Source organism: Jidongwangia harbinensis (genome assembly GCF_020216025.1).
GTDB lineage: Bacteria > Actinomycetota > Actinomycetes > Mycobacteriales > Micromonosporaceae > Actinoplanes > Actinoplanes harbinensis.
In genome coordinates this window covers 1-55,625 of sequence record NZ_JAIWNC010000053.1, presented here as the reverse complement: position 1 = coordinate 55,625, position 55,625 = coordinate 1, and the positions used below count along the sequence as shown (strand labels likewise).

At 74.3% G+C, this 55,625-nt stretch carries 53 protein-coding genes, 1 pseudogene and 1 riboswitch; of the genes and pseudogenes, 27 read left to right on the top strand and 27 right to left on the bottom strand.

Annotated features, from left to right (window positions below):
- The first annotated feature begins 90 nt into the window (after positions 1-90).
- Positions 91-1,374: a citrate synthase gene (locus LDL48_RS39150; protein WP_225260240.1), complete on the top strand. Its 1,284-nt coding sequence runs from the start codon at positions 91-93 to the stop codon at positions 1,372-1,374.
- On the opposite strand, the gene LDL48_RS39145 is transcribed toward LDL48_RS39150, so the two are convergent.
- Entirely contained in the window at positions 1,361-2,632 is a 1,272-nt protein-coding gene (locus LDL48_RS39145) for a glycosyltransferase (protein WP_225260239.1), read from the bottom strand. The genes LDL48_RS39150 and LDL48_RS39145 overlap by 14 nt on opposite strands.
- 54 nt (positions 2,633-2,686) lie before the next feature.
- Between LDL48_RS39145 and LDL48_RS39140 the strand changes: the two genes are divergently transcribed.
- Genes LDL48_RS39140 through LDL48_RS39130 form a run of 3 tightly spaced genes read left to right on the top strand, consistent with a single transcriptional unit; the run spans position 2,687 to position 5,127 of the window.
- On the top strand, positions 2,687-2,995 hold the full coding sequence (locus LDL48_RS39140; RefSeq protein ID WP_225260238.1) for an ArsR/SmtB family transcription factor: 309 nt from the start codon (positions 2,687-2,689) through the stop codon (positions 2,993-2,995).
- Positions 2,996-2,998: 3 nt separating this feature from the next.
- Positions 2,999-3,514: an SRPBCC family protein gene (locus tag LDL48_RS39135; RefSeq protein ID WP_225260237.1), complete on the top strand. Its 516-nt coding sequence runs from the start codon at positions 2,999-3,001 to the stop codon at positions 3,512-3,514.
- A 44-nt stretch (positions 3,515-3,558) separates the two neighbouring features.
- On the top strand, positions 3,559-5,127 hold the full coding sequence (locus LDL48_RS39130) for a gluconokinase (protein ID WP_225260236.1): 1,569 nt from the start codon (positions 3,559-3,561) through the stop codon (positions 5,125-5,127).
- Positions 5,128-5,142: 15 nt separating this feature from the next.
- Here LDL48_RS39130 and LDL48_RS39125 read toward each other — a convergent pair whose 3' ends face one another.
- Positions 5,143-6,063, bottom strand: coding sequence for a helix-turn-helix domain-containing protein (locus LDL48_RS39125; RefSeq protein ID WP_225260235.1), 921 nt, complete (start codon positions 6,061-6,063; stop codon positions 5,143-5,145).
- A gap of 187 nt (positions 6,064-6,250) precedes the next feature.
- On the opposite strand from LDL48_RS39125, the gene LDL48_RS39120 reads away from it, so the two are divergent.
- From LDL48_RS39120 to LDL48_RS44335, 5 genes are all read left to right on the top strand, one after another.
- Positions 6,251-7,267: an NAD(P)-dependent alcohol dehydrogenase gene (locus tag LDL48_RS39120; protein ID WP_225260234.1), complete on the top strand. Its 1,017-nt coding sequence runs from the start codon at positions 6,251-6,253 to the stop codon at positions 7,265-7,267.
- A gap of 71 nt (positions 7,268-7,338) precedes the next feature.
- Positions 7,339-7,461, top strand: a riboswitch (cobalamin riboswitch).
- A 57-nt stretch (positions 7,462-7,518) separates the two neighbouring features.
- On the top strand, positions 7,519-9,585 hold the full coding sequence (locus LDL48_RS39115) for a VWA domain-containing protein (protein ID WP_225260233.1): 2,067 nt from the start codon (positions 7,519-7,521) through the stop codon (positions 9,583-9,585).
- Entirely contained in the window at positions 9,585-10,172 is a 588-nt protein-coding gene (cobO, locus tag LDL48_RS39110) for a cob(I)yrinic acid a,c-diamide adenosyltransferase (protein ID WP_225260232.1), read from the top strand. Before LDL48_RS39115 ends, cobO begins: the two co-directional genes overlap by 1 nt.
- On the top strand, positions 10,166-11,521 hold the full coding sequence (locus LDL48_RS39105; protein WP_225260231.1) for a cobyrinic acid a,c-diamide synthase CobB: 1,356 nt from the start codon (positions 10,166-10,168) through the stop codon (positions 11,519-11,521). Before cobO ends, LDL48_RS39105 begins: the two co-directional genes overlap by 7 nt.
- Positions 11,518-12,000: a cobalamin biosynthesis protein gene (locus tag LDL48_RS44335; protein ID WP_225260230.1), complete on the top strand. Its 483-nt coding sequence runs from the start codon at positions 11,518-11,520 to the stop codon at positions 11,998-12,000. Before LDL48_RS39105 ends, LDL48_RS44335 begins: the two co-directional genes overlap by 4 nt.
- Before the next feature lie 180 nt (positions 12,001-12,180).
- On the opposite strand, the gene LDL48_RS39095 is transcribed toward LDL48_RS44335, so the two are convergent.
- Positions 12,181-12,618: a MarR family winged helix-turn-helix transcriptional regulator gene (locus LDL48_RS39095; protein WP_225260229.1), complete on the bottom strand. Its 438-nt coding sequence runs from the start codon at positions 12,616-12,618 to the stop codon at positions 12,181-12,183.
- A gap of 61 nt (positions 12,619-12,679) precedes the next feature.
- Here LDL48_RS39095 and LDL48_RS39090 point away from each other — a divergent pair, with 61 nt between their 5' ends.
- Positions 12,680-13,051, top strand: coding sequence for a VOC family protein (locus tag LDL48_RS39090; RefSeq protein ID WP_225260228.1), 372 nt, complete (start codon positions 12,680-12,682; stop codon positions 13,049-13,051).
- 7 nt (positions 13,052-13,058) lie between these two features.
- Here the strand turns inward: LDL48_RS39090 and LDL48_RS39085 are convergent, their stop codons facing one another.
- Positions 13,059-14,534: a glutamate-cysteine ligase family protein gene (locus LDL48_RS39085; protein ID WP_225260227.1), complete on the bottom strand. Its 1,476-nt coding sequence runs from the start codon at positions 14,532-14,534 to the stop codon at positions 13,059-13,061.
- A gap of 78 nt (positions 14,535-14,612) precedes the next feature.
- Between LDL48_RS39085 and LDL48_RS39080 the strand changes: the two genes are divergently transcribed.
- Positions 14,613-14,945: a DUF3817 domain-containing protein gene (locus LDL48_RS39080; RefSeq protein WP_225260226.1), complete on the top strand. Its 333-nt coding sequence runs from the start codon at positions 14,613-14,615 to the stop codon at positions 14,943-14,945.
- Here LDL48_RS39080 and LDL48_RS39075 read toward each other — a convergent pair.
- Entirely contained in the window at positions 14,911-15,771 is an 861-nt protein-coding gene (locus LDL48_RS39075) for an alpha/beta fold hydrolase (RefSeq protein WP_225260225.1), read from the bottom strand. The genes LDL48_RS39080 and LDL48_RS39075 overlap by 35 nt on opposite strands.
- A gap of 98 nt (positions 15,772-15,869) precedes the next feature.
- On the opposite strand from LDL48_RS39075, the gene LDL48_RS44855 reads away from it, so the two are divergent.
- On the top strand, positions 15,870-17,129 hold the full coding sequence (locus tag LDL48_RS44855) for an SGNH/GDSL hydrolase family protein (RefSeq protein ID WP_225260224.1): 1,260 nt from the start codon (positions 15,870-15,872) through the stop codon (positions 17,127-17,129).
- Positions 17,130-17,139: 10 nt separating this feature from the next.
- On the opposite strand, the gene LDL48_RS39065 is transcribed toward LDL48_RS44855, so the two are convergent.
- Complete coding sequence (locus LDL48_RS39065) at positions 17,140-17,679, bottom strand: hypothetical protein (RefSeq protein WP_225260223.1); 540 nt, start codon at positions 17,677-17,679, stop codon at positions 17,140-17,142.
- Positions 17,680-17,880: 201 nt separating this feature from the next.
- On the opposite strand from LDL48_RS39065, the gene LDL48_RS39060 reads away from it, so the two are divergent.
- Positions 17,881-18,903, top strand: coding sequence for an iron-containing redox enzyme family protein (locus LDL48_RS39060; RefSeq protein WP_225260222.1), 1,023 nt, complete (start codon positions 17,881-17,883; stop codon positions 18,901-18,903).
- Between the two features lie 36 nt (positions 18,904-18,939).
- Here the strand turns inward: LDL48_RS39060 and LDL48_RS39055 are convergent, their stop codons facing one another.
- Positions 18,940-19,179: a CDGSH iron-sulfur domain-containing protein gene (locus LDL48_RS39055; protein ID WP_225260221.1), complete on the bottom strand. Its 240-nt coding sequence runs from the start codon at positions 19,177-19,179 to the stop codon at positions 18,940-18,942.
- A 203-nt stretch (positions 19,180-19,382) separates the two neighbouring features.
- Positions 19,383-19,751, bottom strand: a complete 369-nt coding sequence (locus LDL48_RS39050; RefSeq protein WP_225260220.1) for a hypothetical protein — start codon at positions 19,749-19,751, stop codon at positions 19,383-19,385.
- Positions 19,752-19,756: 5 nt separating this feature from the next.
- Here LDL48_RS39050 and LDL48_RS45280 point away from each other — a divergent pair, with 5 nt between their 5' ends.
- Positions 19,757-19,897 (top strand): pentapeptide repeat-containing protein, encoded by a 141-nt coding sequence (locus LDL48_RS45280; protein WP_225260219.1) that lies wholly within the window; start codon positions 19,757-19,759, stop codon positions 19,895-19,897.
- Between the two features lie 2,732 nt (positions 19,898-22,629).
- Complete coding sequence (locus LDL48_RS39040; RefSeq protein WP_225260218.1) at positions 22,630-23,730, top strand: SigB/SigF/SigG family RNA polymerase sigma factor; 1,101 nt, start codon at positions 22,630-22,632, stop codon at positions 23,728-23,730.
- Between the two features lie 45 nt (positions 23,731-23,775).
- Here LDL48_RS39040 and LDL48_RS39035 read toward each other — a convergent pair whose 3' ends face one another.
- From LDL48_RS39035 to LDL48_RS39015, 5 genes are all read right to left on the bottom strand, one after another.
- Positions 23,776-24,507, bottom strand: a complete 732-nt coding sequence (locus LDL48_RS39035; protein ID WP_225260217.1) for an ATPase — start codon at positions 24,505-24,507, stop codon at positions 23,776-23,778.
- Positions 24,504-24,851 carry a chemotaxis protein CheB gene (locus LDL48_RS39030; protein ID WP_225260216.1) on the bottom strand — a complete coding sequence of 116 codons (348 nt, stop codon included), beginning with the start codon at positions 24,849-24,851 and terminating at the stop codon, positions 24,504-24,506. Before LDL48_RS39030 ends, LDL48_RS39035 begins: the two co-directional genes overlap by 4 nt.
- A gap of 17 nt (positions 24,852-24,868) precedes the next feature.
- Positions 24,869-25,600: an ATP-binding protein gene (locus LDL48_RS39025; RefSeq protein WP_225260215.1), complete on the bottom strand. Its 732-nt coding sequence runs from the start codon at positions 25,598-25,600 to the stop codon at positions 24,869-24,871.
- A 70-nt stretch (positions 25,601-25,670) separates the two neighbouring features.
- The gene (locus LDL48_RS39020; RefSeq protein ID WP_225260256.1) at positions 25,671-26,792 is read right to left on the bottom strand and encodes a glycosyltransferase; all 1,122 of its coding nucleotides are present in this window, start codon (positions 26,790-26,792) and stop codon (positions 25,671-25,673) included.
- Positions 26,793-26,800: 8 nt separating this feature from the next.
- Positions 26,801-27,823, bottom strand: coding sequence for a glucosyl-3-phosphoglycerate synthase (locus LDL48_RS39015; protein WP_225260214.1), 1,023 nt, complete (start codon positions 27,821-27,823; stop codon positions 26,801-26,803).
- Positions 27,824-28,011: 188 nt separating this feature from the next.
- On the opposite strand from LDL48_RS39015, the gene LDL48_RS39010 reads away from it, so the two are divergent.
- Genes LDL48_RS39010 through secA2 form a run of 4 tightly spaced genes read left to right on the top strand, consistent with a single transcriptional unit; the run spans position 28,012 to position 34,201 of the window.
- Positions 28,012-28,995: a Gfo/Idh/MocA family protein gene (locus tag LDL48_RS39010; RefSeq protein WP_225260213.1), complete on the top strand. Its 984-nt coding sequence runs from the start codon at positions 28,012-28,014 to the stop codon at positions 28,993-28,995.
- On the top strand, positions 28,988-30,076 hold the full coding sequence (locus LDL48_RS39005; protein ID WP_225260212.1) for a zinc-dependent alcohol dehydrogenase: 1,089 nt from the start codon (positions 28,988-28,990) through the stop codon (positions 30,074-30,076). Before LDL48_RS39010 ends, LDL48_RS39005 begins: the two co-directional genes overlap by 8 nt.
- Before the next feature lie 46 nt (positions 30,077-30,122).
- Positions 30,123-31,868 carry an ABC transporter ATP-binding protein gene (locus LDL48_RS39000; RefSeq protein WP_225260211.1) on the top strand — a complete coding sequence of 582 codons (1,746 nt, stop codon included), beginning with the start codon at positions 30,123-30,125 and terminating at the stop codon, positions 31,866-31,868.
- A 38-nt stretch (positions 31,869-31,906) separates the two neighbouring features.
- The gene (gene secA2 / locus LDL48_RS38995; protein WP_225260210.1) at positions 31,907-34,201 is read left to right on the top strand and encodes an accessory Sec system translocase SecA2; all 2,295 of its coding nucleotides are present in this window, start codon (positions 31,907-31,909) and stop codon (positions 34,199-34,201) included.
- 397 nt (positions 34,202-34,598) lie between these two features.
- Here secA2 and LDL48_RS38990 read toward each other — a convergent pair whose 3' ends face one another.
- Both LDL48_RS38990 and LDL48_RS38985 read right to left on the bottom strand, forming a co-directional pair.
- Positions 34,599-35,549: a DUF3500 domain-containing protein gene (locus LDL48_RS38990; protein ID WP_225260209.1), complete on the bottom strand. Its 951-nt coding sequence runs from the start codon at positions 35,547-35,549 to the stop codon at positions 34,599-34,601.
- Positions 35,539-35,895 carry an ankyrin repeat domain-containing protein gene (locus LDL48_RS38985; RefSeq protein ID WP_255630176.1) on the bottom strand — a complete coding sequence of 119 codons (357 nt, stop codon included), beginning with the start codon at positions 35,893-35,895 and terminating at the stop codon, positions 35,539-35,541. The genes LDL48_RS38990 and LDL48_RS38985 overlap by 11 nt, the downstream gene beginning before the upstream one ends.
- A gap of 160 nt (positions 35,896-36,055) precedes the next feature.
- Here LDL48_RS38985 and LDL48_RS38980 point away from each other — a divergent pair, with 160 nt between their 5' ends.
- The 5 genes from LDL48_RS38980 (at position 36,056) to LDL48_RS38960 (ending at position 39,451) form a co-directional block, all read left to right on the top strand.
- Positions 36,056-36,358, top strand: a complete 303-nt coding sequence (locus LDL48_RS38980; protein WP_308016546.1) for a signal peptidase I — start codon at positions 36,056-36,058, stop codon at positions 36,356-36,358.
- A gap of 251 nt (positions 36,359-36,609) precedes the next feature.
- Complete coding sequence (locus LDL48_RS38975) at positions 36,610-37,209, top strand: winged helix-turn-helix domain-containing protein (RefSeq protein WP_225260206.1); 600 nt, start codon at positions 36,610-36,612, stop codon at positions 37,207-37,209.
- An 18-nt stretch (positions 37,210-37,227) separates the two neighbouring features.
- Complete coding sequence (locus LDL48_RS38970; RefSeq protein WP_225260205.1) at positions 37,228-37,860, top strand: nucleoside/nucleotide kinase family protein; 633 nt, start codon at positions 37,228-37,230, stop codon at positions 37,858-37,860.
- Positions 37,861-38,086: 226 nt separating this feature from the next.
- Positions 38,087-38,509: a TraR/DksA family transcriptional regulator gene (locus LDL48_RS38965; RefSeq protein ID WP_225260204.1), complete on the top strand. Its 423-nt coding sequence runs from the start codon at positions 38,087-38,089 to the stop codon at positions 38,507-38,509.
- Between the two features lie 72 nt (positions 38,510-38,581).
- The gene (locus LDL48_RS38960; protein WP_225260203.1) at positions 38,582-39,451 is read left to right on the top strand and encodes a DUF72 domain-containing protein; all 870 of its coding nucleotides are present in this window, start codon (positions 38,582-38,584) and stop codon (positions 39,449-39,451) included.
- On the opposite strand, the gene LDL48_RS38955 is transcribed toward LDL48_RS38960, so the two are convergent.
- From LDL48_RS38955 to LDL48_RS38935, 5 genes are all read right to left on the bottom strand, one after another.
- Positions 39,452-40,192: a hypothetical protein gene (locus tag LDL48_RS38955; protein WP_225260202.1), complete on the bottom strand. Its 741-nt coding sequence runs from the start codon at positions 40,190-40,192 to the stop codon at positions 39,452-39,454.
- An 88-nt stretch (positions 40,193-40,280) separates the two neighbouring features.
- Positions 40,281-41,063: an aminotransferase class IV gene (locus tag LDL48_RS38950; protein ID WP_225260201.1), complete on the bottom strand. Its 783-nt coding sequence runs from the start codon at positions 41,061-41,063 to the stop codon at positions 40,281-40,283.
- Positions 41,064-41,072: 9 nt separating this feature from the next.
- Entirely contained in the window at positions 41,073-41,846 is a 774-nt protein-coding gene (locus LDL48_RS38945) for a DUF72 domain-containing protein (RefSeq protein ID WP_225260200.1), read from the bottom strand.
- 10 nt (positions 41,847-41,856) lie between these two features.
- On the bottom strand, positions 41,857-42,732 hold the full coding sequence (locus LDL48_RS38940) for an endonuclease/exonuclease/phosphatase family protein (protein WP_225260199.1): 876 nt from the start codon (positions 42,730-42,732) through the stop codon (positions 41,857-41,859).
- Positions 42,729-43,679: a hypothetical protein gene (locus tag LDL48_RS38935; protein WP_225260198.1), complete on the bottom strand. Its 951-nt coding sequence runs from the start codon at positions 43,677-43,679 to the stop codon at positions 42,729-42,731. Before LDL48_RS38935 ends, LDL48_RS38940 begins: the two co-directional genes overlap by 4 nt.
- 152 nt (positions 43,680-43,831) lie before the next feature.
- Here LDL48_RS38935 and LDL48_RS38930 point away from each other — a divergent pair, with 152 nt between their 5' ends.
- Together LDL48_RS38930 and LDL48_RS38925 are read left to right on the top strand one after the other, a co-directional pair.
- Positions 43,832-44,158 carry a BatC protein gene (locus LDL48_RS38930; protein ID WP_225260197.1) on the top strand — a complete coding sequence of 109 codons (327 nt, stop codon included), beginning with the start codon at positions 43,832-43,834 and terminating at the stop codon, positions 44,156-44,158.
- Positions 44,159-44,169: 11 nt separating this feature from the next.
- Complete coding sequence (locus LDL48_RS38925) at positions 44,170-45,438, top strand: cupin domain-containing protein (RefSeq protein ID WP_225260196.1); 1,269 nt, start codon at positions 44,170-44,172, stop codon at positions 45,436-45,438.
- Here LDL48_RS38925 and LDL48_RS38920 read toward each other — a convergent pair.
- The 5 genes from LDL48_RS38920 to LDL48_RS38900 form a co-directional block, all read right to left on the bottom strand.
- Positions 45,411-46,103 carry a hypothetical protein gene (locus LDL48_RS38920; protein ID WP_225260195.1) on the bottom strand — a complete coding sequence of 231 codons (693 nt, stop codon included), beginning with the start codon at positions 46,101-46,103 and terminating at the stop codon, positions 45,411-45,413. The two genes, LDL48_RS38925 and LDL48_RS38920, sit on opposite strands and share 28 nt — an antisense overlap.
- Positions 46,104-46,282: 179 nt before the next feature.
- A complete protein-coding gene (locus LDL48_RS38915) occupies positions 46,283-48,916 on the bottom strand; it encodes an FtsK/SpoIIIE domain-containing protein (RefSeq protein WP_225260194.1) in 2,634 nt (877 codons plus the stop codon).
- The gene (locus LDL48_RS38910; protein ID WP_225260193.1) at positions 48,909-49,784 is read right to left on the bottom strand and encodes a hypothetical protein; all 876 of its coding nucleotides are present in this window, start codon (positions 49,782-49,784) and stop codon (positions 48,909-48,911) included. The genes LDL48_RS38915 and LDL48_RS38910 overlap by 8 nt, the downstream gene beginning before the upstream one ends.
- Positions 49,785-49,788: 4 nt before the next feature.
- Positions 49,789-50,049: a hypothetical protein gene (locus LDL48_RS38905; RefSeq protein ID WP_225260192.1), complete on the bottom strand. Its 261-nt coding sequence runs from the start codon at positions 50,047-50,049 to the stop codon at positions 49,789-49,791.
- Between the two features lie 205 nt (positions 50,050-50,254).
- Positions 50,255-50,632, bottom strand: a complete 378-nt coding sequence (locus tag LDL48_RS38900) for a hypothetical protein (RefSeq protein ID WP_225260191.1) — start codon at positions 50,630-50,632, stop codon at positions 50,255-50,257.
- A 935-nt stretch (positions 50,633-51,567) separates the two neighbouring features.
- On the opposite strand from LDL48_RS38900, the gene LDL48_RS38895 reads away from it, so the two are divergent.
- Positions 51,568-54,096, top strand: coding sequence for an ATP-dependent Clp protease ATP-binding subunit (locus LDL48_RS38895; protein WP_225260190.1), 2,529 nt, complete (start codon positions 51,568-51,570; stop codon positions 54,094-54,096).
- Positions 54,097-54,260: 164 nt separating this feature from the next.
- On the opposite strand, the gene LDL48_RS38890 is transcribed toward LDL48_RS38895, so the two are convergent.
- Both LDL48_RS38890 and LDL48_RS38885 read right to left on the bottom strand, forming a co-directional pair.
- Positions 54,261-55,379 (bottom strand): IS630 family transposase, encoded by a 1,119-nt coding sequence (locus tag LDL48_RS38890; RefSeq protein ID WP_225260189.1) that lies wholly within the window; start codon positions 55,377-55,379, stop codon positions 54,261-54,263.
- 119 nt (positions 55,380-55,498) lie between these two features.
- Positions 55,499-55,625: pseudogene (locus LDL48_RS38885) on the bottom strand (IS5 family transposase); the annotation flags it as partial.

Genomic DNA, 55,625 nt, shown 5'->3' with positions numbered 1-55,625 from the left:
CCCCAGGGCGGCTGATGACCCATTCAGGTTGAGGGTTTACGGTGAACACCAGGTTCATGGGGACATCTGCCGGTGAAGTGAGGGAAATACATGACGGATGTCAAGCTCGACCACCCCGGTGGCCAGTTGTCGATGCCGGTGCGCGAGGCGGTCGAGGGCCCGGGCGGCATCGAGGTCAGCTCCCTGCTCAAGGAGACCGGCTTCGTCACCCTGGACACCGGTTTCGTCAATACCGCGTCGTGCACGTCGTCGATCACGTACATCGACGGTGACGCCGGCATCCTGCGCTACCGCGGCTACCCCATCGAGCAGCTGGCCGGCAAGGCCTCGTTCCTCGAGGTGTCGTACCTGTTGATCCACGACGCGCTGCCGACGCCGGCCCAGCTGGCCGACTACGCCGACAAGATCCGGGTGCACACGCTGCTGCAGGAGGAGATGCGCACGTTCTTCTCCGGGTTCCCGCGCGACGCGCACCCGATGGCGGTGCTGTCCTCGGCGGTCACCGCGCTGTCCACCTTCTACCAGGACGCGCTGGACCCGGCCGACCCGCAGCAGGTGGAGATCTCCTCGATCCGGCTGATGGCCAAGCTGCCCACCATCGCGGCGTACGCGTACAAGCGCAGCATCGGCCACCCGCTGCCGTACCCGGACAACTCCCTGGACTACGTGGAGAACTTCCTCCGCCTGACGTTCGGCCTGCCCACGGTGCAGTACGACGTCGACCCGGAGATCGCCAAGATCCTGGACATGCTGTTCGTGCTGCACGCCGACCACGAGCAGAACTGCTCCACCTCCACCGTGCGGCTGGTCGGCTCGGCGCAGGCGAACCTGTTCGCCTCGGTCTCGTCCGGCGTGAACGCCCTCTCCGGCCCGTTGCACGGCGGCGCCAACGCGGCGGTGCTCGAGATGCTCGAGAAGATCTGCGCGGACGGCGGTGACGTCAGCTCCTTCGTGAACCGGGTGAAGAACAAGGAGAAGGGCGTCAAGCTGATGGGCTTCGGCCACCGGGTCTACAAGAACTACGACCCGCGCGCCGCCATCGTGAAGAAGGCCGCCCAGGACATGCTGTCCAAGATGGACCGGCCCGATCCGCTGCTGGAGGTGGCGTTCCAGCTCGAGGAGATTGCGCTGTCCGACGACTACTTCGTCTCCCGCAAGCTGTACCCGAACGTCGACTTCTACACCGGGCTGATCTACAAGGCCATGGGCTTCCCGACGAAGATGTTCACGGTGCTGTTCGCGCTGGGCCGGCTGCCCGGCTGGATCGCGCAGTGGCGCGAGATGATGCTCGACCCGGCCACCAAGATCGGCCGCCCGCGCCAGCTCTACACCGGCGAGGCCGAGCGCCAGTTCGTCCCGATCACCGAGCGGTAGGCAACGCCGCCAGCCACTGCAGGACGCGCGCCGCGCCGTCCTCGGACCGTAACCGCGCCGCCAGGGCCTGTGCCAGGGCGGCGCGGTGTGGGTTGGTGGTGACGTCGCGCAGCGCCGCGGCCAGGCGGTCGGCGGTCAGGTGGCGCATCGGGACCGGCGCTGCGGCCGCGCCCAGCCGGTGCAGGCGGCCGGCCCAGAACGGCTGGTCGGCGAGGACCGGCACCGGCACCGCGGGTACCCCCGCGCGCAGCCCGGCTGCGGTGGTGCCCGCCCCGGCGTGGTGCACCACGGCCGCGACCCGGGGGAACAGCCACTCGTGCGGCACCTCGCCGACGGTCAGTACCGACGGCGACGACACCCGCAGGCCGGCCCAGCCGGACTGCACCACGGCGCGTACCCGGGCCCGGCGCACCGCGTCCAGCACCGGCCCGCTCAGCCGCTCGCCCTGCCCGGGACCCATGCTGCCGAATCCGATGAACACCGGCGGCGGCCCGTCGGCGAGGAAGGCGGCCAGGTCCGGCGGTGCGGTCCAGCCCGCCGGGCGCGCCGGCCACCAGTAGCCGACCACCTCCAGCTGCGGCCGCCAGTCGGCGGGACGGGGCACCACGGCCGGGCTGAAGCCGTGGAAGTTCGGGTACCGGCCCCCGTCCTGCCACGAGCGCAGGGTGCGGATCGGCTGGTGCGGGAGGCCGAGCCGGGCGCGCAGCCGCTGCACCGGGCCGGCGTACAGGATCTGGCTGGCGGTGTTGGCCGCGGCGGTCACCGCGCGGTTGCCGGGGCGGCCGACGGACCGGCCGCCGAGCAGCACCGAGCCGAACTCGCCGGTGGGCGCGACCGGTTGCAGGAACACCCCGGCCCAGGGCACGCCGGCCGCCTCCGCCACCTGGTAGCCCAGCGGCGCGACCACGGTGGACAGCAGCAGCACGTCCGGCCGGACGGTCTCGGCGGCCGCGGCGATCCCGTCGCCCAGCTCGGCGATCAGCGGGCGGGCGATGCGCAGCAGCCGGCCCAGCGCCCGCGGCCCGGTGCCGGAGGTGCGGCCGTCCTGCCCGCGCGCCTGCGGCAGGATCCGGCGGAGATCGCCGGGGATCGGCACGAACGGCAGCCCGAGCGCGGCGAAGGTGGCCGCGAACGGCGCGTGGGTGGCCACGGTGACCTCGTGACCGGCGTCGCGCAGCCGGACGCCGAGACCCGTGTACGGCGCCACGTCACCCATCGACCCGGACGTCACGAGAAGGACCCGCACGATCCGCATCATGTCACGACCGTACATGCCTTGACGGTTATATAACTCGCATGGCATGGTCGGCGCATGTCCGTGGACGCCCTGGCCGTGCTCGCCGAGCCGACCCGGCGCCGCATCGTCGAGGCGCTGCGCCGCTCCGACCACAGCGTCGGCGACCTCGTGGCGGCGCTCGACATGAGCCAGCCGGCCGTGTCCAAACACCTGAAGGTGCTGCGCGAGGCCGGCGTGGTCAGCGCGCGCACCGTCGCCCAGCACCGCATCTACACGCTGGAGCCCGGCCCGTTCCGCGAGCTGGACGCGTGGCTGGCTCCGTACCGCACGCTCTGGACCCGTTCCCTGGACGCGCTGGAGCGCCACCTCGACAGCAAGGAGTGACCCATGCCGCTCGACCCCGGACCGCTCGGCGACGCCTCCGTCGTCGCCGACGGCGACACCTGGACCCTGATCTTCATCCGCGACCTGCGGCACCCGCCCGCGGCGGTGTGGCGGGCGCTGACCGACCCGGCCGAGATCGACCGGTGGGCGCCGTTCCGCCCCGACCGCGATCTCGGCACCACCGGCGACGCGGTGCTCACCATGGTCGACGGCGCCGAACACACCGACCTGCCCGGCATCGTGCTGCGGGCCGAGGCGCCCGCGCTGCTGGAGTACACCTGGGGTGCCGACCGGCTGCGCTGGGACCTCGAAGCCACCGCCGGCGGCACCCGGCTGACGCTGCGGCACACCTCCGCCGAGCGTGACATCGAGGCGATGGTCGCGGCCGGCTGGCACCTCTGTTTCGTGGTGCTGGAGCGGCTGCTCGACGGCGAGCCGGTCGAGGCGGTGCGCGGCGACGCCGCCCGGGAACACGGCTGGGCCGACCTGCGCGACGGGTACGCGGTCAAATTCGCCTAGGTTCTAGGGTGACCGGGTACCGCCCGTCGGTGAAGGAGGCGCGCATGGACGTCGTGATCGGGGTCGACACCGGAACCACCGCGACCAAGGGCGTGGCGGCCGGCATCGACGGTGCGGTACGCGCGTCCGCCAGCGTGCACTACCCGCTGTCGGTGCCCGGTTCCGGGCGGGCCGAACTCGATCCGGTCCGGTTGCGCGACGCCGCGGTCGAGGCGCTGATCGACGTCGCGAAACAGTGCCACGCGAACGGCGACCGGGTCGTCGCGGTCAGCCTCAGCGCGTTCCTGCACGGCCTGGTGCCGATGGACCGCGACGGCCGGCCGCTGGGCCCGCTGGTCACCTGGGCCGACGGCCGCGCCGCCGCGCAGAGCGAACGGTTCGCCGCGGACGGGCTGTCCAGGAAACTCCAGGCCCGCACGGGTACGCCGGTGCACCCGATGGCCCCGCTGGCCAAGCTGGCCTGGTGGCGCGAACACGACCCGGCCACGCTGCGCGACACGCCGCGCTGGGGCGGGGTGAAGGAGATCGTGCTGGCCGGCCTCGCCGACGCGCCGTTCCTGGTGGACCTGTCCGTCGCGTCCGGCACCGGGCTGTACGACATCCACGCCCGCCGCTGGGACCCCGAGGCGCTCGACCTCGCCGGCGTGCGCGCCGCCCAGCTCGGCGAGGTGGTGCCGACCACCGAACGGCTGCGCCTGGACTCCGGCGTGGCGTCCGCCGCCGGGCTGCCCGCCGACCTGCCGCTGATCATCGGCGCGGCCGACGGCCCGCTGGCCAACCTGGGCGTCGGCGCCACCCCGGACGGCGTGGCCGCGGTCTCGCTGGGCACCAGCGGCGCGCTGCGCACCATGGTGGACGCCCCGGTCGCGGACGCCGCCGGGCGGCTGTTCTGCTACGCGCTGACCGAGGACCGCTGGGCGATCGGCGGCGCGGTGAACAACGCCGGCTCGGTGGTCCGCTGGGCCGGGCAGAGCTTCACCGGCGGTGCCGGGCAGCCGGGCGCCGAGGGCGAGGACGCCGACGAACGCGACGCCGCGCTGCTCGCCGAGGCCGCGTCCGCGCCCCCGGGCAGCGGTGGCCTGCTGTGCCTGCCGTACCTGCTGGGGGAGCGGGCGCCGTGGTGGCGCTCCGGACTGCGCGGCGCCTACCTCGGGCTGCGCCGCGAACACGGCCGCCCGCACCTGGTCCGGGCCGCGGTGGAGGGCGTCTGCCAGCAGCTCGCGCTGGTGCGCGACTCGTTCGACGCGGAGGGACACCCGGTGACCGCGGTACGGGCCACCGGTGGCGCGGTCGCCTCCAGCCTCTGGGTCGGGGTGCTGGCCGCCACGCTGAACCTGCCGGTGTCCGTCGCCGAGTCCCCGGAGGGCACCGGCCTCGGCGCCTGCCTGCTCGGCCTGCACGCCCTCGGCGAACTGCCCGACCTGGACGACGCCGCGCGGCTGGTGGACGTCGCCGCGCCGACCGTGCCGGATCCGGCGGACGCCGCGCTGTACGCCCGGTTGCGCCCGCTGGTCGAGGACTCGGTGCAGGCGATCGCCGGGGTGCTGACGGAGCTGGACCGGCTGGCGCCGGAACCGTTGCCGGACACCGAGAAGGCGGTCACCAATCGCTGAACCGGCGCCGGCCGGTCACCGCCCGGCCCGGTTGCGGTACTCGCTCGGCGTCAGGCCGTGCTCGAGCCGGAACTGCCGATTGAAGTTCGACAGGTTGTGGTAGCCGCTGGCCTGGGCGATGGCGATGATCGGGTCGTCGGTGAACTCGAGCAGCTGGCGGGCCTTCGCCAGCCGCAGCTTGCGCAGGGTGTCGCTGAAGGACTGGCCGGTGGCGCGGGCGAAGTAGCGGGAGAACCCGGACTGGGACATGCCGACCCGGGCCGCGATCGCGGTCAGGCTGACCGTGCCGTTCAGGTTGGTGAAGACCTCGCGCATGGCCAGGTCCACGATCCGGGTCGCCTCGCTGTCCGCCGGCGGGGTGATCCCGGGGCCGGCCAGCAGCCGGTACTCGGCCGGCGGGGCGTCGGCGAGGGTCTGTAGCAGGGCGGTGATGTGCCGCAGCCGCGCCATCCCGCTGCTCCGGCCGATGGCCAGCAACTCGGCGGCGCCGTGCGCGGCGGCCGGGCCGGCGAACTCGATGCCGCGGGCGGCCCGGAGCAGCAGCGGTTCGAGCGTGGCCAGCTCGGGCAGCAGGACCTGGGTGTCCTTGACCCACTGTGGGTGGAACTGGAACACGACGTCGCGGTCGGCGATGTGCTCGCCGGGGTCGATGTCGCTGATCCAGTTGTGCGGCAGGTGCGGTCCGACGAGCACCAGTTGGCCGGCCGAGTACCGGCCGATCCGGTCGCCGACGATGTACCACCCCGATCCGTACTGCAGCAGGTGCACCTCCAGCTCGGGGTGGTGGTTCCAGCGGGCGACCGGGTCGGGATAGCCGTGCATCAGCCACCGGCCGGTCTCGTCCGGCGCGTTCGGGATGATCTCCCGCGCCGCGCTCTGCCGCACCAGGCGCCGGGCCCGCTCGACGTGCAGCTGTGCCGCGATGCGCGACGACATGGCGCCCTCCCCGGTTGATCGTGCTTGCATATAAGTACCAGAAGGTGTGATCCAAGGCACTAGTTCGGCGCCTGCAGCTCCCTTAACTTCGCTGTGACCAGCACTGCTACCAGCGAGGTGAGTGGGAATGGATGCAGCGACCGATGCTCTCAGCCGTCGGCGGCTTCTCCGGGGCGGAGCGGACACCATGCGGGTCGCCGTCCTGCGCGAACCCCGCGACCTGGTCATCGAGGAACGGCCCACCCCCGAACCGGCACCCGGTCAGGTCCTGGTCCGGGTCTCCGCGGTCGGTGTCTGCGGCTCGGACACCCACTACTTCGACCACGGGCGGATCGGGCCGTTCGTGGTCGAGGCCCCGCTCGTCCTGGGCCACGAGGCGGCCGGCGTCGTCGCGGCCGTCGGCGACGGCGTGACCGGTCCGCGGGTCGGCCAGCGCGTGTCGATCGAGCCGGGCGTACCGGACTTCACCTGCCCGCAATGCCTGGCCGGACGGTACAACCTGTGCGCCGGGATGCGGTTCTTCGCCACCCCGCCGATCGACGGTGCCTTCGCCGAGTACGTCACCGTGCACCCGGCCTTCGCCCACCCGGTGCCCGACACGATCAGCGACGACGCGGCCGCGCTGCTGGAACCGCTGTCCGTCGCGGTCTGGGCGTGCGAGAAGGCCCGGGTGGGCCCGGGCGACCGGGTGCTCGTCACCGGCGCCGGCCCGATCGGGCTGCTCGCCCTGCAGACCGCGCTCGCGTTCGGCGCCGCCGGGGTCACCGTCCGCGACGTGAACCCGGACCGCCTCGCGGTCGCCCGGTCGCTGGGCGCCGCCCGTACCGTCGACGCCCGCGAACCGGGCACCGACCCGGACGAGCCGGCGCCGACCGTCCTGCTGGAATGCTCCGGCGCCGCCGCGGCCGCGACGGCCGGACTGGCCGCCCTGGACCGCGCCGGGCGGGCCGTCCTGATCGGCATGGGCAGCGACGACCTCCCGCTGCCCGTCTCCGTCATCCAGGCCCGCGAGCTCACCATCACCGGCACCTTCCGTTACGCCAACACCTGGCCCACCGCGATCGACCTCGCCGCTTCCGGACGGGTGGACCTGGACGCGCTGGTCACCGGGCACTACGACCTGGCGGACGCCGGTCTCGCGCTGACCGCCGCCCGGGACGTGCCCGGATCGGTCAAGGTGATCGTCCGGCCGCAGCGCGCCTGACCCGTGTGCCGTCCGGGTCACGTTGACGCGGGGTGCCGCGGTAGGACAGAGTGACCGGCGAGCGGTAGCGGAGGAACCCGGTGCGAATCCGGGGCGGTCCCGCCACTGTGACCGGGGAGTGACCCGCAGGTGACGCCACGGCCGGCAACGGCCGGAAGGCGGCGGGGCAGCGGCGATCCGGCAGCCAGGAGACTCCGGCCGCTCGTGCCGCCGAACTGCGGGCGTGGACACCCGCCGGAAGGAATCGCCCCGTGCCGCCCTCGTACCCTTTCTCGGCCGTGGTCGGCCTCGACGACCTGCGCCTCGCGCTGCTGCTCACCGCGGTGTCTCCCGCCATCGGCGGGGTTCTGGTGCGCGGCGAGAAGGGCACCGCGAAGAGTACGGTCGTCCGCGCGCTCGCCGCCCTGCTGCCCGAGCTGGACGTGGTGCGCGGCTGCCGCTTCGCCTGCGACCCGGACGCGCCGGACACCGACTGCCCGGACGGACCGCACGCCCCCGACGCGCCGCACGGGCACCGGCCCGCCGCGCTGGTCGAGCTGCCGGTCGGCGCCACCGAGGACCGGGTGGTCGGCACGCTCGACCTGCAGCGCGCGCTGGCCGACGGGGTCAAGGCGTACGAGCCCGGGCTGCTGGCCGCCGCGCACCGTGGCGCGCTCTACGTCGACGAGGTCAACCTGCTGCCCGACCACCTGGTCGACCTGCTGCTGGACGCGGCCGCGATGGGGCGGGCGCACGTCGAACGCGACGGGGTGTCGGTCAAGCACGCCGCCCGGTTCCTGCTGGTCGGCACGATGAACCCGGAGGAGGGCGAGCCGCGCCCGCAGCTGGTCGACCGGTTCGGGCTGGTGGTGACGGTGGCCGCCCCGCGGGACGTGGCGCAACGGGCCGAGGTGGTGCGGCGGCGGCTGGCGTACGAGGCGGACCCGGAGACGTTCGCGGCCCGGTTCACCGCCGCCGATGCGTCGCTCGCCGCGCGGATCGCCGAGGCGCGCGCCCGGGCGTCGGCGGTGCAGCTGCCGGACGCCGAACTGGACCGGATCGCCACGGTGTGCCTGGACTACGGCGTGGACGGCATGCGCGCCGACATCGTGGTGGCCCGCTGCGCGGTGGCGCTGGCCGCCTGGCACGGCCGGGACCGGGTCACCGTCGCCGACGTCCGGGACGCGGCCCGGCTCGCGCTGCCGCACCGGCGGCGCAAGGACCCGCTGGACCCGCCGGGCACCGACGAGCAGCGGCTCGAGGAGGCGCTGGACCGGGCCTCGGCGGACGACCCGGACGACGACCCGCCGCCGCCCGAGGGTGGTCCGGCGCCGGACGACGGCGGCCCGCCGCCGCACGACGGGCCGCCGCCCGAAGCCGGCCCGCCGCCCGGCGGCGCGCCCCCGCCCACCTCCGGGCCGACCGCGGGAGACCCCGGTCCGGCGGATGCCGCTTCGCCGGCCGAGGACGCCGCCGCCGGGACCGGCCCGGTGGATTCCGCGGACCCGGCGGCCGGGCCGGAGCAGCCACGGCGGAACGCGCCGCCGGCCGCCCAGGCCGGGCCGGCGTTCCGGACGCGGGCGCTGCGGATCACCGAGCGCGGCGAGGGTGGACATGCCGGTCGCCGGTCGCCCGCCTACGCCCGGCGCGGACGGGTGGTCGGCTCCCGCACGCCGCACGGCGCGATGACCGGCGCCCCGCATCTCACCGCCACGCTCCGCGCCGCCCTGCACCGCACCGCCACCGAGCCGGCCGATGGCGATCCCGGCACCCGGCCGCTGACGCTCGTGCAGCCGCGGGATCTGCGTGCGGCGGTGCACGTCGGCCGGGAGGCCAACCTGGTGCTGTTCGTGGTGGACGCCTCCGGGTCGATGGCGGCGCGCCGCCGGATGAGCGTGGTCAAGACCGCGGTGCTGTCGCTGCTGCGCGACGCCTACCAGCGGCGGGACCGGGTCGGCATGATCACGTTCCGGGGGCGGACCGCGGAACAGGTGCTGCCGCCCACGTCCAGCCACGAGGTCGGGGTGCTGCGGCTGGCCGATCTGCGCACCGGCGGGCGTACCCCGTTGGCGGCCGGCCTACGCGCCGCGGCCGCGACCATCGCCACCGAGCGGCGCCGGGATCCGCGCCGGCGTCCGCTGCTCGTCGTGGTCACCGACGGCCGCGCCACCAGCGGCCCGGACCCGGTGCTGGTGGCGCCCGCGCTGGCCGGCGTCGCGGCCGTGGTGGTGGACTGCGAGTCTGGACCGGTGCGCCTGGGACTCGCGCGCCGGCTCGCGGCGGCCCTGGACGCCGACGTCATGCCGCTGGACCAGCTCGACGCCGGGAGGGCCGCCTGATGCCGCAGGGCAAAGTGGAGATCGTGCCGGACGACGGGCTCACCACCCGCCAGCGCCGCCGGCAGGCCGTGCTGGCCGTCCACACCGGACACGGCAAGGGCAAGTCGACGGCCGCGTTCGGGATGGCGCTGCGGGCCTGGAGCGCGGGCTGGGACATCGGCGTGTTCCAGTTCGTGAAGAGCCCGAAGTGGCGGGTCGGCGAGGAGACCGCGCTCAAGGCGCTGGGCGAGCGGATCACCTGGCACAAGATGGGCGAGGGCTGGTCCTGGATCCAGCGGCCCGGCACCGAACGCGACCACGCCGTCGAGGCCGCCGAGGGCTGGGCGCAGATCAAACGGGACCTGGCCGCCGAGACCCACCGGTTCTACGTGCTGGACGAGTTCACGTACCCGATGAAGTGGGGTTGGGTCGACGTGGCCGACGTGGTGGCGACGCTGCGGGAGCGACCCGGCACCCAGCACGTGGTGATCACCGGCCGGGACGCGCATCCGGATCTGCTGGAGGCCGCCGACCTGGTCACCGAGATGACCAAGGTGAAGCACCCGATGGACGCGGGCCGCAAGGGCCAGCAGGGCATCGAGTGGTGACCGTCCCCCGGGTGGTGGTGGCCGCGCCGGCGTCCGGGCACGGCAAGACCACGGTGGCCACCGGGCTGCTGGCCGCGTTCGCCGGCCGGGGTGTGCCGGTGGCGCCGTTCAAGGTCGGCCCCGACTACATCGACCCGGGCTACCACGCCCTCGCCGCCGGCCGGCCCGGCCGCAACCTCGACCCGGTGATGGTCGGCGAGGACCTGATCGGCCCGCTGTTCGCGCACGGCGCCGCCGGTGCGGACCTGGCCGTGGTCGAGGGCGTGATGGGCCTGTACGACGGCCGCACCGGCGCCGGGGACACCGGCTCCACCGCACACGTCGCCCGCCTGCTCGACGCGCCGGTCCTGCTGGTCGTGGACGCCGCCGCGCAGGGCCGGTCGGTGGCCGCGCTGGTGCACGGGTTCCGCAGCTTCGGCGACGTGCGGCTGGCCGGGGTGATCCTGAACCGGGTCGGCTCGGACCGGCACGAGGCGCTGCTGCGGGAGGCCTGCGAGGAGGTCGGCACCCCGGTGCTGGGCGCGCTCCGCCGGGCCGACGCGGTGGCCGCACCGTCCCGGCATCTCGGCCTGGTACCGGCCGCGGAACGCCGCGCCGAGGCCCTGGCGTCGGTGACCGCGCTGGCGTCGCTGATCTCCACGTCGGTCGACCTGGACGCGGTGGCCGCGGTGGCCCGGTCCGCACCGCCGCTGCCCGCCACGCCGTGGACCCCGCGGGCCGACGATCCGGTGCCGGGCCGTCCGGTGGTCGCGCTGGCCGGTGGACCGGCATTCTCGTTCGCGTACGCCGAGACGGCCGAACTCCTCGCCGGCGCCGGAGCCGACGTGGTCACGGTAGACCCGCTGCGCGACGAGAGCCTGCCGGCCGGCACCCGCGCTCTGGTCGTCGGCGGCGGTTTCCCCGAGGTGTACGCCGCCGAGCTGTCCGCCAACGCCCCGCTCCGGGCGGCCGTGGCCGCGCTGGCCGCCCAGGGCGCGCCGATCACCGCCGAGTGCGCGGGCCTGCTGTGGCTGTGCCGCACCCTGGACGACGCCCCGATGTGCGGGGTGATCGACGCGGACGCCGCCATGACGCCCACGTTGACGCTGGGCTACCGGGACGCGGTGGCCCTCACCGACAGCCCGCTCGCGGTGACCGGGACCCGGGTCACCGGGCACGAGTTCCACCGGACCGTGGTGCACCCCCGGTCCGGGCTGCTGTTGTCGCCGGCCGGGGGAGCGGCCTGGGCGTGGCGGGGCGCGGACCCGGAAGGGTTCGCCGGGCCCGGGCTGCACGCCTCGTACCTGCATCTGCACTGGGCCGGCCGGCCGGAGCTGGCCCGGGGCGTGGTGGCCGCGGCGGCGGCGTGACCCGGCCCGAAGCGGCCGGGCGTCCCCGGGACGTCCGGCGGGTGGTGGTCGGTGTCGGACTCCGGCCCGGAGCGGCCGGGCGCCTCGGGGACGTCCGGCGGGTGGTGGTCGGTGTCGGACTCCGGTCCGGAGCGGCCGTTGCCGATCTCGCCGACCTGGTCGGGGCGGCGCTGCTCTCCGCCGGTGCGCCGCCGGCCGCGGTCGCCGCGCTGGCCACTCTGGACCGGCGCGCCGCCGAGCCCGCCGTGCGGCAGCTGGCGGCCCGCCATGGCTGGCCGGTGATCGGGTGCGCGGCCGGAGACCTGGACGGTGTGGCGGTGCCGGGCGACGCGCGGGTGCGGCGGGCGGTCGGTACCGGAAGCGTGGCCGAGGCCGCCGCTCTGCTCGCCGCGGGACCGGGCGCGGAACTGCTGGTCCCGAAGACCACCGGTCGCGCGGTCACCGTCGCGGTCGCCGTGTCGCCCGCGGAGCCCGGCTGACCACGCACGAAGGGGGCGCTGTGCACCCGAAAGTCCCACGGGCCGTCGCGTGGAGTGGCGTGTGTGGGGGTGCGGTGCGCTGTGCACCCGAAAGTCCCACGGGCCGTCGTGTGGAGTGGCGTGTGTGGGGGTGCGGTGCGCTCCGCACCCGCAAGCCCCACGGGCTCTGGGCGGTCGGCGTTACGGGCTCAGCGCGTCGGCGCACGCCGCCAGATCGGCGCGGAGCCGCTCCCGGGCCGCCGGCGTCAGTGTCTCGGTCATCCGCCGCTCGACTCCGGCCACCGTGGCGCTCGCCTGTTCCAGCACGCGCCGCCCGGCGTCGGTGAGTTCGGTGGGCAGCGCGCGTCCCTGCGGCGCGGTCGCGGCCCGCGCCAGCAGCCCACGCTCCGCCAGGCCGAGCAGCACGGCGTGCATGGACTGCCGGGTGACGAACGCGCCGCGGGCGAGTTCGGCCGCGGACATTCCGGGTCGCTGGCCGAGGATCTCCAGGCAGGCGTACTGCGGCACGGTCAGCCCCAGCGGGCGGAGTTCCGCGTCCATCGCCGCGCGCAACGCCGCGGCGGCCTGCTTCAGGGTGTATCCGACGGACCGATCGAGATCACCAACCCCTTGTGTCATGTCAGTATCCTGACATACGCTCAGGCATGTCAGGACCCTGACATCGAATCGAGGAGTAATCATGACGGTCACCGGACCCGACTTCATCGCCCTGCAGGTGCGCGACGTGGACGCCGCCGCCGCGTTCTACGAGAGCCGGCTCGGGCTGCGGCGTGCCCCCGCCGGGCCGCCGGGAGCGGTGGTGTTCACGACCACGCCGGTGCCGTTCGCGGTCCGGGCGCCGCTGCCCGGTCTGGACCTCGACGCGGTGTCGCCGCGGCCGGGTGCGGGCGTGGCGCTCTGGCTGCGGGCCGACGACGCGCAGGCGCTGCACGACGGCCTGGTGGCGGCCGGGGTGCCGATCCTCACCGCGCCGGTCGACGGGCCGTTCGGGCGCACCTTCACGTTCGCCGACCCGGACGGCTACGCCGTCACCATCCACGACCAGGCCTGAGGCGTGGTCAGCCGGTCTCCCACTCGTGCACCGGGACGTTGGCGTGCATGAGCGGGAGGTACCGGCGCAGCATCTCGTGCAGCGCCTCCTGCCGGTCGGTGCCCTCCGCCTCCAGCGCGTGCAGCGTCTCCACCTGCCAGGTCGCCCCGTTGCGGTGGGTCAGGCAGCGCTGCTCGATGATGCCCAGCAGCCGGTCGCGTTCGGTGGCGGAGACCCCCCAGCGGTCCAGGCCCTCCTTCGCCATCGGCAGCAGGCGGCGCAGGACCAGTTCGGTGACCGGTACGTAGCCCAGGCCCGGCCAGAACACCGAGGCGTCGATGCCGTGCCGGGCGCCGGCGTGGAAGTTCTCCTCCGCGGCACTGAACGACATCTGGGTCCACAGCGGCCGTTCCGCCTCGGCCAGCACGCGGATCAGACCGTAGTAGAAGGCGGCGTTCGCGATGGTGTCGACCACGGTCGGGCCGGCCGGCAGCACCCGGTTCTCGACGCGCAGGTGCGGGCGGCCCTTCACCACCGCGTAGATGGGCCGGTTCCAGCGGTACACCGTGCCGTTGTGCAGTCGCAGTTCGCTGAGTCCGGGGGTGTCGCCGCGCTCCAGGATCTCGGCCGGGTCGTCGTCGTCACAGATCGGCAGCAACGCCGGGAAGTAGCGGACGTTCTCCTCGAACAGGTCGAACACCGAGGTGATCCAGCGTTCGCCGAACCACACCCGCGGGCGTACCCCCTGGGCCCGGATCTCTTCCGACCGGGTGTCGGTGGCCTGCTCGAACAGCGGGATCCGGGTCTCCCGCCACAGCTCCCGGCCGAACAGCAGCGGCGAGTTGGCGCCCAGGGCCACCTGCACGCCCGCGATCACCTGGGCGGCGTTCCAGTACGCGGCGAACTGTTCCGGGCTCACCTGCAGGTGGAACTGGGTGCTGGTGCAGGCCGACTCGGGGGCGATCGTGTCGGTGGTGACCGCCAGCCGGTCGATGCCGTCGATGCGGATCTCCAGGTCCTCGCCGCGGGCCGCGAAGATCTGTTCGTTGAGCAGCGCGTACCGCGGGTTCGCGGAGAGCGCCTCCGCGGTCATGTGCTCGCGGCGCAGGGTGGGCAGGATGCCGATCATCACCATGTGCGCGCCGACCGTGCGGGCCCGCTGCTCGGCGCTGTTCAGGCTGTCCCGCAGCGAGCGTTCCAGGTCGGCGTTCTCGTCGCCGGCCAGCCGCCGCGGCGGTACGTTGATCTCCACGTTGAACTGGCCGAGCTCGGTCTGGAAGTCCGGGTCGGCGATCGCGTTCAGCACCTCGGCGTTGCGCATCGCCGGGTCGGCCCGGTCGTCGATCAGGTTGAGTTCGATCTCCATGCCGGTCAGCGGCCGCTCGAACTCGAACCGCGCCTCGCGCAGCATGCTGGCGAACACGTCCAGGCTGCGGCGGACCTTGTGCCGGTACTTGGCCCGGTCCTCACGGGTGAACTCGTGCGGATCGACTTCCTCACCCATGGTTTGCCACCCTTCACACGCAGTAGCCCTAACCTCGCACACCGGCCGTCCGGAACCAAGGGGCTATGATCGGCGCCCGTGCGCCGAGTCCTCCCTTCCCTGTTCGCCGCCGTCGCAATCGCCGAGGCGGTGAGCTGGGCCGCGCTGCTGACCGGAATGTTCTTCAAATACGTGGTGGTACACAACGAGATCGGCGTGCGGATCGCCGGCCCGATCCACGGCGCGCTGTTCATGGCGTACCTCGGGGTCGCGGTCCTGCAGGCCCGCCAGGCCGCCTGGCGGTGGTGGGTCACGCTGATCGCGCTGGGGTGTGCGGTACCGCCGTTCGCCACCCTCGTCTTCGAGCGGTGGGCGCGCTCCCGCGGGCTGCTCGCGGTCAGCGGCGCAGGAGATCCCGCAACGCAGCCGTGACCGCCTCCGGGTTCTCCTCGGCCATGTGGTGCCCGCTCTCGATCGGTACGCCGACCACGTCGTCCGCCCACGCCCGCCAGACCGCCACCGGATCGCCGTACAACTCCTCCAGGTCGTCGCGGGTCGACCAGGCGACCAGCACGGGACACGTGACGCGGCGGCCGGCCGCGCGGTCGGCCCGCTCGTCGGCCCAGTCGCCGCGCACCCCGGCGCGGTAGTCGCAGACCATGGCGTGCACGGTGGCCGGGTCGTGCACGGCCGCGCGCAGGTCGGCGAACGCCTCCGCGCCCATGTGCTCGTCGGTGAACCGGTACCAGGCGTCCGGGTCGGCGCTGATCACCCGCTCGGCCGGCTTCTCGGTCTGGGCGAAGAAGAACCAGTGCCACCACTGCCGGGCGAAGTCGACGCCGATCCGGCCGAGATGCTCGCTGATCGGCAGGCCGTCCAGGAACGCCGCGTGGGTCACCGCCGCCGGATGGTCCAGCGTGAGCCGCAGCGCCACGGCGCTGCCCCGGTCGTGCCCGGCCACGGCGAAACGGTCATGGCCCAGCTCCCGCATCAGGGCGAGCACGTCGCCGGCCATGGCGCGCTTGCCGTAGCCGGAGAAGTCGTCGCCGGCCGGCGGCTTGGAGGACCGGCCGTACCCGCGCAGGTCCGGGCAGATCACGGTGTGATCGGACACCAGCGCGTCGGCCACCCGGTGCCAGGTGACGTGGGTACGCGGGTGGCCGTGCAGCAGCACCACGGGCGGGCCGTCGCCGCCGTACCGGACCCGCAGCGTCGCCGGTCCCACGTCCACGTGGGTGAGTGTGAAGCGATCGAACATGCTCCCGATACTGCCGCACGTCACCGGAACGTGCGCTTTACCGCGCGCCCGGGCCGATCGAGACTGATCTCCGGAAACCGAGACCTGGGGAGGCGGCGGTGCGGTGGAACCGGCTCGGGCACCTGATCGTCGCGGGCGCGACCGCGGTGGTCCTGGCCGCCACGCCGGCCGCCAGCCGGCCGGCCGCACCGCGACCGCCCGCGGTGCCGTGGACCACGGCCTGGGCGACGGCACCCGCGGCCGCGGTGGGCGGGATCGAGCGGGGGTACGCCGGCTTCACCTTCCGCAACGTCGTGCATCCCACGGCCGGCGGGAACCGCGTCCGGGTCCACCTGTCCAACCGGTACGGCACCCGCGCAGTCCGGATGGGACACGTCACGGTCGCCGTCTCCGCGCACGCCGGCGGTACCCGGGACGGCGCGATCGACCCCAGTGACGGCAGCGCGGTGCCCGGCACCGTACGCGACGTGCGGTTCGCCGGCCGCCGGTGGATCACCGTCCCGGCCGGGGCCGAGGTGGTCAGCGACCCGGTCGCGCTGGGCGTCGCGGCCGACCGCGATCTGCTGGTCAGCATCTGGACGCCGGAGCCGTCCGGCACGGTCACCCAGCACCCGGCCGCGCTGCAGGACTCGTTCCTCGCCCGGGGCCCGGCCGACCACGCCGGCGACATGGCGGCCACCGCGTTCACCGGGACCACCCGGGCGTGGCACTACGTCAGCGGCGTGGACGTGGCGGGCGGCCCCGGCACGGTGGTGGCGCTCGGCGACTCGATCACCGACGGGACGGCGTCGACCCGGGGCGGGAACCGCCGGTGGACCGATCACCTGGCGGCGCGCCTGGCCACGTCGGCCGTGCCGGACTACGGCGTGGCGAACGCCGGGATCAGCGGCAACCGGGTGTTGCGCGACAGTTCACGCGGTGGCCGCAGCGCGCTCACCCGGCTGCCGCACGACGTGCTGGACCGGGCCGGCGCCCGTACCGTGATCGTCGCCGCCGGCATCAACGACATCCAGCGGGCCCGGCACTCCGACGACCCGGAGGAGATCGCCGCCGGGCTGGCGCAGATCGCGGCGCGGGCCCGGGCCCGCGGGATGCGGGTGGTCGGCGCGACCGTCCTGCCCTGGAAGGGCCGGGGTACGTGGACGCCGGAGCGGGAGGCGACCCGGGCCGCGGTGAACGCGTGGATCCGCGCGGGCGGCGGGGGCGCGTTCACCGGGGTGGCCGACTTCGACGCGGCGACCCGGGACCCGGCGGACCCGCAGCGGCTGTGGCCCGGCTACGACAGCGGCGACCACCTGCACCCCAACGACGCCGGCCAGCTGGCGATGGCCCGGGCGGTGCCGCTCGACGAGCTGTGAGCCGGGTGGATCAGGCCAGCCAGGCGGCGGCCAGCGCGCACGCGAGGACCAGGCCGCCGACGGACTGCAGCAGCAACGCCGGGCCCAGGTGCGACCACATCGTCGGGATCCGCGGGGTCAGCGGTTGCAACGTGGTCAGGTTCACCACGCTCATCAGCTTCACCGGCAGCGTCGGGTCCTTCTGCGGGCTGGTGGTCACCTGCACCAGGTCGCCGCGGCGCAGTGCGGAGACCGGGAGGTGGCCGTGCATCTCCACCTCGTACGTCCGGCCCAGGTCGTCGCGCAGCCGCACCGGCGTGACCAGGAACTCCGGCCCCTTCTTCAACTCCTTGAACTTGCGCCGCGCGCCGCCACCGCCGCCGCGCACCAGAGCCAGGAGCAGGGCGCCGACCATCTGCATCAGGGTGGCGGAGACGAAGACGGCCAGCACGAGAGGCTGGCCAATCTTGACTTCCCGGGTGTACGACGCCCGGTATCCGACGAAGTGCGCGGTGATGACCGGACCGGCGTGCCGGAGGATCTGGGCGCGGAACAGGTCGGTGTCGTCCATGGGGGATCACCTCCTGGATGTCCCTTGATGGTACGGAGAGGCATCGAACAATCACAGTGAGTGAATTCGCGACTCATGCACCGACCGGGCGACGCCGGTCACCTGGCGTTTGATCACCTCCGCACCGGGCATGCCTGACCCGCGGTTGCCGAGGCGGGCGGCGAACGCACCACGGACGCCGAACGACAGGATGACCGAACCATGAAGCTGCCCGAACCACGCGGACCGGTGTCCGGCGCCGTTGCCGCCGCACTGTCCCGCAGCCCGCACGACCTCGACCCGGGCCTCGGTGACCTGCTGGCCACGCCCGGACCCGACCCCACCGCGCTGCTGGCCGACGAGGATCTGCAGCTGACCCTGTTCCTGCTGTACGAACTCGCGTACCGGGGCTGGGACGGCGTCGACGACGGCTGGGAGTGGCATCCCGACCTGATCCGGCTGCGCGGCGTGGCCGAGGACCGTCTGGAGACCGCGCTGCGGGCGCTCGCCGCGCCGCACGCCGACGAGGTGCCGGCCGACCTGACCGCCGCCACGGTGGCCCAGAAGCTGGTGGCGATGACCGCCGAGGAAGGCGGCCCGTCGCTGTCGAAGTACCTGCGCGGGCGCGCCACGCTCGAGCAGTTCCGCGAGTTCGCCGCGCACCGTTCCGTCTACCACCTGCGCGAGGCGGACCCGCACACGTTCGCGATCCCGCGCCTGGCCGGGCGGGCCAAGGCCGCCCTGATCGAGATCCAGATGGACGAGTACGGCAACGGCCGCGTGCAGCGCATGCACCAGGAACTGTTCCGGCACACGATGACCGGCCTGGGCCTGGACACCACCTACGGCGCGTACGTCGCCCAGGCGCCCGCGCTGACCCTCGCCTCCAACAACCTGATGTCGCTGTTCGGCCTGCACCGGCGCCACCGCGGGGCGCTGCTCGGCCACCTGGCCGCGTACGAGATGACGTCCACGGTGCCGAACCGGGCCTACGGCAACGGGCTGCGCCGGCTGGGCGGCGACGCGGACGCGACCCGGTTCTACGACGAGCACGTCGAGGCGGACGCGGTGCACGAGCAGATCGCCGCGCACGACATGTGCGGCTCGTTCTGCGTGGCCGAGCCCGAACTCGCCGCGGACCTGCTGTTCGGGGCGCGCAGCGCGCTGGCGGTGGACACACTCTGGGCCGGGTACGTGCTCGAGCGCTGGTCGGCCGGGGAGAGTTCGCTGCGGCCGGCCCCCTGAGAGCCGGCCGGCCCCCTGAGAGCCGCCCCGGGGGACTCAGTCCCGGGGCGGGTCGCTGTCGCGGGTACTGCCGGCCCGGAATCCGATAGCCTTGTGGGTACCGTCGCAGAACGGCTTGATCGCCGACTTGCCGCACCGGCACAGCGCGACGGTGGCCCGCCCCGGCTCGATGACCTGCCCGTCCGGCGTCATCAGGGTGAAGTCACCGCGGATCAGCAGCGGCCCGTTCTCGTACGGCACCACGGTCGCGCCAGGCTCGTCGCCGGTGATCGTCATGGCGTCAGCGTGCCCCGACGCCCCGCCGCCAAACCCGGTCCGGCGGGGCTCGACGCGTGCGTACGGATACGGATTGCGGAAAACCGGTACCAAGCCGCGCCGTAACCGGTGAACTTGATCTGACGTGTGTCGTTGGCCAGGCGTGGGAGCAACCGCGCCGGCGAGGCTCGCGGCGATCGACGGGGGATGAAGATGGCACAGGGTCAGACGTACGTTAATCCCGACAGCCTGCTGGCACGCACCGCGCGGGAGATGCTCGACGCGCACGCCGGCGGAGCGGGCCCGCGCGAGGGCATGATCGAATGCCCGGTCTGCGGCGAGCCGCTGCCCTGCTCGTCGGGCCGGGCCGCGGCCGAGGTGCTGTTCGCCGCGGGCCTGGCCGAATCGTCCGGGCTGATCGAGGCGGCGCGCCAGGGTCTGGGCCCGCGGCCGGGGGAGACGTCGCCGCTGGGCCTGGCCGCGCAGGCGGCCCGCCCGTCGTTCACGGACGAGTTGCTGTCGCGGCCCCGGCGGACGCAGAGCGAGGAGGCCACGCCGGCCGGGCCGGCCGGTACCGAGCCGGTCGCGGCCAAGCGGGTTGCGGCCGAGCCGGACGCGGTTGAGCCGGACGCGGTTGAGCCGGACGCGGTTGAGCCGGACGCGGTTGAGCCGGACGCGGTTGAGCCGGACGCGGTTGAGCCGGTTGCGGCTGGGTCGGCGGTGGTCGAGCCGGACGTAGCTGAGCCGAACACAGCTGAGCCGGACGCGGTTGAGCCGGTTGCGGCTGAGTCGGCGGTGGCTGGGCCGGTTACGGCTGAGCCGGATGCCGGGGGTGAGCGAGGCGGCACGGAATCGGACGCCGGTCGCGTGCGGGCCGCTGTCGAGGCGGCCGGGTGGGACAAGTCGGGACTGGCCGGGAACGTACGGCCGGAGGGCGGCCAGGACGCGACCGCGTCCGGTTTGCGGCTGGGACCGCTCGGGTCGGGGCTGGGCCCGCTCGGGTCGGCGGCCGCCTCGGGGGAGGACCTGCTCGGGACGGCGTCCGCCTCGGGATTGCGACCGCTCGGGGCGGTGGCCGGGACGGGAACGGCGGACAACGGGTCCGCGCCGACTGAGGCCGGGCCGCACCCGGCTGCGGGCCCGCCCGCGGATCCGCCCGCGGACCCGCCCGCGGACTCCGAGAATGCGTTCCGGTCGTCGTCGTCGCCGTCTTCTGGTCTGCCGTCTTCTGGTCTGCGGCCCTCTGGTCTGCCGGCCTCGGGTCTGGCGGCCGAGTCGATCCCGTCCGGGGCCAACCCGTCCGCGGCCAGCCCGGCTGACGTTGACCCGGCTGAAGTCAACCCGGCCGGAGTCAACCCGGCCGCAGGCAAGCCGTTCGCAGCCAACCTCGCCGGACCCTCCGCAGACCCCACGGTTTCGCAGGCCGGTCCGCCCGGCGCCGCGGAATCCGGGCTGGCGCACCTGCGGTCGCCCGCGGGAGCGGAAGCCGGGCCGGAGGTCACCACCGGGACGGGACCCTCCGGCGACGCGCGGTCCTTCGCCACACCGGACGCGCCGTGGGGGGCTCCCGGCGAGCCGTCCGCCGGAACGCCGCACCGGCCGGACGCGGAGGCAGGGGACCGGACGCACGCCGTCCCGCCCCCGGAGCCGGTCGCACCCGAGGTCGAGGAGATCGACCCCCTGCTGCTGGGTCCGCCGCTGTTCACGCAGCAGAATCGTCCGCTCGACGCACCGAAGTTCATCCGCTCGGCGCCACCGCCGCAGACCGACGGTCCGGCCCCGCCCGGACCCGGAGCGTGGCCGCCGGCCAGCCCCGGCCCCACCGCGGGCCAGACCCACCCGACCGGATCAGACACTCCGGCGGCCCAAGGACCTCCGGCAGCCCAGAGTCCTCCGGCGGCTCAGGGCTTCCCGGCGGCCCAGGGTTCCCCGGCGGCCCAGGGTTCCCCGGCGGCTCAGGGTTCTGCGGCGGCTCAGGGTTCTGCGGCGACTCCAGGCCTTTCGGGTCTGGGACTGCCGGCGGGCCAGGCTTCTCCGGTGGCGCCGGCGCAGCCGGGCCGGCCCTCCCCGCTCGGACAGCCGTCACAGCCGGACGAGATCACCCAGCCGAACCCGCGAGCCGAGCACCAGCCGACCCCGCGCGCCGAGCATCCGACCCTCGGGGCCCCGCCTCGCCCGACGCCGGAAGCCCGCCCGACGCCGGAGGCCCGCCCGGGGCCGGAGGCCCGCCCGGGGCCGGAGGCCCGCCCGGGGCCGGAGGCCCGCCCGGGGCCGGAGGCCCGCCCGGGGCCGGAGGCCCGCCCGGGGCCGGAGGCCCGCCCGACGCCGGAGGCCCGCCCGGGGGCGGAAGCCCGACCCGGGCCGGAAAATGCCCGACCCGGGCCCGAAGCGCAATCCGGCGCGATACCGGGTGGCCGGCCTCAGCCGGCTTCGGGGGTCCAGCCCGAGCCGACCTTGCGGAGCCGTCCGGGCCCCACTCTCGTGCCGCCCGCGGCCCCGGCGCTCTCGCCGGACGCCTCCGCCGGGCCCTCCCCGTCTGGCCTGCCGTCCCGGGACCAACCGCCGGCAGGACGCGGTCCCGCCGCCCGCCCGGCCCGCCCTCCTCTGGAACCACCCCAGATGGGCCAGCTGAACCGCCCACTGGGCGGCGACCCCCAGCCCCCGGCCCGCCCGGCCCCGGAGATGCCCGTGGCCCCGCCGCCGACCCGCGGCGACGGCAGCCCGGCGAGCGGCCGGCCCGCAGCCCCGCCGGCTGGTCCGGCTGCCCCGCCGGCTGCCGCTGCTGTCCCGCCGGCTGGCCCGGCTGGCCCGGCTGCGCGGCTGGCTGGTCCGGCTCAGGCTGGCCCGGCTGGTCCGGCTGCGCGGCTGGCTGGTCCGGCTCAGGCTGGTCCGGCTCAGGCTGGTCCGGCTCAGGCTGGTCCGGCTCAGGCTGGTCCCGCTCAGGCCCGTCCGACCACCCCGGCCCCTGCTCCCGGCCCGGCGGCTGGTCCGGCTGGTCCGGCGACCACGAACGCCGGCCCCCCGCCCGCCCGGCCGACCCGTCCGCCGCTGGAGGCGCCGCAGATCGGCCAGGTCAACCGCCCACTGGCGGCGCCCGGCGACACCGGCGCCCCGGCCGATCGGGACCGCACCCCAGGAGTCCCGGCGGCCCCGGCGAAGGGCGACGAAGGAGCGCCCAGCGGTCTGCCCGCCGCCGCCCGGCCCTGGCCGGACCCGGCTCCCCGGCCGCCCGAGCCGGAGACCGCTTCCGAGGAGGCACCGAGCGGCCTGCCGCGTCACCCGTCCGTGGAGTAGATGAGCGGTCCGACGGGGTTTGAATCGGTCCATGGCGGGGCATCGCATCGGCCGAGGAGCATCGGTCCCGGCAGGCGCCGGTATCGATGCGTGCCCGCCAGGTTCCCTGACGAGGTGCAAGGCTGAAGCCGCGTTGGCTCGAGGGGAGTGGCGATGCCCGCACACGACAGTTCCGGTATGACGTCGGAACAGGGCCTCGAGGATCTGGATGCTGCGGCGCTGGCGTACGCCGCGCGGGTGTCCGCCGGGGAGCGGGCCGCCGCCCGGGAGGAGCTGACCCGCCAGTGTCTGCCGTTCGCCGGCCGGATGGCGCGGCGGTACCGGGGACGCGGCGAACAGCAGGACGACCTGGAGCAGGTCGCCCGGTTGGGGCTGGTCAAGGCGATCGACCGGTACGACCCGGAGCGCGGTTCGTTCACGGCGTACGCGGTCATCACGATCTCCGGCGAGATCAAGCGGCACTTCCGGGACAAGACCTGGGGTGTCCACGTCCCCCGGCGGGTCCAGGACCTGAGTCTCGAGGTCGGACACGCCACGATGGTGCTGACCACCACGCTGTCGCGTACCCCCACGGCAGCGGAACTGGCCGCCCATCTGAGGGTAGCCGAGCCGGCGGTGCGCGAGGCGCAGGAGTCGTCCGCCGGATACACGCCCGCCTCGCTGAACGCGCCGGTCGCCGGGGAGGGCTCCGGCGAGTTGGGTGACCTGCTCGGCGGGGCCGACCGGGAGCTGGAGTCGGTGGACGACAAGCTGACCGTGTCCCGGCTGTTGCTGCGCCTGCCGGCGCGGGAACGCCAGATGCTGGCGATGCGATTCTACGGCAACCGTACCCAGGCGGAGATCGCCGCCGAGCTGGGCATCTCCCAGATGCACGTGTCCCGGCTGCTCAGCCGCGCGCTGGGCTGGCTCCGCGAGGCGATGCTCAGCGACAACCCGCCGTCCTGGGAGGGCAACCCGTGCCGGGACCATCCGATGCAGGTGTCGGTGCACCGGGGCGACGGCGCGCTGACCGTGCGGGTGCGCGGCGAGGTGGACCGGGACACCGCGGAGCGGCTGCGGATCGGCCTGCGGCACGCCGTGGCGGCGGCCGGCGACGACCGTCTGGTGGTCGACCTGACCGGGGTACCGCTGGTCGACGCGGCCGGGGTGGCGGTGCTGCACGACGCGGCGGCCGCGGCGTCCGTGGCGTCGGTCGGCCTGACCATCGCCGGCGCGCAGCCCTTTGTGGCGCGGATCCTCGGCGTGTCCGGCCTCTCCGCGCTGATCCCCCCGTCCTGAGAGTCACCCGCCCCGACCTGCGGGCGCAGGAGGACCGGCCGGAGGTCAGCGCGGTTCGATCCGCAGCGATCCCCAGACGGCCTTGCCGTCGCGGGCCGGCACCCAGCCCCAGGCGTGCGCGGTGGCGTCCACGATCTGCAGCCCGCGTCCCCGGCCGCCGGTGTCGCCGGGGGACGCGGCCACCGGTTCCACCGGCGATCCGTCCCGCACCGCGATGAGCAGCAGCCGGGGTGTCAGCGACAGGCGCAGTGTCATCAGGGTGCCGACGTGGTCGGCCACGTTGCTGATGAACTCGGTGCAGATCAGGCTGGCCGGCGCCACCAGATGCGGCACGTCCCAGCGCAGGCAGGCGTCGGTGACCACGTCCCGGCCGCGGCGCGGCGCTCCGGTGACCGGCAGCAGTTCCTCGATGACGGTCGGCTGGGCGTGCCCGCCGCCGGCCAGATGGGCGCGGGCCATCTCGACGGAGTCGAACAGCGGCAGGCGGCGGAACAGGGCCGCCGTGGCCGGCGCGGTCATCTCCGGCGGGGCTCCGCAGAACAGCACGGGCGTAGCCGGCCAGAGCGCGGCCTGACGGGCCACCGCCGCGAACACGTTCGGCGCCGTGGGGTGTCCGACGACGACACCCGACAGGTCCACCAGAAGGGCGTCTGGCTGCTCGGCGAGGCATTTCATCAGGTGCAGGCGTACGTCCGCGACGTCGGCCATGCCCAGCCGGCCGGTCAGCCGGGCGATCAGCCGGCCGTCGTCCGCCCGCACGTCACAGTCGACGGTCACGTCGCAACTCCCTGCCGGAAGGCCCCGCTTGGCCCGGGCCGCTTTCCCGCGATCACGAGCGTCAAACCTGATCCGGTTCGACGGTGCCGTCGTTGGACTCCATCACGACGACGCCCGGGGTGGGGGTGCCGTGCCGGTTCGGACGGTGGTGGCGGGCAGCGGACCGCGGACCGCTGCGGGACAGGATGGGCCGGCAGGGCGCTCGGCGAGTCGCGCGGCATGTGCGGCACCACCAGCAGCGTGCCCGGGTAGTCCGGCGGCAGCCCCCCGGTCAGTGCCCGCAGCGCCTCCACGCCGCCGGCGGACGCACCGACCGTCACCACGTCTCTGTGCTCCACGCCCATGGCCTCCGTGCACTCCCTCAGGCCGCGGCGATCTGGCTCCACACCACCTTGCCGTCGGACACCGGCAGGACGCCCCACGACGCGGTCAGCTCGCGGACCAACCGTAGTCCCCGCCCCCCGGCGTCCGCGGGTCCGGGATCGGCCGGCCTGGGCAGGCGCCGGCTTCCGTCGCGGACCGACAGCCACATGCTGCCATCGCGCAGCACCACGGTGAACTCCATCGTGGTGTGCGCGTGTCGCACCACGTTGGCGACCAGTTCCGTGGCCACCAGCGCCGCGGTCGCGGCGAGTTCCCGGTGGTGCCAGGTCTGGCAGGCCTGGTTCACCAGGTGCCGGACCTGCCGGCAGGCATCGGGTACGGGCCGCAGCCGCACCCGGAGCCGCGCCGGGTGCCGGCGCCCGCTGGCCTCCCGCAACGCCCGGGCGCAGTCCGGCGCGGTGCCGACCGACGCGCAGTCCGGCGACGCGGTGATCGCGGCCGCGGTGTCCGCGCCCGCCCCGCACAGCACGATCGGCACGGCCGGCCAGGTCGCGTTCGCGCAGACCACGTCCCGGAGCGCGCTCAGGCCCTGCGGCTCGTCGATGTCGAGCGCGCTCACGTCGATCAGCAGCGCCTCCGGCTGCGCGGACAACGAGCGGGCCACCGCGCGGCGCAACGCGTCGCTGGTGACCAGGTCGAGGACGCCATTGACCCGCAGCACCGCGACCGGGAGGTCCTGTTCCGGCCGGCAGACCAGCTGGCTCGTCATCCGCCTCCCTCCCGTGACCACCGAGGCTCCGTCAGGGAGGGTGCCCGGCCGATCAGCCAGGCAAACCCGATCAGCCTGGTCGACACACCCGCTCGTACAGCTCCAGGTAGTTGCGGGCCATCACCGCGGGGGTGAACCGCCGAGCCGCCTCGGCCCGGCACTCGGCCGGGGTGATGGTCCCGGCCTTGTGCACCAGTTCGGCCAGGTCGTCCTCCTGCGTGGTGAGCAGTCCGGTACGCCCGTCGGAGATCAACTCCGGCAGGCAGCCCCGGGCCAGCCCGACCACCGGGGTGCCCAGCGCCAGCGACTCCACCACCGCGGTGCCGCCGGGTTCCTCCCAGCGCAGCGGGAACAGCGCCGCCCGGGCGGTGGCGACCAGGTCGTCGCGGTCCCGGCCGGTGACCGTGCCGATCCACCGGACCCGGTCACCGTCGACGTGCGGCGCCACCTGTTCGCGCCAGAACCGCACGTCCGGGTTCTGCGCCGCCGCCGGGTCCGTGCCGGCCGCGGCCAGATCCTCCGGGCGATGGTACGGACCGACGGGACCGGCCAGGATCAGGTCGAAACCGGCCGTGTGTGCGAGGCGGGCGGCCAGGTCCTGCCCCTTGCCCGGGTTGATCCGGCCCAGTACGACGACGTGGCCGCCCTTGTCCGGTGCGGGTCGCCGGTCCGCGCCGTCGGCCAGCGGCGTGGCCAGGTGCACGTGGCCGACCGCGTGCGCCCGCAGTGCCGCGGGCGCCCGGTCCAGCTGTGACGCGGAGACCCCGTTGACCCACACCCGGCCGCCGCCGTCGAACGAGCCGTACAGGTCCGGGTGCTTCGCCAGGTCCCAGTGCAGCGTGTGCAGGCCGGGCGGGCCGCCGGCGGCCACCGCCGCGAGTATGCCCAGGCCGGCCGCCTCCACGTGGTCGTGGACCAGGTCGATGTCGTCGCGTTCGGACAGCCGGCGCAGCACCGCGTGCAGGTGCGCGGGCACGATCCCGCACACCTGGTTGTACGGCCGCTGCAGCGCCGCGAACTGGCCGGTGCCGAACGCGGACACCCGTTCGTCGACCTCGAGCGTGCTGTCGCCGACCGAGGCCAGCACCACCTCGACGCCGAGCCGGCGCAGCTCCGGCACCAGCGTCGCGACCACGTTCTCGATCCCGCCGTAGCCGTGCGGCGGCACCGGCAGCCACGGACCGGCGTTCATCAGGACCTTCACGCGGGCACCCCCGGCCGGGACATGGCCAGCTCGGCCAGCGGCGGCCGTTCGTCGACGCCGACGTCGCTCACCGTGATCTCCCGGTCCAGGTTGGGCAGCGCCTCCGCACCGCCGCGGCGGAACTGGGTGAGCAGCGTGGCCGGCGGCAGTGGCTCGGTGACCAGGCCGCGCCGGAACATCCGGGACCAGGCGGTCACCATGATCTGCGCGGACATCCGGCCCAGCGCCTCGGTGCCCTGGTGCCGGTGCAGGCGCTCGCCGAGGTCGACCTGGGCCAGCGCGTCCAGCCCGACGAGGTCCATCAGGTCGATGAGCATGGCGATCTCGACGCCGTACCCGGAGACGAACGGGATCCGTTCCAGGGTGCGGCGGCGGCCCGCGTACTCGCCGGCCAGCGGCTGCACGAAGCCGGCCAGTTCCGGGAAGAACAGGCTGATCAGCGGCCGGGCGCTGAGTTCGGTGACCCGCCCGCCGCCGTCCGCCTCGACGCCGGCGTGGCCGACCAGTGGCCGGTGGTAGAAGCCCTTGACGTACTCGACCGACGGGTCGGTGAGCAGCGGGCCGAGCAGGCCGGTGACGAAGTGCGGCGAGAAGCGCCGCAGGTCGCCGTCGACGAACGCCACCACGTCGCCGCTGCTGGCCGCCAGGCCGGCCCAGAGCGCGTCACCCTTGCCCTCCATCCGGGGCAGCCCCCGGGTGACGTCGTCCTGGCTGACCACCCGGGCACCGGCCGACCGGGCCACCGCGACGGTGTGGTCGGTGGAGCGGGAGTCGACGACCAGGATCTCGTCGACCAGCCGGACCCGTTCGGCGAGGTTCCGCCGGATGGTCGCCACGATGGCGCCCACCGTGTCCTGCTCGTTGCGGGCCGGGATGACCACGCTGACCCGCGTGCTGCGCAGCGGGTCGGCGTTCTTGGCGCGGACGAGCTGCGCGGGCGTCCACTGCGTGGCGTTGCTCGTACGGTAGGTCGTCCAGGCCTCGACGACGGGTGAGACGGTCGAGTGCGAGTGCCGCATCGGCACACCCCCAGGTTCGCATTCACGGACTTCCGGAGGGCGCAGGATTCCCCACCCGTGGCGATCTTCAATCTCAACGCCAGGTAACGACCTCGGGTCGGCCCGGGGACGGGACGGGTCCCGACGTTTCGTTTCCGGCACCCCGGAGAACTCGTCGGGCGCAGACGATCAGTGAGGGAGGAGCGCGGATGACCGCGACCCGGGTGGGGATCATCGGTGCCGGCGGTGTGGCGCAGCGACATGCGCGGGTGCTGTCCGGGCTGCCGAACGTGCAGTTCATCGGCGTGACGGACGTGGTGCAGGAGGCGGCGCAGCGGCTCGCCGGGGACTACGGCGGGCGGGCCTTCGGCGACGTGGGCGAGTTGCTGGACGCCGGCCTGGACGCCGCGTACGTGTGTGTCCCACCGTTCGCGCACGGCGACGCGGAGCGAGCGGTGATCGCCGCCGGGATTCCACTCTTCGTGGAAAAGCCCATCTCGGTTGATCAGGACACCGCGGAGGAAATAGCCACCCTGATCGCGAAGAGTGATCTGCTGACATCGGTCGGTCATCACTGGCGCTACCTGGGCGTCGTCGAGCAGGCCCGGGCCCTGCTGCGGGACCGGCCGGTACGCCTGGTGACCGGCGCGTGGCTGGACAAGGTGCCGCCGGTCGCGTGGTGGCCGCGCGCCGACCGGTCCGGCGGCCCGGTCGTGGAACAGGCCGCCCACGTGCTCGACCTGGCCCGGCACCTGGCCGGCGAGGTGACCGAGGTGTGGGCCGCCGGCAACGGCACCCCGCCCCCGGTCGACGGCGCCGACGTGGACGGCGCCACCGCCGCCACCCTGCGGTTCGCCGGCGGCGCGGTGGGCACCGTGGCCGCCACCTGCGTGCTCGGCTGGAAGGAACGGGCCGGACTGGAGGTGTACGCCGACGGCCTGGCACTGTCGATCAGCGAGACCGGCCTGATGGTGCGCGACGGCGACGACACCCGCACGGTGGACAGCGACCCGGACTCGGCCCGCGTGGCGGTCGACCGGGCGTTCATCGACGCGGTCCGGGGCGACGGCGACGACATCCGGGTGCCGTACGCCGAGGCGCTGCGTACCCATGCCCTGGCCCTCGCCGTGGCGGAGTCCGCGGCCACCGGCCGGGTGGTCCGCCCGCACACCCCGGAGGCCCCGCATGCGTGAGCGCAACGTGGTGGTCGCCGCGCCCGGCCGGGTGGAGATCGTGGAGTCCGACGCCGAGCCGGTACCGGACGGCGGCTTCCGGGCCCAGACACTGTTCAGCGGCATCTCGGCCGGCACCGAACTCAGCTACGTCAAGGGCACCAACCCGGCCCTGCACGCCGCGTACGACCCGGTGCTCGGGCTGTTCGGGGCCGAGCCGTCCGACGCGTACCCGGTGACCCGGCTCGGCTACATGGAGGTCGCCCGGGTCACCGGCAGCCGTACCCCCGCGGTCGCCGACGGCACCGTCGTGGCCATGACCTACGGCCACCGCACCGCCTACCTGGGCGACCCGGTGCGCGACCGGGTCGTGCCGCTGCCCGGCGAGCTGGACCCGATCCTCGGCATCTACGCCGCGCACATGGGGCCGATCTGCGCCAACGGCCTGCTGCACGCCGCCGCCGACCTGCACGGCACGGACGTCCGCTCGCTCGCCGACGGCGTCCGCGGACGCCGGGTCGCGGTCACCGGCGCCGGCGTCGTGGGCCTGCTCACCGCGCTGTTCGCCCGGGCGCACGGCGCCGCGTCGGTGGTGGTCCTGGACCCGACCGAGCGGCGCCGCGAGGTGGCCGCCGGGCTCGGCCTGGAGACGATCGACCCGGAGTCCGGCGACGACGCCGCGGTGGTGCTGAAGACCGCGTGGCGGCACGCGGCCGACGACCGCGGCGCCGACGTGGTGTTCCAGTGCCGCGGGCAGGCCTCCGCGCTGCACCTCGCGCTGCGCCTGCTCCGCCCCCAGGGCACGGTCGTCGACCTGGCGTTCTACCAGGGCGGGGCGGACGCGGTCCGGCTCGGCGAGGAGTTCCACCACAACGGACTGTCGCTGCGCTGCGCACAGATCGGCCGGGTCCCGCGCGGGCTCGCCCCGATCTGGGACCGGGAACGGCTCTCCGCCGAGACGATCGACCTGCTGCGCGCGGACGGCGACGCGATCCGCAAGCACCTGATCTCCGCGGTGGTGCCGTTCGACGAGGCGCCCGCGCTGCTCGGCGACCTGGCCGACCGGCGGCGGCAGGAACTGCAGGCGGTGCTGGCCTGCTGAGCGGCTGAGGGGCGGGCGGCTCGGCGCCGGGGGATACGCTCGGCCGGTGGACTCCGAACGGGTGGGCCTGCCGGCGCTGTGGCCGTACCTCCGGCTCCACCGCGGCACGCTGGTCGTGGTCGCCGCGCTCTCCCTGGTCTCCGCGCTGGCCTCGCTGGTGCAGCCGCTGCTGGTCCGCGCCGTGCTGGACGGCATCGGCGCGGGCCGTCCGATCGCCGGGGCGGTCGCGGTCCTGGTCGGCCTGGTCCTGGTCGCGGCCGGCCTGGACGGCGTCCGGGACTACCTGCTGCAGCGCACCGCCGAGGGCGTGGTCCGGACCACCCGGCGCCGCCTGACCCGGCACCTGCTGCGCCTGCCGATTCCGGAGTACGACGCCCGCCGCACCGGTGACCTGCTGTCCCGGGTCGGCGCGGACACCACGCTGCTGCGCGCGGTGGTCACGTCCGGGCTGTTCGAGGTGGTCACCGGCGTGGTGATGGTGGTCGGCGCGACCGTCGCCATGCTGGTCCTGGACCCGCTGCTGTTCGGCGTCGCGCTGGCCGGGCTGGCCGTCGGGATGTCCGTCGCGGTCACCGTGTCCCGCCGGGTCCGGGCGCTGTCCGAGCAGGCCCAGGCCCGGCTGGGCGAGATGACCTCGGCGGTCGAGCGGGCCGTCTCGGCCGCCCGCACCATCCGGGCCAGCCGGGCCGAGGACCGCGAGGCCGACACGGTCGGGCTCAGCGCGGACCAGGCGTACCAGGCCGGGATGCGGGTGGCCCGGCTGCAGGCGCTGGTCGGCCCGGCCGCCCAGGCCGCGGTGCAGGGCGCGTTCCTGCTGGTGCTGGGCGTCGGCGGGGCCCGGGTGGCGGCCGGCGCGATCGGCGTCGGCGACCTGGTGGCGTTCATCCTGTTCCTGTTCTTCCTGGTGCTGCCGCTCGGCCAGGCACTGAACGCGTACACCCGGCTGCAGACCGGCCTGGGCGCGCTGCAGCGGGTCGAGGAGATCCTGGCGGTGCCCGAGGAGGCCGCAGCCGACCGGGCCCCGGCCGGCCGGCCGGCGGTGACCGGGCACGTGGCGGTGGCGTTCGACCGGGTCACCTTCGCCTACCCGGGCGGCGAACCGGTGCTGCGGGACGTCTCCTTCACCGTGCCGCGCGGCCACCGGGTGGCGCTGGTCGGCCCGTCCGGCGCCGGCAAGTCCACCGCGCTCACGCTGATCGAACGCTTCTACGAGATCACCGAGGGCCGGCTCTGCGTGGACGGCACCGACGTGCGCGACCTGCCCCGCGACGCACTGCGGCGCCGCCTCGGCTACGTCGAACAGGAAGCGCCGGTGCTGGCCGGCACGCTGCGCGACAACCTGCGGCTCACCGCGCCGGACGCCGGCGACGACCGGCTGCGCGCCGCGCTCGCCGAGGTGAACCTGGACGGGCTGCTGCGGCGCTCGCCGGACGGCCTGGACGTGCCGGTCGGCGAGGGCGGCGTGCTGCTGTCCGGCGGGGAGCGCCAGCGGCTCGCCATTGCCCGCGCGCTGCTGGCGGACGCGCCGATCCTGCTGCTCGACGAGCCGACCAGCAACCTGGACGCCCGCAACGAGGCCGCGCTGCGGCACGCCATCGCCACCGCGGCGCACCGCCGCACGCTGATCGTGGTGGCACACCGGCTCAGCACCGTGGTCGACTCCGACACGATCGTGGTCCTGGACGGCGGCCGGGTGGTCGCCACCGGCCCGCACGCCGAACTGCTCGACACCAGTCCGCTGTACCGCGAACTCGCCACGCACCAACTGCTCGTCCCGGATCCGGCAGCCTGACAGCTCTCGATCAGGAAAATACAGTACCGTTGCGGCCCATGGGTGTGTCGCAGCGAGTGAAGAGCCGGTTCCGCAAGTTCCTGCAGCGTCCGGGCACGACGATCAATCTGGCGCCGTACCAGAAGCGGCTGCCGGGCATCGAGGCCCGTGAGGACGCCCTGCGTGAACTCGACGACGCGGCGCTGACCGCGGCGGCGCAGGCGGCCGGCGATCCGGGCGAGATCTGCGCGGTCGGCCGGGAGGCGGCCCGCCGGGCGATCGGCGAGCGGCCGTTCGACGTGCAGCTGGTCGGCGCGATGGCGCTGCTGGACGCGAAGGTCGCCGAGATGGCCACCGGTGAGGGCAAGACGCTCACCGCCGCCATCGCCGCCTACGGCCACGTCCGGCTCGGCCGCGGCCCGGTGCACGTGCTCACCGTCAACGACTACCTGGCCAAGCGCGACGCCACCTGGATGGAACCCATCTACACGCTGCTCGGCCTCACCGTCGGCTGGGTCACCGAGGCGTCCACTCCGGAGGAACGCCGCGAGGCGTACGCCGCCGACGTCACGTACGTCTCGGTCAGCGAGGCCGGCTTCGACTACCTGCGCGACCAGCTCGTCACGGACGTCGCCGACCGGGTGCAGCGGACCCTGGCCACCGCCGTGGTGGACGAGGCCGACTCCATCCTGATCGACGAGGCCCGGGTGCCGATGGTGCTGGCCGGCAGCCTGCACACCGAGAGCGACCCGGTGCACGAGGCCGCCGACGTGGTGCGCGACCTGCGCGCCGGCAAGCACTTCGAGGTCGCCGACGACGGCCGCAGTGTGGCGTTCACCGCCGCCGGCCTGGAGGCCGTCGAGGAGAAACTCGGCATCGACCTGTACGCCGACGAGCACGTCGCGCAGCTCTCCGCGGTGAACGTCGCCCTGCACGCCCGCGCGCTGCTGCGCCGCGACATCGACTACATCGTCCGCGACGGCTCGGTGGAACTCATCGACGAGATGCGGGGCCGGGTGGCCCAGCGCCGCCGGTGGCCGGACGGGCTGCAGGCCGCGGTCGAGGCCAAGGAAGGCCTCACCGCCACCGCCGAGGGCGAGGTGCTGGACACCATCACCGTGCAGGCGTACATCGCGCTCTACCGCACCGTGTGCGGTATGACCGCCACCGCCGTGCACGTCGGCGAGCAGCTCCGCGAGTACTTCAACCTCGAGGTCGCGGTGATCCCGCCGAACACCCCGAACATCCGCGAGGACGAGCCGGACCGGATCTACTCGGCGCACGAGACGCGCGACGAGGCGCTGGTCGAAGAGATCAAGATCGCCCACGAGAAGGGCCGCCCGGTCCTGATCGGCACGCTCGACGTGAAGGCGTCCGAGCTGCTGTCCCAGCAGCTCGCCGCGGCCGGCGTACCCAGCGTGGTGCTGAACGCCAAGAACGACGACGAGGAGGCCGCGATCATCGCGGAGGCCGGCGCGCTCGGCGCGGTCACCGTGTCCACCCAGATGGCCGGCCGCGGCGTCGACATCCGCCTCGGCGGCAGCGACGAGAAGAACCGCGACAAGGTGGTCGAACTCGGCGGCCTGTTCGTGATCGGCTCGGGCCGCCACGACAGCCGCCGCGTCGACGACCAGCTCCGCGGCCGCGCCGGCCGGCAGGGCGACCCCGGCGGCTCGGTCTTCTTCGTCAGCCTCGAGGACGACCTGATCACCCGGCACGCCGGCGACGCCCTGCCCCCGTCCCCGCGGATGGACATGGACGGCGTGGTGCACGACGACCAGGCCGAGTACGCGGTCGAGCACGCCCAGCGCGTCGCCGAGGGCGTGAACCACGAGATCCACCGCAACACCTGGCGCTACAGCGTGGTCATCGAGCAGCAGCGCGTCGCCCTGGCGGAACGCCGCGAGCGCCTGCTGACCAGCGAGGTGGCGGCGATCATGCTGCTCGAACGCTCGCCGGAGAAGGCCAAGTCGCTGGACGAGGACATTCTCTCCGACGCCGCCCGGTCCATCGCGCTCTACCACCTGGACCGGCTGTGGGCCGAACACCTGGCCCTGCTCTCCGAGGTCCGCGAGGGCGTACACCTGCGCGCGCTCGGCAAGCTCGACCCGCTGGACGAGTTCCACCGTTCCGCGGTGCCGGCGTTCCAGGAACTGTTCACCCAGATCGAGGCGCGCACCATCGAGACGTTCGAGGAGGCCGACCTCTCCGAGGGCTGGGAGCCGGAGCGCGCGCAGATCGTGCGGCCCAGCGCCACCTGGACGTACCTGGTGCACGACAACCCGTTCGGCTCCGAACTGGACCGCCTCATCTCGGCGGTGGGCCGCCGGATCGCGTCCGGCGCGGGCCGCTAGCTCGTCCGCGCCCCCGGCCCGGCCGCCAGGTGTGCGGCGGGTCCGGGGTGCGCGCTGCCCTGCACCGCTGGCGGCAATCCTGTCGGCTCCGAGTCTGCAGACGTTCTGCGTCCCTCGTGTGCCCTGCGCGCCCTCACCCTGCCCGTCGCCCGGCCCGTGTGAAACTCCGGTGCGGAGCACGCCGTGTTTCGGCACACGCGACCGGGCGGGGTGGTGCGTGGGGAGTTCTGGTGCGGAGGGCGCCGGACCGTCCCACGCGCGGTGGTCGTTGGTGGTGTGTGGGGAGTTTGGTGCGGAGGGCGCCGTGTCGCCACACGCACGCGCGCCGGGCATGGCTGTGCGCAAAGTGGAGCGCACCGCGGCTCCACCCGCCGCCCGGGTCCCGGGCGGCCGGGCGTCAGGTCTGGTGCGACGGGCCGGCGTGGTGCGCGGCGAGGACGTCGCCGCCGAAGTCGCCGCGGGGGCGCCGCAGCACGGTGTGCGCGTGGTTGCCGTCGGCGGTGGTGTTGTCGTACTCGATGAGTAGGTCGTCGGCCTGGATCCGGTAGTAGTGCCGGGTGCCCGGGCCGGGCGGGCCCTCCCAGGCGAACCAGGCGTCCCGCACGTTCCCGGCCAGCCGCGCCGCCAGGTCGTCCGGCAGCCGGCCCAGGTAGACCCGGATCAGCTGGTCGAGCAGGTCGCGCTGGTCGTGGGCCAGGTCGGCACGGGGTACGCCGGCCGGCTCCAGCCGGTGCGCCGCGGGGCGGGTGGCGCTGTGGATGTCGGACGGCGCCTCGTCGGCCACCACGGCCCGGTCCCGCGCGGCCGGGCTCAGCGCCAGCAGCAGCTCACGGCCCAGGTCCTCCTCGACGGCGAGGGGACGCAGTACCGGGCGGCCGGCGAGGTCGACCCGGGCCGGGTCGGCGCCCAGGAACACCGGTGCCGGCGACACCACGCCGTCCACCACGGTCATCGTCACCGAGAGGTGGTGGCCCTCGAAGCGCCAGGCCCACCGGTCGTCGCCGGGCGTGCCGAACACCACCACGCGGAAATCCTCGCTGTGCCGTCGGCGGTGCCAGCCCTCCTGCCGGTCCAGCACCTCCTCCAGCGCCACCACGGCCATGGCCTGCGCGTACGCCGGCGGGCTGAGCGCGGTGGCGAGCAGCCGGTGTGCGGCCTTGCGGGTGTCGGTGCCCATGTCGGCGAGGCTCAGGCCGGCTCGCTGCCGCGGCCGGTATTCGATCCACCGCCGGTCCCGTTCGTCGTCGAACGACCGGACCGCGTCCGCGAGCTGCCCCTCGTCGAGCCCGCGGAGCAGGGCGCGGGCCTCGTCCAGTCCGGCCGGAACGGCGCCGGAGTCATTCCCCATGGCGGGCCTCCAACAGTGCGGTCATCTCCGGCAACTGGAAGAACGCCGCGGTCGCGGCGGCCGACGGGTTGCCGTCGTGGGGGTCGGCGCCGGCGGCGAGCAGCGCGCCGACCGCCTCGTGGGACTGGCGGAACACGGCCGCCGCGAGGGCGGTCTGGCCGCGGTCGTTGACCCGGGCCGGATCGGCTCCGTGCGCCAGTAGGGCAGCCACCGTGTCCGGATGGGCATGATAGGCCGCGAGGATGAGTAGTGTGTCACCCTTGTCGTTCGTCAGGTTCGGGGGTAGACCGGCATCGAGGTTCGCGGTCAGTTCCGTGGTCGCACCGCTCCTCGCCAGGTCGAACATCTGGTGTGCGAACGCGATCGTCGCGATGTCCAATTCCTCAGCCACGGTGCTGAGCCTACATTCACGGTCCGGTAACCTCTCCGCGGTGGCGGAGAACGTCTACGTTGGCCGTGCGGGTACCGACGGCGCGCGCAACCAGGGATGGTTGCTGGGTCATTTCATGCCTGCTGGTGACGTGTTGCACAGTGCGGACGTCGAGGTGAAGTGGGGGGTGCATCCGCCGGGGGAGCGACGTGCGGCGTGGGCCACCGGGGAGACCCGTACCGCCCTGCTGATATTGATCCGCGGGTCGTTCGACATCGAGTTACGGGACCGGACCGTGCTGCTGCGCGAGCCCGGGGACTACGTCGTCTGGGGCCCGGGTGAAGACCATTCCTGGCGTTCCGGCGACTGCGAGACGGTGGTGCTGACCGTGCGCTGGCCGTCCATCCCGGGGTGGCGCCTGCCGTCCGCCGCCAATTAATCGGGGCGTCGGAAAGATTTCTTTCGGGGTGGCATAACGTGACGGCAATCGCATTACCTTTCCCGTCGGCTCCGCGCCGCTGATGCATCTATGTGAATGTGGAACGACCTTCCCACAGTGTGGTTGCCATCTTGACCCCATGACTGGTACAACGGAAATATCGTTCTCGGCTTCCCTCAATAAATGCAGCAGGATGCATTAAGGGCCGCGCTCGGTTTTCTTCAAAATTTGTTTGTCTTCCAGGAGGCTTCATGCCGGTCACCGCCGTGTCGGCGCGCACGGGACGACACGCGACGCGGTCGGGACGCGTCGCCACCATCCGGCGCCCGGCGGAGGGCGCGGCCCGGCGCGCGGCCGGGGGGCCGGCCGCACCGAAGCTGACGCTCACGGTCGCCATCCCGCTCACCGACGACGCGCTCACCCCGCAGGCCTACCGGCTGATCGAGGCCGTCCGCGAGCTGGTGGAGGCCGGCAACGGCGCGGTGGCGCTCGCCTCCGAGGGGGGCCGGGCGATTCCGCTCGAGGACTGCCCGGAGCCGGCCCACGGCGCCGAGGTCCGGCTGCTCAGCGCGTCCCGCCAGGTGGTGATCGACGGCCGGGTGCTGCCGCTCACCCGGCTCGAGTTCGACCTGCTGCAGTTCCTGGCCGACAATCCGCGCCGGGTGTTCACCCGGGCCCAGCTGCTGGTCGGTGTGTGGGGCTACGAGCACACCGGGGAGCGCACCGTCGACGTCCACGTCCGGCGGCTGCGGGTCAAGCTGGGCAACCAGGTTCCGCTGATCACCACGGTGTACGGCGTGGGCTACCGCCTGGCCGACGACGCCCGGGTCGAGATCCGGCCGCACGAGTAGACCGCCTAGCCTGGGTGCATGCGCGTGCGCCCGGTGTCCTTCGACGTCCTCGTCGAGGAACTGGCCGACCGGCTGGCCGGCGCCGGCCCCGGCCGCCGGCTCCGCGTCGCGGTCGACGGCGCGCCCGCGGCCGATCCGGCCGCCCTCGCCGACGCCCTGGTCGGCCCGCTGCGCGTCCGCGGCCGCCCGGCGGTACGCGTGTCCACCGACGACTTCCTGCGCCCCGCCTCGGTCCGCCTGGAGTCCGGCCGCACCAATCCGGACGCGTTCTACACCGGGTGGTTCGACGAGGCGGCGCTGCGGCGGGAGGTTCTCGACCCGGCCGGTCCGGACGGCTCGGGCCGGGTGGTGACCCGGCTCTGGGACCCGGTCACCGACCGGGCCACCCGCGAGCCCTACACCGTGCTGCCGCCGACGGCCGTGGTACTGGTCAGTGGGACCCTGCTGCTCGGCGCCGGCCTGGACTTCGACGTGACCGTGCACCTGTCGCTGTCCGCGGCCGCGTTGCGCCGCCGCACCGAGGAACACCTGCGCTGGACGCTGCCCGCGTACGCCCGCTACGGCGACGAGGTGGACCCGGCGTCGTTCGCCGACGTGGTGGTCCGGGTGGACGACCCGAGGCGCCCCGCGATGGTCCTCGACCCGTCCTGATCAGTCCACGTATCGGACTGGACCCGGCTGCGTGACCTGCGACGCGAGGGCGGGTTCGGGCACTCCGTAGCGGAAACCAGCACAGACAGTTATGCTCCGACTACTTTTCAGCGAAGATCTGGTTTGGGATCTTCGCTGCTGGGTATCAGCCGGCTCCACGGTGAGTGCCAAGGGGCCGGCGCGGGGGAGTCCACCGGTAGGGGCAGAGGGAAGGGCAGGGGGACGCATGCTCGTCAACGGAGCAGTTATCACGGGTAAGGGCGCCGAGACCGCCAAGGGGCGTTCCGTCGATGAGATCGAGCAGATCCGGATCGTCCTGCAGAACCGGTTCGACGACCTGAACACCGAGTACGAGGAAGCCGTCGCGGAGAACCAGCGGCTGCGGCTGGTGGAGATCGGCGACGCGGCCGGCGACGACCAGGCCGACAGCGGCTCCAAGACCGCCGAGCGGGACGCGGCGTCGTCCCTGATCCGTACCCTGCTGGACCGCCGGGCGCAGGCCGAGCACGCGCTGCAGCGGCTGTCCGACGGCACGTACGGCAACTGCGAAGGCTGCAGCAAGCCGATCCCGACCGAGCGGCTGACCGTGTTCCCGTCCGCCACCAGCTGCGTGGCCTGCAAGTCCAACCGCGAACGCCGCGCGGGCTGAGCGTCGTGCGTCCCCGGTCCGCCGCCGGTCGTCCGGCGGCGGACCGGCCGCATCCCGCCTAATCTGGTCGGCATGGGTTCGATCGCGGTCGGCACGGCCTCCTGGACGGACCGGACGCTGCTCGACTCCGGGTGGTACCCGCAGACCGCGACCACGCCGGAGAAGCGGCTGGCCTACTACGCCCGGCAGTTCCCGGTGGTGGAGGTGGACTCCACCTACTACGGCCCGCCGGCCGAGCAGACCACCCGCCTGTGGGCCGAGCGCACCCCGGCCGGCTTCACCTTCAACATCAAGGCGTTCAGCCTGCTCACCGGCCACCCGACGAAGGTGTCGGCGATCTACAAGGATCTGCGCCCGGACACCGAGAAGAAGAACGTCTACCCCGACGACCTGACCCCGCAGACGTACGAGGAGATCTGGACCCGTTTCCTCTCCGCGCTGGACCCGCTCGTGGCGGCCGGCAAGCTCGGCGCGGTGCTGTTCCAGTTCCCGCCGTGGTTCGGCATCCGCAAGTCCAACAAGGAGTACCTGCTCGAGGTGGCGGCCCGCTGCAAGCCGCTGCGCCCGGTGTTCGAGCTGCGCAACGCGTCCTGGTTCGACGGCGCGAACGCGAACGAGACGCTCGACTTCCTGCGCGCGCACAAGCTGGCGTTCGTCAGCGTGGACATGCCGCAGGGCCACAAGTCGTCGGTGCCGCCGGTGCTGGCGGCCACCGCGGACCTGGCGGTGGTCCGCTTCCACGGCCACAGCGAGAAGTGGACCAGCAAGGACATCCACGAGAAGTTCGGCTACCGCTACTCCGACGCCGAACTCCGGGAGTGGGCCCCCAGGCTGCGCGAACTGGCCGACGAGGCGGAACACACCCAGGTCTTCATGAACAACTGCTACGCGGACTACGCGCAGCGCAACGCCAGCAAGCTGATCGACCTGCTCGGCGACTGATCAGGTCGTGCAGTCCCGGTACGCGGCGGCGTAGTCCGGGTCGGTGGCGGCGTCCCTGGTCTCCCGGTACGCCCGGCCGCCGAACCCCCACCCGGCCGGTGCGCCGGTGCTCGCGTCGACCTGGAACAGGTACCGGCCGTCCACGCAGACGAAGTTGCCCACGGCCTTCAGCTTGCCGTCCGGATCCTGGCACGGCGCCAGCGCCACCTTCTGGTCGATCACCCGGCCGGGGTCGAAGACGTCGGCGCACGCCGGGCTGGGACCGGCGGACGGGCCGGCCGGGGTGCCGGCGTTCAGGTTCACGATCACGCCCCGGTCCGCGCACGCCGACTGCAGGCCGGTGAGGTGCGTGGTCAGCGGGCCCAGGTACGCCAGCATCGCCACGCCGTCCTCCCCGCCGGGCAGCTGCGACATCTGCCAGACCAGGTCGACCAGCCGGGTGCCGTGGTCGCGGATGTCGTCGTACCGGGAGTCCTCGAACACCGCGCGCAGGTCGCGGTACTCCGCCTCGGTGATCGGCGCGGACTCCCGGGCCGCGCCGGAGAGCGTCCGGTCGCCGTCCCGCATCGCCTCGCACGCGGTCACGCCGGAGTCCTTGCCGATGGCGCCCCGCTGGTACGCGAACCAGCCCGCGCTGCCCAGGAACAGCACCGCCACGGCCAGCACCGTCCAGGCCCACGCCGGTGTTCCCGCCGGCTGCCGGGCGTCCGCCGGCGGCGGCGGTGCGGGGGCGTACGACACGGGATACAGACTGGAGCGGGAGTGCCGCGGTGCAAACAGATGCGCGGCGAAGTCGGACGATCGGCGGCGACATCCGCCCGGACGGTAGTCAGATTTCGTCCCAGGGCACGGTGGCCCACGCCCCGTTCAGCACCTTGACCAGGGTGGCATGTTCGCCGTACGCCACCTCGTCGATGCCGGCGACCGGTTGCGCCGGGCAGCGCGAGTTCACCGCCGCGGCGGCCAGCAGGTCGGGCAGTTCGGCGCGGCGGACCGGGCGCATCGTCCACGGGGTGCCGGCCATCGTCATCGCCACCTGCAGCAGCACCATGGTGACGCCCTTGAGCATCGGCGCCTGCGGCCACACCACCTGCTCGCCGTCCCAGAACGCGACGTTCCACATGCTGCCCTCGCGGATCAGCTGGTCCCGGCCGACGAACAGGGCGTCGTCGAAGGAGTAGGTGCGGGCCCGCCGCTGCGCGTACCGCAGGCCCATGGTGGAGACGTGTTTCTGTTCCGGCCACTCGCGTTCGTAGACGTCGGTCCGCACCCGCAACGGCGGCCCCGGCCGGTCGTCGCCCGGGTCGCTCACCGCCACCAGCACGTCCGGCCGGTCGGTGTCCGAGGCGACGAACGAGACCCGCACCGAGGCGTCCCGGACGTCGCCGAGCGCGTGCCGGATCAGCCCGCGCAGCCGTAGTTCCTCGTCGACGTCGCCGCGCCGGCCGAAGAACGCCGCATTGCCGTCGTCCAGCCGGGCCAGGTGCAGCGCCATCCCGCGGACCCGGCCGTCGCGCACCTGCATGGAGGTGAAGTGGCCGTACGGTGCGGTGGCGGCGCGGTGCCATTCGGCCGGCCCGGGCGCCCGGCCGTTCAACTCGACGATCAACACCGGAACAGGCTACGGGGTACGGCTGACCGCGACGTCCCGACGCCGGGCCTGCGCCGCCAGCGCCCGGGCGTCGATCACCGCGGCGCCGCCCGGGTCGTTGTTGAAGTACACCCACACCGGTACGCCGGGCAGCCCCGCACCGATCCGGTCCAGCCAGGCGGAGAGCGACGTGCGGCCGTACCGGGGCCAGGGTCGCGCCCGGCCCTCGTGCAGCCGCACGTACCCGAAGTCGGCGGTGTGCCAGAGCGGGGTCACCGGCCGGCCCAGCCGGTCCGCCCAGCACAGCGCCGCGCCGTGCCGTTCCAGCACCCCGCGCACCTCGTCGGTCCACCAGGTCGGGTGCCGCGGTTCCACCGCCACCCGGACGCCGGCCGGGAACCGGCGCAGGGTGTCGGCCAGCGCCGCCACGTCCGCCCGCAGGGTGGGCGGCAGCTGCAGCAGCACCGGGCCGAGCTTGTCGCCGAGCGCGTCGGCCCGGCTCAGGAAGCGGGCCACCGGCTCGGCCGGGTCGCGCAGCCGCTTGATGTGGGTGAGGTACCGGCTCATCTTGACCGCGAACCGGAAGCCGTCCGGGGTGCGCTCGCGCCACTGCTGGAACGTGTCGCGCTCGGGGAGGCGGTAGAACGCGTTGTTCACCTCGACCGTGGCGAACCGGTCCGCGTAGTGCTCCAGCCACCGCCGCTGCGGCAGCCCGGCGGGGTAGAGGTAGGGCCGCTCGACGACCTGGTCCCGGGCCGGGCGCCAGTCGCGGTACTGCCATCCGGAGGTTCCGATGAGAAGCACGTACCGGCTACTACCCACCCAGCATGACGAAGTCACCGACGTACACCCGGTGATCGGAGAAGCCGGTGCCGGCGATCGCGGCCGACCGGGGGCGGAAGAACCGCTCGTTGCCGAACAGATAGTCGATCTTGCGCGGGACGGTGCGGAAGGTGGGCCGGCCGCACCGGCACGCCGGGGTGAACCGGCCGCCGTCCGCGTCCCGGAACACGCCCCGGCCGCCGGGCGACGCCGCGCTGAAGTACACGTCCAGCCCGGGCCGGTGCGGCAGCATGTTGAGGTCGCCGCCGAACAGCACCCGCCGGCCGGCCGCGATCGGCGCCAGGTAGCGGTGTACGGCGGCCAGCTGCGCGTCCAGGTTCGGGCCGCCGGGCGCGGTGTGCGTGGTGGCCACGAAGACGCGGCGCCGGTGCACGGTCACGGTCGCGCCGAGCAGGGCGCGCGGCTCCGGGCCGGCCGACGCCGGGCTGGGCAGGAACCGGGCCACCCGGCCGGTCAGCTTGCCCTTCGCCACGATGGCCAGGCCGAAGCCGCGGCCGTGCCGGCGGTCGTCGTCGTCACACCGTCCGCCGCCGGTCGTCCGGGCGAACGTCGCGGTGTAGCCGTGCTTGCGCAGGCGGGACCGCACGCCGAGGAACTGGGAGTAGCAGACCTCCTGCAGGAACGCCACATCCACCCGCCGGCTCCGGATCTGGTACGCCGCGTGCGCGGCGGTGCCGGCCACCTCGCCGTGGCGGCACACGTTGCCGCAGAGGTTGAAGGTCATCACCCGTACCGCGGCCGGCGCGGCCTGGGCCGGGCCCGCGACCAGCGTGCCGGACACCACGGACAGCAGGATCAGGATCCAGCGGATCGCTCGCACGGTTCTCTCCCGGTCGGTGGTCGTCATCGATAGAGGCTGGTGATCGTGCCCTTGCGGTGGATCACCAGGTCGGCGCCGCCGAGGACCCGGACGTGCACCTGGGCGCGCACCACCCGGCCGCAGCCCGGGGCGGCGGAGAGGGTGAACGTGCCGGCCGGCGAGACCATCGCGTGGTGCACCCGCTTGGCGACGTGCACGGTGTGCGACGCGACCGTCCGGACCGCGCAGTGGCCGCCGGTGGTGGATCCCTGCCGGACGACCAGCGACACCCGCACCCGGGTGCCGGCCGCGTCGACCCGGTGCGCCGCGCACCGCGGCGGCGAACCGTTCTCCCGGGAGCCGCCCACCGACGTGCACGTCGTCACCTTGACGTCGCCGGTGACCCGGACCGTGCGGATGCCGGGCGGCACGGTGGCGGTCACCGGGACCACCTGCCGCCGCGCGCCGGGCCGGAGCAACCGCGGATGGCCGGCCGGCGAGTAGCCCACCGCGCCCCAGGACGCCGGTGCCGAGGTCAGCGTCGCGGTGACCCGCAGCCCGTCGGCCGGGGTGGCGTCGTTGACCGCGGACCGGGCGACCACCGTGCAGGCCCGCGCGTCGCGCATCACCCGCCGGGGCGTGAGCACCGCGCTGGTGACCACGTTCGTGGTGGCCTGTACGGACTGGCCGCCGCAGGTCAGTTCCACCGACAACATGGTGGCGCGCCGCGACGAGCCGGCCGAGTGCCGGGCCGACACGGCCGCCGAGACGAACCGCTGCCCGGCCGGGAAGGCACCCGCGGCGACCGTGACCGCGGGCCCGACCAGCGCACCGCCGGACGGCCGCGCGGGCACCTCCACCGCCGCCGGAGTCGCCCGGGTCGCGGCCGCCGGGACCGGCGCCGCGGGGGCCGGGCCGGCCTGGGCCGGACCGGGCGCGCCGGGAACGGCGAGGACGGCGGCCACGGCGACCGGGGCGAGGAGGCGGGCGGGCATGCCCGGCCATTCGGCCGCCACCGGCCCCGGCCGAGGACACCCGGGGCGCAGCCTGGTTGCGCGGTGGTTATGGATGATCGCTGCGGGGTACGACGAGATCTCCACCAGCCCCGGCCGGAATGCCGGGGCACGTCCAGGCAAGGAGTGACGCCATGCGACTCAGCGACGACGACATCACCGGCGGCAGCGCCACCAGCGGCGGAGAGGGCCCCGCGGACGGCGGCGCGAACCCGCAGGGTCACGACGGCGGTGCGGACGGCGGCGCGTCGGGCGAGGGTCCGGCGGACGGCGGCGCGAACCCGCAGGGCCATGACGGCGGTGCGGACGGCGGCGCGTCGGGCGAGGGTCCGGCGGACGGCGGCGCGAACCCGCAGGGCCATGATGGCGGTGCGGACGGCGGCGCGTCGGGCGAGGGTCCGGCGGACGGCGGTGCCGACCCGCAGGGTCACGACGGCGGCGCCGACGGCAGTGCCCGCTGAGAGCTGACCCGATGACGAACGACGTGCCGGGCGGCGCCCACCGCCCGGCACTGCTGCGCTGCATCGCCACCGACCCGGAGAAGTTCGCCGCCGCGTACTGGGGTCAGCAGCCGCTGCTCTCCCGCGCCGGTGAACTGGCCGGGCCGGACGGCTTCACCGATCTGCTCTCCCCGGACGCGGTCGACGAGTTGTTCAGCCGCCGCGGCCTGCGTACCCCCTTCCTGCGGATCGCCCGGCAGGGCACCGTGCTGCCGGCCGGGCGGTTCACCGGCTCCGGCGGAGCCGGCGCCGAGGTCGGCGACCAGGTGCTCGACGACCAGGTCATGCGGCTGTACGCGGACGGCGCCACGCTGGTGCTGCAGGGCCTGCACCGGATCTGGCCGCCGCTGATCGACTTCGCCCGGCACCTGGGCGCCGAACTGCACCAGCCGCTGCAGATCAACGCGTACCTGACGCCGCCGGCCAGCCAGGGCTTCGCCACCCACTACGACACCCACGACGTGTTCGTGCTGCAGGTGGACGGCACCAAACGCTGGCGCATCCACCCGCCGGTGCTGCCCGACCCGCTGGAACGCCAGCCCTGGGGCGGGCGTGCCGAGGAGGTGGGCGCCACCGCCCGCGGACCGGCCGCGCTGGACGTCGTACTGGCCCCCGGCGACGCGCTCTACCTGCCCCGCGGCTGGCTGCACTCGGCCGAGGCGCAGGGCGCGCGGTCCCTGCACCTGACCGTCGGGATCCGGGCGCTCACCCGGTACGCCCTGGTCGAGGAGCTGCTCGGGCTCGCCGTGCAGGACCAGCGGCTGCGCGCCACGCTGCCGTTCGGCCTGGACGTCGGCGACCCGGACCGGCTCGCGCCGGAACTCGCCGACACCGTGGCGGCGCTGCGGGACTGGCTGCGGACCGCCGACCCGGCCGAGGTGGCCGCCCGGCTGCGCGACCGGGAGTGGCCGGCCGCCCGGCCCGCCCCGATCAGCCCGCTCGCCCAGATCGACTTCGTGGCCGGCCTGGACCCGGACAGCCGGATCACGGTACGCGAGGGACTGCGCTGGCGGCTCACCGACGACGGCCCGGACCACGTGGTGCTCCGGCTGGTCGGGCGCACGCTGCGGTTCCCGGCGTACTGTGCGCCGGCGCTGCGGACCGTGCTGGGCGGCGGCGCGTACCGGGTGGGCGAGCTGCCGCTGGACGACGACCCGGACCGCCTCGTGCTGGCCCGCCGGCTGCTCAAGGAGGCGCTGGTGGTGCCGGCCGATCAGCCCGGGCCGCGCAGCACCGCGTAGAGCACGCCGGCCGTCGCCAGGCCGGTACCCAGCACCGTGGCCACCGCCGCGGCGTCCAGCCCGACGCCGCGGTGGTCCGCGGTGCGCTTCGCGGCCACCACCGCCAGCACCGGGCCCAGCAGCATCGCGATCAGGGCCAGCACCGGCAGGGCGACCGCGAAGTCGCCGCCGGCCTCCCGGCCGGCCCAGCGCAACAGCTGGTACGCCAGCACGCCGACCGCGCCACCGAGGAACCCGAACGCGGCGAACAACAGGGTCGCGGCGGACCCCAGCGGCCGGGCCGGCGGCACGTACCGGACCTTGTTCGACGCCTCCTGCAGGAACTCCTCGGCGTCCGCGGTGCGCTGCCGCGGCACCGTGGGCGGCGGCAGCGTGGTACCGAACCGCTCCGCCGACGGCCCCACGTCGTGCACGAACCGCGACCAGATGTCGGCCGCGCCGGCGTCCACCGTCTCCCGGTCCCGCTGCGCCCGGCGCACCTCGTCGGCGGCGGCCCGGACGTCGTCCTCGGCGGCGCGGACCGCCTCGTGCACCGCCGCCAGCCGGTCGTCGTGCCACTCGACCGCCTCGGCGCGCAGCTCGGCCGCCTCCGCGTCGAGCCGGGTGAGCCGGTGCAGGATCGCGCGGTAGCCGACCGGCTCGGCCGGCTGCAGTTCCCCGCTCATTGCCTGCCCCCGCTCCGCGTCTCGGCGCTCGTCCGCCGCCGTGGTCCGGGCCGTAGCCTCCCCGCTCCGCTCATTGCCTGCCCCCGCTCCGCGTCTCGGCGCTCGTCCGCCGCCGTGGTCCGGGCCGTAACCTCCCCGCTCCGCTCATTGCCCGCCCCCGCTCCGCGCCTCGGCCCGGCTCATGACGCTCCGTACGGGATGATCACTTCGGCGCCGCGGTGCACCGAACGGTCGAAGTGCAGGGCCCGCCAGGGCCGCGGATACCAGGCCGGCGCGCCGGTACCGGGATAGAACGGTGCGAGTTCGCTGCCGTGGACGTCCAGCGCCACCCACGACCCGATGGCGTCGGTCCGGGACCCCTGCCCGCCCAGCGTCTCGCGCAGCAGCGCCGCGCCCCGCCACCAGCCCAGCACGTGGATCCGCCGCTCCGGCCCGTGCCGCAGGATCTGCCGAATCCACGGTCCCAGCGCGGGCGCGGCGTCCGCCGCGTACAGGAACAGGAAGTGCGGGTGGTCGGCCGCCGGATGCTCGGTGGCACCGGCCGCGTCCTCGAGCACCCAGCCCAGGTCGTCGGCGGTGTAACGGAAGTCGGCACCCGGCAGGTCGGTCCGCAGCGACTCGACCGAGGCGCGGGCGTCCGCGTCCAGGCACCCGACGGTGAACCGGGCGGCGCCGGGGGCGAACTGCCGGGCCACCGATCGCGCCGCGGTGCCGAGCACGGCGCAGGCCTCGTCGACCCGGGTGCCCAGCACGGCCAGGTTGCGGCCCGGCGCCCGGCGCAGCACGGTGCGGGCCGACCGGGAGGTCACGTCGATGGTCTCGCCGAGCAGCGCGATCGGGGCGTCGCCGCCGGTGGCGAGCCGGCCGAAGTCCGGGCTGTCGGCCAGCCGGGGGATCGCGTCGCCGTCGAACAGCCGCGGCGGCGGCAGGTCCTGCGGGCGCCGCCGCCACAGCCGGTGCTGCAGCGCGCTCCAGCTGTCCCGGTCCCCGGCGGCGGGCACCCGGACGATCCGGTTCGCCTCGGTCGCGCCGGAGTCCGCGTTGACCACCGCGTGGTAGCGGGGCAGCGTCTCCGCGGCGGTGTTCGTCTCGGCCAGCACCCGGCGGGCGCGGGGCAGCGCGATCCGCAGCGAGAACTGGGCGACCAGCGCCGGCCGGCCCCAGAGCGCCTCGATGCCGGACACGTCCTGGCTGGCCAGCACCAGGTGGATGCCCTGCGACCGGCCCCGCCGCGCCAGGTCCTCGAGCAGCTCGACGGCCTCGGTGGTGACCGCGTCCCGGCCGGCCAGCAGCACCTGGAACTCGTCGACCACCGCGACGATCCGCGGCCACGCCCCGTCCGGGTCCTCGGCGCGCAGCTCGGCCAGGTTGGTGACCTCGTACTGCTTGGCGGCGTCGGCCCGGCGGCGCAGCTCCCCGCCGAGGAAACGCAGCAGCGCCAGGCCGAACTCCCGGTCGGTGTTGACATTGACCCCGACCAGCCGGACGTGCGGCAGCCAGCTCGGGTCGCGCCGGCCCGGGGCGAACCGCGCGAAGGACACGCCCTCCTTGAAGTCGAGCAGGTAGAACGCCAGCTCGGCGGGGGAGTAGCGGGCGGACAGGGCGCCCATCCAGGCGTAGATCAGGTTGGTCTTGCCGGTGCCGGACGGCCCGGCGATCAGCGCGTGCGGCGGATAGTCGCTGAGCGTCAGCCGTACCTCGGCGCCCTGCGGGTTGTCGCCCAGCGGCGCGGTGAGCGCGGTGGCCGAGCTCTCCGTCCACTCGGTCGCGGGCAGCAGGCTGTCCAGCGCCACCGGCGCCGGCCCGGCGGCCACCTCGTCGGCGATCGCCCGGCTGGTCGCGGTCAGCACCCCGGCCGGCGGCCCGGCGTCGAGCCGGACCGGCAGGTCACCGGCGCCGCTGAGCCGGGTGCGGTCGGCCGGGGCCGCGTGGATCACCTCGATGCCCGGCGCCGGCTCCACCGGCAGACCCCGGATCACCAGGTGTACGCCGCACGCCGCGCCGGTGCGCAGCAACCGGTCCAGCTGCCCCCGCTCGTGCCGGGACAACTCGTCCGGGCGGTCCGCGCCGAGCAGCACCGCCACCCGCCACGGTTCCGGGCGCCGCCCGGTGGCCGCGGCCAGCGCCCGCAGCGAGGCGTGTTCCCCGGCCAGCACCGTCTCGTTGATCCGCCGGACGTGGTCCACCAGGTCGTCGAGCAGGCCGGGCAGTCCGCCGGGCCCGACGAAGGTGAGCACGCCGGCCGGGGCCAGCGGGGCGAACCCGGCCAGCCCGCCGCCGAGGTGCTCGGGGTCGTACCCGGTCAGGTGCACCGTGCCGGCGCGGGCCGTGCCGAGCGCGCGGAGCAGCAGACCGGCCACCACGTCGTCGCCGAGCCGGGCGTCGCCGCGCACCATCACGTGCCCGCGGTCCAGCAGCGGCACCAGCGCCGGGACCTCGCCGTCGTACGGCAGCAGCAGCCGGCCCACGCGCAGTTCGGGGGCCGGGCCGCCGGGCCGGCCGGGGGTCGGCCGCCAGTCCGGCCAGGCCGTACCGGCGGCACCGGGAGCGCTCGCCACCCCCGCCGCGGCCGCGGCGCCGGCCAGCGCGGCCAGGTCGTCGTGGTGGCGCAGGTCGATCTCGTGCAGCCGGCGGTCGCGTTGCAGCGCCAGCTTCACCTTCTTGCGCTCCGCCGCGGCGGCGACCCGGTCCCGGTGCTCCACCGCGGCCCGGTGCCGCTGGTGCGCCGCCTCCAGCGCCGCCTGCGCCGCACCGAGCGCGTGGGACAGCGCGGCGCGGACGTCGAGGATCTGCTCGGCCCGGGAGTCAGGCATCGTCGGCGTCGGCGGCCGGAGGGCGCGGCGGCTCGGGAGCGGACGGGTTCAGCGCGCCGGGGTCGCGGCCGAGCCGGGCCAGCAGCACGCCGGTCAGCACGCTGGAGGTCACCGCGGAGTCGGCCGGGTGCGGCGGCTCGCCGGCCTGCGCCGGGACCCGGCAGATCCGGGCGAGCAGGGTGTCCAGGACGGCCGGCGGGGTGCCCGGCAGCAACGACTTGACCCGCCCGGACGCGGCGCCGCGCAGGCGGTCCAGGTCTTCCGGGCGCGGCTCGTGCCCCAGCAGGTCGCCGGCCAGGCGGTGCAGCACCGGCGGAGTGACCGCGGACAGGCCCAGGCCGGTGGAGGCGTTCACCGCGTGCAGGTCGCGGCCCAGCCGGGCCCGGTCGCCGGAGCGCACCCCGGCGGCGACCCGGCGCAGCAGCTCGGTGGTGTCCACCTTCTCCGTCTCGGGCTGTTCGGCCGGCGGCGGCGCCTCGCCGGTGAGCTGGGCGACCCGCTCGTGCCACCACGGGCCCAGACCCTCCGGCGGGGGCGCGGACCCGTCCCGCCGGGCGGCGTCGCCGCCGTCCAGAGTGGCCCGCCAGTCGGAGTCCGGCGGCGCCGCCGCGTCCGCGGCCAGGCCGAGCATCGCGAGGTACGCGGCGATCGCGTCCTGCGCGGTCCGCAGCGCCGCGGCGGCGTGCTCGGCGTGCTCGACCGCGTTGCCGAGCTGCGGTACGCCGAGCGGGTCGACCGACGTCTGGCGCACCCAGTTGAGCAGCTCGGCGGCGCTGCGCAGACGTTCCAGGGCGACCGTGACCAGGCCCGTGGGCAGCTCGTCGGCGGTGGCCCGGAGCTGGGCGCCGAGTTCCTGCAGCTGGGACATCGCGTTACAGCATCGAGGTGTAGGTCTGGGCCTGCTCGACGGCCATCAGGGTCGCGCCGAGGCACTCTTCGAGCTGCTGATCGGCCTGCGACAACGACGCGTACGCGGCGCCGACCGCGTCGTTGGCACTGCCGTCCAGCGCGGCGGCCAGGCTCTGCTGCGCCTCGCCGAGCTTCTCCCGCGCCGCCTGGATCGCGGCCTGCCCCTCGGTGACCTGCTGGAGGGCGGCGTCCACCGCCGCTCTGACCTCGGCAACGCTGGCCACTCGTGCAGCCTCCTGAGGCTCGGAACCGGTAACTCTCTTCAGACTATCGTTCCCCCTGCGCGGGTCGTGCTCGCCTGCCCGGTTTGTGAGATCTGCCGGGCGGCCACCCGGCCCGGCTCAGTCGGCCTCGTGCACCGCGACCGGGCCGCCGGCTTGCTCCGCTCCCCGCCGGCCAGGCCGACCGTCTCCCACGGCGCGACCGGGGTCATCGGCGCGGCACGCTGGTCGGGCCGCGTACCTCGGCGCCGAGCGCGGTGACCCGCTCCCGCAGTCCACGATCGGCCGTCACGACCACCACCCGGCGGGCCGGTGCCTCGGCCGCCACCACGGCCACGATCGCGTCGTCGCCGGATCCGGCGGCGCGCTCCAGGCGTACCCCCGGTGTCTCCGCGATGTCGCGGGCCTTGCCCTCGACCACCAGCACCACGTCGACCGGCGGGGGCAGGTCCGGCAGCCCGGCCGTGCGGATCCCGGTGAGCCCGTCGCGCAGCCGGGAGGTCGCCCCGGCACGGTCCCGCCACCAACCGTCCGGAACGGATCCGACGACGTTCGCGGCGTCTACCACGAGCAGGGGCGCGGCCATGCGACCAGCGTCTCACGCCCGGACCGCTCGCCCGGGGCGCGGCGTCCGGCCGATGCCGACTCCGCGCCCGTGCCAACCGCAGGACCGGACCGACGGCACGCCGCATCCGCCACCACGACCGTGTGGCATTCGGGCGTGGTGCGCGCCGCGTTTCCCCACGTCGGGGTGGGGGTGGCGGGGGTGTGTGGTTTTTGGGTGTGGTGCGCGCCGCGTTTCCCCACGTCGGGGTGGGGGTGGCGGGTGTGTTGGTTTCGGGCGTGGTGCGCGCCGCGCGTCCACACACGTCGGCTGGGGGTGGCGGGGGTGTGTGGGTTTCGGGTGCGGTGCGCGCCGCATGTCCCCACGTCGGCTGGGGGTGGCGGGGGTGTGTGGGTTTCGGGTGCGGTGCGCGCCGCATGTCCCCACGTCGGCTGGGGGTGGCGGGGGTGTGTGGGTTTTGGGCGTGGTGCGCGCCGCATGTCCCCACGTCGGCTGGGGGTGGCGGGGGCGTGTGGGTTTCGGGTGTGGTGCGTGCCGCGCCTTCACACGCCGGCTAGGGCGCGGCCGGAGCGTGTCGAGTTCGGGTGCGGAGTGCGCCCTCCCTCCACACGCTGTGGCCGGCGGAGGCGGGTGAGCTTCCGACGCCGCCCGTGCGAGCGGCACCGTGCGAGCGGCACCGTGCGAGCGGCACCGTGCGAGCGGCACCGTGCGAGGGGCACCGTGCGAGGGGCACCGTGCGAGGGGCACCGTGCGAGGGGCACCGTGCGAGGGGCACCGTGCGAGGGGCACCGTGCGAGGGGCACCGTGCGAGGGGCACCGTGCGAGGGGCACCGTGCGAGCGGCACCGTGCGAGGGGCACCGTGAGACCAGCGTCTCACGGCGGAATCTGATGCCCGCCCCGCGCGCTGTACCACCCGTACCCGGATGAGCCGCACGGCTCAGGAAGAGATTGACTGATGAGCATCGGACCGATGGGGCCGAACGGGCCCGGTCAATGGGACGACCTGTTCGCGCGCTTCTTCGGTGCGGCGCAGCCGCGCCGGTCGGCGCAGCAGATCGACATCACCAAGTACATGAGCAACGACGCACGCGAGGCGCTCTACGGTGCCGCGCGCCGCGCCGCCGAACTGGCCGACCCCGGCACGGTCGTGGCCGATCTGGACACCGACCACCTGCTGTGGGGCGTGCTGCAGCAGGAGCCGCTGCGTGCCGTGGTGCGCCGCGCCGGCGGTGACCCGGACGCCCTGCTCGCCGCGCTCGGCCGGCCCGCGCAACTGCGCGCGGACGGGCTGCCGGAGCAGGTGGCGCTGACCCCGGCCGCCAAGCGGGCGCTGCTGGACAGCCTGCAGGTGTCCCGCGCGATGGGCGCCTCCTATGTGGGGCCGGAGCACATCCTGATGGCGCTCGGCGTGAACCCGGACTCCGCGGCCGGTCGCCTGCTGGCCGGCAAGCTGGACCCGGCCGCGCTGGCGCAGCCGGAGCAGCCGTCCGCGGCGGGCGGTGCCGGCGGTGGTGGCGCGACCCCGACGCTGGAGCAGTACGGCGTGGACCTGACCGAGATGGCCCGGCGCGGCGAGATCGACCCGGTGATCGGCCGGGCCGACGAGATCGAGCAGGCCGTCGAGGTGCTGTCCCGGCGTACCAAGAACAACCCGGTGCTGATCGGTGAGGCCGGGGTCGGCAAGACCGCCGTGGTGGAGGGCCTGGCCCAGCGCATCTCCGACGGCGACGTGCCGCAGACCCTGGCCGGCAAGCGGGTCATCCAGCTCGACCTGGCCGGGCTGGTGGCCGGCACCCGGTACCGCGGCGACTTCGAGGAGCGCCTGCGCAAGGTGATCGACGAGATCCAGAGCGCCGGCGACGGGCTGATCGTCTTCCTCGACGAGATCCACACCCTGGTCGGTGCGGGCGGCGGTGGCGACGGCGGCGGCATGGACGCGAGCAACATGCTCAAGCCCGCGCTGGCTCGCGGCCGGCTCCGGGTGGTCGGCGCGACGACACTGGACGAGTACCGCAAGCACATCGAGAAGGACGCGGCCCTGGCCCGGCGGTTCCAGCCGGTCCTGGTCGGCGAGCCGAGCGTCGCCGACACCGTGGCGATCCTGCGCGGCCTGCGGGACAACTACGAGGCACACCATCAGGTACGGATCACCGACCCGGCGCTGGACGCCGCGGCCGAGCTGTCCGACCGGTACCTGACCGACCGGTTCCTGCCGGACAAGGCGATCGACCTGATCGACCAGGCCGGCGCGCGGGTGCGGTTGCGGGTGAAGACCCCGGCCGCGGACGAGCGCGAGCTGCGGCAGCGGCTGGAGCAGCTGACCCGGGACCGGGATCAGGCGGTCGCCGCGGAGAACTACGAGCGCGCCTCCGAGCTGCGCGACGAGATCACCGCGGTACGGGACCGGCTGGGCGCCGCCACCGGAGCGGCCGGTGACGTGCCGCGGGTGACCGAGGCCGACATCGCCGATGTGGTGTCGCGGGCCACCGGCATCCCGGTGTCCCAGCTCACCGAGGAGGAACGGGACCGCCTGCTGCGCCTGGAGTCGCACCTGCACGACCGGGTGATCGGCCAGGACGACGCGGTGGCGGCGGTCAGCGAGGCGGTCCGGCGGTCCCGGGCCGGGCTCGGCGACCCGGACCGGCCGGTGGGCAGCTTCCTGTTCCTGGGCCCGACCGGGGTCGGCAAGACCGAGCTGGCCCGGTCCCTGGCGGAGGCGCTGTTCGGCGACGCGGACCGGATGGTCCGGCTGGACATGAGCGAGTACGGGGAGCGGCACACGGTGAGTCGCCTGGTCGGCGCGCCACCCGGATACGTCGGGTACGACGAGGCCGGCCAGCTCACCGAGGCGGTGCGCCGCCGCCCGTACTCGGTGGTGCTGCTGGACGAGATCGAGAAGGCGCACCCGGACGTCTACAACATCCTGTTGCAGGTGCTGGACGACGGCCGGCTGACCGACGGCCAGGGCCGCACAGTGAGCTTCCGGAACACGGTGCTGATCATGACCAGCAACATCGGGTCGGATCTGATCGCCGGCACCAGCCGCAGCGTCGGGTTCGACACCGGCGGTGCGGGCCGCTCGCCCGACCAGGAGCTGCGCGACCGGCTGGAGCGGCGGCTGCGGGACCACCTGCGGCCGGAGTTCATCAACCGGATCGACGAGATCATCGTCTTCCGCCAGCTGGAGACGGATCAGCTGCGGCAGATCACCGAGATGATGCTCGACGAGACGCGCCGCCGCCTGCACGCGCAGGACATCCGCCTGGAGGTGACCACCGCGGCGGTGGACTGGCTGGCCGAGCGGGGTTTCCAGCCGGAGTTCGGGGCCCGGCCGCTGCGCCGCACCATCCAGCGCGAGCTGGACAACCGGTTGTCCACCATGCTGCTCGGCGCGGACCTGGCACCGGGGCAGCTGGTCACGGTGGACGTGGCCGACGGCCGCCTCACCTGCACGGCGGGCGCGCCGGAGCCGGCCGGAGTCTGAGCCGGCTTCGGGGCGAGCCGGCGTCTCGGCTAGGCGGCGTCTCGGCTAGGCGGCGTCTCGGCTAGCCGGCGTCTCGGCTAGGCGGCGTCTCGGCTAGGCGGCGTCTCGGCTAGGCGGCGTCTCGGCTAGTGCGTTGTCCATGAACGTTCGCCGGGTCTGAGTCGTCAGGCGGCTTGGTTGCGGGGGCGGCCCCAGCGGTGTTGGCGTTCGCTGCGGACGCGGGCGCGTTCGCGGCGCTGGGCGGCCAGGACGTCTGGGTGGCGGGCGTTGGCGTTGCGCCAGCGCAGGTACTTCTGCATCTCATGCGCCAGGACGGTGTGGTTCGGGTGGTTCGAGTTCGCCATCGTGAACATGCGCAGCGGCCCGAACTGGGCCTCGATCGGGTTCGCCCAGGACGCACTGGTCGGGGTCAGGCTGAGTTCGACTTTGTTGCGGGCGGCCCATCGGCGGATGGCTGGGGTCTTGTTCGCCGACAGGTTGTCCAGGATGACGTAGATCGGCGCACCGTCGGGGCGTGCAGCCCGGATCGATGTGAGTGCGGCCAGGGTGTGATCGCCGCCTTTGCGGCGGCGCATCACGCCCCAGAGCTGGTCGTCGGCGAAGCTGTAGCAGCCGTGGAAGTAGCGGATTCCGTGCGTGCGTTTATAGGTCGCGGGCAGCCGGTCCGGATGCGTTTGCGTTGCCCACCCGGCGCCGTGGTGCGGGCGGATCGACAGCGGCCCGAACTGGTCGAACGCGAAACAGCGCTGTGGGAACCGGGTAGTCACTTCCTCGATCCGGTCGAGTTTGGCGTCGAAGTCCGGATCCGATGATTCCTTCCAGGTGCGGGTGCGTTGCCAGCTGACGCCGTTGTCGCGCAGCAGCTGCCGGAGCCGTTCGCGGCCGATGACCACGCGCCGGCTGGCGTCGGTGGCGAGGTAATCGGCGAGTTTACGCAGGCTCCAGCGGGTGAACGGACGCCCGAGCTTGGCAGGGCGTGTGGTGGCCGTGACGACGATGAACGCTTCATCGTCGTCACTGATCCGGCGGGGACGGCCTCCCGCCCATTGAGGGTCCAGCGCGCGTAACCCCATTTCGTTGAACAGGTGGATCACGTCGCGGACGGTGTCCTCATGCGCCGCGACCAGCCGCGCGATCGACGGCACCGGCGTTCCGGACGCCGACGCCATGATGATCAACGCCCGGCGGACCCGGACCGAGTCGTGCTTCCCACGGCGTACCAGTTGCTGCAACCTGCGGCCCTCATCCTCGGATAACCGCCGTGCCCGTACCGGCTCGGTCACCGGCCCACCTCACTCTCGACAGCCACCATCACCGCTGTCGAGAGTGAAGCCCCACTACCTCCTCGCCACGGACGCCGCCCGGCGTGTCACCAACCCGGCGAACGTTCATGGACAACGCACTAGGCCGTGTTTCGTAGAGCGTGGAGCCATTGGTTGATGGCGGCGATGGTGAGGGTGGCTTCGTAGCGCACGGCGAGCTTGTCGTATCTGGTGGCCATGGCGCGGTGTTGCTTGAGCTGGTTGATG

Coding starts and splice junctions, on each gene's coding strand:
- LDL48_RS39150 (WP_225260240.1), top strand. CDS start 91: ATGACGGATGTCAAGCTCGACCACCCCGGTGGCCAGTTGTCGATGCCG.
- LDL48_RS39145 (WP_225260239.1), bottom strand. CDS start 2,632: ATGATGCGGATCGTGCGGGTCCTTCTCGTGACGTCCGGGTCGATGGGT.
- LDL48_RS39140 (WP_225260238.1), top strand. CDS start 2,687: ATGTCCGTGGACGCCCTGGCCGTGCTCGCCGAGCCGACCCGGCGCCGC.
- LDL48_RS39135 (WP_225260237.1), top strand. CDS start 2,999: ATGCCGCTCGACCCCGGACCGCTCGGCGACGCCTCCGTCGTCGCCGAC.
- LDL48_RS39130 (WP_225260236.1), top strand. CDS start 3,559: ATGGACGTCGTGATCGGGGTCGACACCGGAACCACCGCGACCAAGGGC.
- LDL48_RS39125 (WP_225260235.1), bottom strand. CDS start 6,063: ATGTCGTCGCGCATCGCGGCACAGCTGCACGTCGAGCGGGCCCGGCGC.
- LDL48_RS39120 (WP_225260234.1), top strand. CDS start 6,251: ATGCGGGTCGCCGTCCTGCGCGAACCCCGCGACCTGGTCATCGAGGAA.
- cobO (WP_225260232.1), top strand. CDS start 9,585: ATGCCGCAGGGCAAAGTGGAGATCGTGCCGGACGACGGGCTCACCACC.
- LDL48_RS39095 (WP_225260229.1), bottom strand. CDS start 12,618: ATGACACAAGGGGTTGGTGATCTCGATCGGTCCGTCGGATACACCCTG.
- LDL48_RS39090 (WP_225260228.1), top strand. CDS start 12,680: ATGACGGTCACCGGACCCGACTTCATCGCCCTGCAGGTGCGCGACGTG.
- LDL48_RS39085 (WP_225260227.1), bottom strand. CDS start 14,534: ATGGGTGAGGAAGTCGATCCGCACGAGTTCACCCGTGAGGACCGGGCC.
- LDL48_RS39075 (WP_225260225.1), bottom strand. CDS start 15,771: ATGTTCGATCGCTTCACACTCACCCACGTGGACGTGGGACCGGCGACG.
- LDL48_RS39065 (WP_225260223.1), bottom strand. CDS start 17,679: ATGGACGACACCGACCTGTTCCGCGCCCAGATCCTCCGGCACGCCGGT.
- LDL48_RS39060 (WP_225260222.1), top strand. CDS start 17,881: ATGAAGCTGCCCGAACCACGCGGACCGGTGTCCGGCGCCGTTGCCGCC.
- LDL48_RS39055 (WP_225260221.1), bottom strand. CDS start 19,179: ATGACGATCACCGGCGACGAGCCTGGCGCGACCGTGGTGCCGTACGAG.
- LDL48_RS39040 (WP_225260218.1), top strand. CDS start 22,630: ATGACGTCGGAACAGGGCCTCGAGGATCTGGATGCTGCGGCGCTGGCG.
- LDL48_RS39030 (WP_225260216.1), bottom strand. CDS start 24,851: ATGGGCGTGGAGCACAGAGACGTGGTGACGGTCGGTGCGTCCGCCGGC.
- LDL48_RS39025 (WP_225260215.1), bottom strand. CDS start 25,600: ATGACGAGCCAGCTGGTCTGCCGGCCGGAACAGGACCTCCCGGTCGCG.
- LDL48_RS39020 (WP_225260256.1), bottom strand. CDS start 26,792: ATGAACGCCGGTCCGTGGCTGCCGGTGCCGCCGCACGGCTACGGCGGG.
- LDL48_RS39015 (WP_225260214.1), bottom strand. CDS start 27,823: ATGCGGCACTCGCACTCGACCGTCTCACCCGTCGTCGAGGCCTGGACG.
- LDL48_RS39010 (WP_225260213.1), top strand. CDS start 28,012: ATGACCGCGACCCGGGTGGGGATCATCGGTGCCGGCGGTGTGGCGCAG.
- LDL48_RS39005 (WP_225260212.1), top strand. CDS start 28,988: ATGCGTGAGCGCAACGTGGTGGTCGCCGCGCCCGGCCGGGTGGAGATC.
- secA2 (WP_225260210.1), top strand. CDS start 31,907: ATGGGTGTGTCGCAGCGAGTGAAGAGCCGGTTCCGCAAGTTCCTGCAG.
- LDL48_RS38990 (WP_225260209.1), bottom strand. CDS start 35,549: ATGGGGAATGACTCCGGCGCCGTTCCGGCCGGACTGGACGAGGCCCGC.
- LDL48_RS38985 (WP_255630176.1), bottom strand. CDS start 35,895: ATGTTCGACCTGGCGAGGAGCGGTGCGACCACGGAACTGACCGCGAAC.
- LDL48_RS38980 (WP_308016546.1), top strand. CDS start 36,056: ATGCCTGCTGGTGACGTGTTGCACAGTGCGGACGTCGAGGTGAAGTGG.
- LDL48_RS38975 (WP_225260206.1), top strand. CDS start 36,610: ATGCCGGTCACCGCCGTGTCGGCGCGCACGGGACGACACGCGACGCGG.
- LDL48_RS38970 (WP_225260205.1), top strand. CDS start 37,228: ATGCGCGTGCGCCCGGTGTCCTTCGACGTCCTCGTCGAGGAACTGGCC.
- LDL48_RS38965 (WP_225260204.1), top strand. CDS start 38,087: ATGCTCGTCAACGGAGCAGTTATCACGGGTAAGGGCGCCGAGACCGCC.
- LDL48_RS38960 (WP_225260203.1), top strand. CDS start 38,582: ATGGGTTCGATCGCGGTCGGCACGGCCTCCTGGACGGACCGGACGCTG.
- LDL48_RS38940 (WP_225260199.1), bottom strand. CDS start 42,732: ATGACGACCACCGACCGGGAGAGAACCGTGCGAGCGATCCGCTGGATC.
- LDL48_RS38935 (WP_225260198.1), bottom strand. CDS start 43,679: ATGCCCGCCCGCCTCCTCGCCCCGGTCGCCGTGGCCGCCGTCCTCGCC.
- LDL48_RS38930 (WP_225260197.1), top strand. CDS start 43,832: ATGCGACTCAGCGACGACGACATCACCGGCGGCAGCGCCACCAGCGGC.
- LDL48_RS38925 (WP_225260196.1), top strand. CDS start 44,170: ATGACGAACGACGTGCCGGGCGGCGCCCACCGCCCGGCACTGCTGCGC.
- LDL48_RS38920 (WP_225260195.1), bottom strand. CDS start 46,103: ATGAGCGGGGAACTGCAGCCGGCCGAGCCGGTCGGCTACCGCGCGATC.
- LDL48_RS38915 (WP_225260194.1), bottom strand. CDS start 48,916: ATGCCTGACTCCCGGGCCGAGCAGATCCTCGACGTCCGCGCCGCGCTG.
- LDL48_RS38910 (WP_225260193.1), bottom strand. CDS start 49,784: ATGTCCCAGCTGCAGGAACTCGGCGCCCAGCTCCGGGCCACCGCCGAC.
- LDL48_RS38900 (WP_225260191.1), bottom strand. CDS start 50,632: ATGGCCGCGCCCCTGCTCGTGGTAGACGCCGCGAACGTCGTCGGATCC.
- LDL48_RS38895 (WP_225260190.1), top strand. CDS start 51,568: ATGAGCATCGGACCGATGGGGCCGAACGGGCCCGGTCAATGGGACGAC.